48 protein-coding genes and 1 riboswitch are annotated in these 57,671 nt (G+C 60.9%); of the genes, 36 read left to right on the top strand and 12 right to left on the bottom strand.

Annotated elements, in window-relative coordinates; translation table 11 throughout:
• Positions 1-53: 53 nt before the first annotated feature.
• The 4 genes from zwf (at position 54) to HW452_RS15980 (ending at position 4,724) form a co-directional block, all read left to right on the top strand.
• Positions 54-1,559 (top strand): glucose-6-phosphate dehydrogenase, encoded by a 1,506-nt coding sequence (gene zwf / locus HW452_RS15995; protein WP_224107100.1) that lies wholly within the window; start codon positions 54-56, stop codon positions 1,557-1,559.
• Position 1,560: 1 nt separating this feature from the next.
• Positions 1,561-2,226, top strand: coding sequence for a 6-phosphogluconolactonase (pgl, locus tag HW452_RS15990; RefSeq protein WP_224107099.1), 666 nt, complete (start codon positions 1,561-1,563; stop codon positions 2,224-2,226).
• A 35-nt stretch (positions 2,227-2,261) separates the two neighbouring features.
• A complete protein-coding gene (locus HW452_RS15985; protein ID WP_224107098.1) occupies positions 2,262-2,924 on the top strand; it encodes a bifunctional 4-hydroxy-2-oxoglutarate aldolase/2-dehydro-3-deoxy-phosphogluconate aldolase in 663 nt (220 codons plus the stop codon).
• Positions 2,925-3,134: 210 nt separating this feature from the next.
• Complete coding sequence (locus HW452_RS15980; RefSeq protein WP_224107097.1) at positions 3,135-4,724, top strand: solute:sodium symporter family transporter; 1,590 nt, start codon at positions 3,135-3,137, stop codon at positions 4,722-4,724.
• A gap of 132 nt (positions 4,725-4,856) precedes the next feature.
• Here the strand turns inward: HW452_RS15980 and HW452_RS15975 are convergent, their stop codons facing one another.
• The 9 genes from HW452_RS15975 to HW452_RS15935 form a co-directional block, all read right to left on the bottom strand.
• The gene (locus tag HW452_RS15975; RefSeq protein WP_224107096.1) at positions 4,857-5,738 is read right to left on the bottom strand and encodes an SMP-30/gluconolactonase/LRE family protein; all 882 of its coding nucleotides are present in this window, start codon (positions 5,736-5,738) and stop codon (positions 4,857-4,859) included.
• Positions 5,735-6,343: a 2-dehydro-3-deoxy-6-phosphogalactonate aldolase gene (locus HW452_RS15970; RefSeq protein WP_224107095.1), complete on the bottom strand. Its 609-nt coding sequence runs from the start codon at positions 6,341-6,343 to the stop codon at positions 5,735-5,737. Before HW452_RS15970 ends, HW452_RS15975 begins: the two co-directional genes overlap by 4 nt.
• Complete coding sequence (locus tag HW452_RS15965; protein ID WP_224107094.1) at positions 6,340-7,317, bottom strand: 2-dehydro-3-deoxygalactonokinase; 978 nt, start codon at positions 7,315-7,317, stop codon at positions 6,340-6,342. The genes HW452_RS15970 and HW452_RS15965 overlap by 4 nt, the downstream gene beginning before the upstream one ends.
• A 26-nt stretch (positions 7,318-7,343) precedes the next feature.
• A complete protein-coding gene (gene dgoD / locus HW452_RS15960) occupies positions 7,344-8,492 on the bottom strand; it encodes a galactonate dehydratase (protein WP_224107093.1) in 1,149 nt (382 codons plus the stop codon).
• A gap of 39 nt (positions 8,493-8,531) precedes the next feature.
• Positions 8,532-9,278 carry a FadR/GntR family transcriptional regulator gene (locus HW452_RS15955; protein WP_224107092.1) on the bottom strand — a complete coding sequence of 249 codons (747 nt, stop codon included), beginning with the start codon at positions 9,276-9,278 and terminating at the stop codon, positions 8,532-8,534.
• A 135-nt stretch (positions 9,279-9,413) separates the two neighbouring features.
• A complete protein-coding gene (gene glk / locus HW452_RS15950) occupies positions 9,414-10,382 on the bottom strand; it encodes a glucokinase (protein WP_224107091.1) in 969 nt (322 codons plus the stop codon).
• Positions 10,379-12,271: a phosphogluconate dehydratase gene (gene edd / locus HW452_RS15945; RefSeq protein WP_224107090.1), complete on the bottom strand. Its 1,893-nt coding sequence runs from the start codon at positions 12,269-12,271 to the stop codon at positions 10,379-10,381. Before edd ends, glk begins: the two co-directional genes overlap by 4 nt.
• Positions 12,272-12,459: 188 nt before the next feature.
• Complete coding sequence (locus HW452_RS15940) at positions 12,460-15,597, bottom strand: efflux RND transporter permease subunit (protein ID WP_224107089.1); 3,138 nt, start codon at positions 15,595-15,597, stop codon at positions 12,460-12,462.
• A gap of 10 nt (positions 15,598-15,607) precedes the next feature.
• A complete protein-coding gene (locus HW452_RS15935) occupies positions 15,608-16,663 on the bottom strand; it encodes an efflux RND transporter periplasmic adaptor subunit (RefSeq protein ID WP_224107088.1) in 1,056 nt (351 codons plus the stop codon).
• Positions 16,664-16,870: 207 nt separating this feature from the next.
• On the opposite strand from HW452_RS15935, the gene HW452_RS15930 reads away from it, so the two are divergent.
• The 23 genes from HW452_RS15930 to HW452_RS15815 all read left to right on the top strand — a co-directional run bounded on the left by HW452_RS15930 (position 16,871) and on the right by HW452_RS15815 (position 43,489).
• Positions 16,871-18,340: an efflux transporter outer membrane subunit gene (locus HW452_RS15930; protein ID WP_224107087.1), complete on the top strand. Its 1,470-nt coding sequence runs from the start codon at positions 16,871-16,873 to the stop codon at positions 18,338-18,340.
• Positions 18,341-18,451: 111 nt separating this feature from the next.
• Positions 18,452-19,498, top strand: coding sequence for a nicotinate-nucleotide--dimethylbenzimidazole phosphoribosyltransferase (gene cobT, locus HW452_RS15925; RefSeq protein ID WP_224107086.1), 1,047 nt, complete (start codon positions 18,452-18,454; stop codon positions 19,496-19,498).
• Positions 19,495-20,457, top strand: coding sequence for an adenosylcobinamide-phosphate synthase CbiB (gene cbiB, locus HW452_RS15920; RefSeq protein WP_224107085.1), 963 nt, complete (start codon positions 19,495-19,497; stop codon positions 20,455-20,457). The genes cobT and cbiB overlap by 4 nt, the downstream gene beginning before the upstream one ends.
• Positions 20,454-21,578 carry a threonine-phosphate decarboxylase CobD gene (gene cobD, locus HW452_RS15915; RefSeq protein ID WP_224107084.1) on the top strand — a complete coding sequence of 375 codons (1,125 nt, stop codon included), beginning with the start codon at positions 20,454-20,456 and terminating at the stop codon, positions 21,576-21,578. The genes cbiB and cobD overlap by 4 nt, the downstream gene beginning before the upstream one ends.
• A complete protein-coding gene (locus tag HW452_RS15910) occupies positions 21,562-22,098 on the top strand; it encodes a bifunctional adenosylcobinamide kinase/adenosylcobinamide-phosphate guanylyltransferase (RefSeq protein ID WP_224107083.1) in 537 nt (178 codons plus the stop codon). The genes cobD and HW452_RS15910 overlap by 17 nt, the downstream gene beginning before the upstream one ends.
• On the top strand, positions 22,095-22,865 hold the full coding sequence (gene cobS / locus HW452_RS15905; protein WP_224107107.1) for an adenosylcobinamide-GDP ribazoletransferase: 771 nt from the start codon (positions 22,095-22,097) through the stop codon (positions 22,863-22,865). The genes HW452_RS15910 and cobS overlap by 4 nt, the downstream gene beginning before the upstream one ends.
• Positions 22,802-23,452 (top strand): histidine phosphatase family protein, encoded by a 651-nt coding sequence (locus HW452_RS15900; protein ID WP_224107082.1) that lies wholly within the window; start codon positions 22,802-22,804, stop codon positions 23,450-23,452. Before cobS ends, HW452_RS15900 begins: the two co-directional genes overlap by 64 nt.
• Positions 23,453-23,523: 71 nt before the next feature.
• Positions 23,524-23,835 carry a bifunctional adenosylcobinamide kinase/adenosylcobinamide-phosphate guanylyltransferase gene (locus HW452_RS15895; protein WP_317986361.1) on the top strand — a complete coding sequence of 104 codons (312 nt, stop codon included), beginning with the start codon at positions 23,524-23,526 and terminating at the stop codon, positions 23,833-23,835.
• A 161-nt stretch (positions 23,836-23,996) separates the two neighbouring features.
• A complete protein-coding gene (locus tag HW452_RS15890; protein WP_224107080.1) occupies positions 23,997-26,096 on the top strand; it encodes a type VI secretion system Vgr family protein in 2,100 nt (699 codons plus the stop codon).
• On the top strand, positions 26,093-26,968 hold the full coding sequence (locus HW452_RS15885) for a DUF4123 domain-containing protein (protein WP_224107079.1): 876 nt from the start codon (positions 26,093-26,095) through the stop codon (positions 26,966-26,968). The genes HW452_RS15890 and HW452_RS15885 overlap by 4 nt, the downstream gene beginning before the upstream one ends.
• Complete coding sequence (locus tag HW452_RS15880) at positions 26,965-30,585, top strand: toxin VasX (protein WP_224107078.1); 3,621 nt, start codon at positions 26,965-26,967, stop codon at positions 30,583-30,585. Before HW452_RS15885 ends, HW452_RS15880 begins: the two co-directional genes overlap by 4 nt.
• Positions 30,578-31,591 carry a hypothetical protein gene (locus HW452_RS15875; protein WP_224107077.1) on the top strand — a complete coding sequence of 338 codons (1,014 nt, stop codon included), beginning with the start codon at positions 30,578-30,580 and terminating at the stop codon, positions 31,589-31,591. The genes HW452_RS15880 and HW452_RS15875 overlap by 8 nt, the downstream gene beginning before the upstream one ends.
• 95 nt (positions 31,592-31,686) lie before the next feature.
• Complete coding sequence (locus tag HW452_RS15870; protein WP_224107076.1) at positions 31,687-32,703, top strand: hypothetical protein; 1,017 nt, start codon at positions 31,687-31,689, stop codon at positions 32,701-32,703.
• A 93-nt stretch (positions 32,704-32,796) separates the two neighbouring features.
• A complete protein-coding gene (locus tag HW452_RS15865; RefSeq protein ID WP_224107075.1) occupies positions 32,797-33,813 on the top strand; it encodes a hypothetical protein in 1,017 nt (338 codons plus the stop codon).
• A gap of 95 nt (positions 33,814-33,908) precedes the next feature.
• On the top strand, positions 33,909-34,919 hold the full coding sequence (locus HW452_RS15860; RefSeq protein ID WP_224107074.1) for a hypothetical protein: 1,011 nt from the start codon (positions 33,909-33,911) through the stop codon (positions 34,917-34,919).
• A gap of 95 nt (positions 34,920-35,014) precedes the next feature.
• Entirely contained in the window at positions 35,015-36,028 is a 1,014-nt protein-coding gene (locus HW452_RS15855) for a hypothetical protein (RefSeq protein WP_224107073.1), read from the top strand.
• A gap of 93 nt (positions 36,029-36,121) precedes the next feature.
• Positions 36,122-37,126 (top strand): hypothetical protein, encoded by a 1,005-nt coding sequence (locus HW452_RS15850; RefSeq protein ID WP_224107072.1) that lies wholly within the window; start codon positions 36,122-36,124, stop codon positions 37,124-37,126.
• 241 nt (positions 37,127-37,367) lie between these two features.
• Complete coding sequence (locus HW452_RS15840) at positions 37,368-37,847, top strand: hypothetical protein (protein ID WP_224107071.1); 480 nt, start codon at positions 37,368-37,370, stop codon at positions 37,845-37,847.
• A 263-nt stretch (positions 37,848-38,110) separates the two neighbouring features.
• Entirely contained in the window at positions 38,111-38,617 is a 507-nt protein-coding gene (locus HW452_RS15835; RefSeq protein WP_224107070.1) for a DUF805 domain-containing protein, read from the top strand.
• A gap of 63 nt (positions 38,618-38,680) precedes the next feature.
• Positions 38,681-38,885, top strand: a riboswitch (cobalamin riboswitch).
• Positions 38,886-39,026: 141 nt separating this feature from the next.
• Positions 39,027-40,829: a TonB-dependent receptor domain-containing protein gene (locus HW452_RS15830; protein ID WP_224107069.1), complete on the top strand. Its 1,803-nt coding sequence runs from the start codon at positions 39,027-39,029 to the stop codon at positions 40,827-40,829.
• A gap of 22 nt (positions 40,830-40,851) precedes the next feature.
• A complete protein-coding gene (locus tag HW452_RS15825; RefSeq protein WP_224107068.1) occupies positions 40,852-41,745 on the top strand; it encodes a cobalamin-binding protein in 894 nt (297 codons plus the stop codon).
• Positions 41,745-42,725 (top strand): FecCD family ABC transporter permease, encoded by a 981-nt coding sequence (locus tag HW452_RS15820; RefSeq protein WP_224107067.1) that lies wholly within the window; start codon positions 41,745-41,747, stop codon positions 42,723-42,725. The genes HW452_RS15825 and HW452_RS15820 overlap by 1 nt, the downstream gene beginning before the upstream one ends.
• Positions 42,725-43,489, top strand: a complete 765-nt coding sequence (locus HW452_RS15815) for an ABC transporter ATP-binding protein (RefSeq protein ID WP_224107066.1) — start codon at positions 42,725-42,727, stop codon at positions 43,487-43,489. Before HW452_RS15820 ends, HW452_RS15815 begins: the two co-directional genes overlap by 1 nt.
• A gap of 5 nt (positions 43,490-43,494) precedes the next feature.
• On the opposite strand, the gene HW452_RS15810 is transcribed toward HW452_RS15815, so the two are convergent.
• A complete protein-coding gene (locus HW452_RS15810; RefSeq protein ID WP_224107065.1) occupies positions 43,495-44,253 on the bottom strand; it encodes an ABC transporter ATP-binding protein in 759 nt (252 codons plus the stop codon).
• Complete coding sequence (locus HW452_RS15805) at positions 44,250-45,296, bottom strand: FecCD family ABC transporter permease (RefSeq protein WP_224107064.1); 1,047 nt, start codon at positions 45,294-45,296, stop codon at positions 44,250-44,252. The genes HW452_RS15810 and HW452_RS15805 overlap by 4 nt, the downstream gene beginning before the upstream one ends.
• Before the next feature lie 299 nt (positions 45,297-45,595).
• On the opposite strand from HW452_RS15805, the gene HW452_RS15800 reads away from it, so the two are divergent.
• Genes HW452_RS15800 through cobJ form a run of 9 tightly spaced genes read left to right on the top strand, consistent with a single transcriptional unit; the run spans position 45,596 to position 57,411 of the window.
• Positions 45,596-47,308: an AAA family ATPase gene (locus HW452_RS15800; protein ID WP_224107063.1), complete on the top strand. Its 1,713-nt coding sequence runs from the start codon at positions 45,596-45,598 to the stop codon at positions 47,306-47,308.
• Complete coding sequence (cobO, locus tag HW452_RS15795; RefSeq protein ID WP_224107062.1) at positions 47,305-47,892, top strand: cob(I)yrinic acid a,c-diamide adenosyltransferase; 588 nt, start codon at positions 47,305-47,307, stop codon at positions 47,890-47,892. Before HW452_RS15800 ends, cobO begins: the two co-directional genes overlap by 4 nt.
• On the top strand, positions 47,892-49,280 hold the full coding sequence (locus tag HW452_RS15790) for a cobyrinate a,c-diamide synthase (RefSeq protein ID WP_224107061.1): 1,389 nt from the start codon (positions 47,892-47,894) through the stop codon (positions 49,278-49,280). The genes cobO and HW452_RS15790 overlap by 1 nt, the downstream gene beginning before the upstream one ends.
• Entirely contained in the window at positions 49,267-50,367 is a 1,101-nt protein-coding gene (gene cobW, locus HW452_RS15785; RefSeq protein WP_224107060.1) for a cobalamin biosynthesis protein CobW, read from the top strand. Before HW452_RS15790 ends, cobW begins: the two co-directional genes overlap by 14 nt.
• Positions 50,367-54,182, top strand: coding sequence for a cobaltochelatase subunit CobN (cobN, locus tag HW452_RS15780; RefSeq protein WP_224107059.1), 3,816 nt, complete (start codon positions 50,367-50,369; stop codon positions 54,180-54,182). Before cobW ends, cobN begins: the two co-directional genes overlap by 1 nt.
• Positions 54,179-55,333 (top strand): cobalamin biosynthesis protein CobG, encoded by a 1,155-nt coding sequence (locus HW452_RS15775; RefSeq protein ID WP_224107058.1) that lies wholly within the window; start codon positions 54,179-54,181, stop codon positions 55,331-55,333. Before cobN ends, HW452_RS15775 begins: the two co-directional genes overlap by 4 nt.
• Entirely contained in the window at positions 55,317-55,946 is a 630-nt protein-coding gene (locus HW452_RS15770; protein WP_224107057.1) for a precorrin-8X methylmutase, read from the top strand. The genes HW452_RS15775 and HW452_RS15770 overlap by 17 nt, the downstream gene beginning before the upstream one ends.
• Entirely contained in the window at positions 55,943-56,668 is a 726-nt protein-coding gene (gene cobI, locus HW452_RS15765; protein ID WP_224107056.1) for a precorrin-2 C(20)-methyltransferase, read from the top strand. The genes HW452_RS15770 and cobI overlap by 4 nt, the downstream gene beginning before the upstream one ends.
• Positions 56,665-57,411 carry a precorrin-3B C(17)-methyltransferase gene (gene cobJ, locus HW452_RS15760; protein ID WP_224107055.1) on the top strand — a complete coding sequence of 249 codons (747 nt, stop codon included), beginning with the start codon at positions 56,665-56,667 and terminating at the stop codon, positions 57,409-57,411. Before cobI ends, cobJ begins: the two co-directional genes overlap by 4 nt.
• On the opposite strand, the gene HW452_RS15755 is transcribed toward cobJ, so the two are convergent.
• Positions 57,387-57,671, bottom strand: a 285-nt coding sequence (locus tag HW452_RS15755) for a precorrin-6A/cobalt-precorrin-6A reductase (RefSeq protein WP_224107054.1), incomplete at its 5' end; no start/stop codon positions are given. The two genes, cobJ and HW452_RS15755, sit on opposite strands and share 25 nt — an antisense overlap.

Raw genomic sequence — 57,671 nt, 5'->3', positions numbered from 1 at the left:
AGGTTTTAGGTAATCTAACAACTCAAGCGGTTTGGCGATACATAGGAGCAGAGATGAGCAAGTCATATGCCTCTCCAGGCGCCCCGCTAGGCGGACGTGACCATGCCATTGATTTGGCGCTGTTCGGGGCGTTGGGCGACCTTGCCATGCGCAAGCTGTTTCCTGCCTTGTACCACCTGGATCGTGAAGGCCTGATGCCGGAAACTACGCGCATTCTGGGGCTGGCACGCCAGGAGCACGATGTAGCGGCCTTTCGTCAACTGGTCAGTGCTGCGCTGCGCAAGCGGCTCAAGGAGAGCGAGGTAGATGAAGCCAGCATCGAGCGTTTTCTCGAGCGCCTGGACTATCGTCAGCTCGACTTCACCACGGCTGAAGGGTATGACGCCATTCGCCAGTGGCGCGAAGGGGCCGAACGCCCCATGGTGGTGTACCTGTCCGTGGGCGCACGTATCTACGGCGACATCTGCCACAACCTGCATGCCAGCGGCAGCCTGGATGACGATACCCGCGTCGTGGTGGAAAAGCCCATCGGCTACGACCTTCGCTCGTCCGAGCAGATCAACGACGCCATCGGCGCCGTGTTCCCCGAGTCGCGGGTATATCGCATCGACCACTACCTGGGCAAGGAAACGGTGCAGAACCTGATTGCGCTGCGGTTCGCCAACCCCTTGTTCGGTACCCAGTGGAACCAGAACCATATCTCCCACGTGGAAATTACCGTGGCCGAGAAAGTGGGTATCGAAGGCCGCTGGGGCTATTTCGACGATGCAGGCCAGCTGCGTGACATGGTTCAGAATCATCTTCTGCAGTTGCTCTGCCTGATCGCCATGGACCCGCCTTCCAACCTGGATGCCGACGCCATTCGTGACGAGAAGGTCAAGGTGCTCAAGGCGCTCAAGCCGTTTACCGGCGAAGCGCTGGGCCGTGACGTGGTGCGCGGGCAGTATATTGCCGGTACCAGCGATGGCCAGTCCGTGCCCGGTTACCTGGAAGAAGAGGACGCCAACACCGAGAGCCAGACCGAAACCTTCGTGGCCATGAAGACCGAAGTGGCCAACTGGCGCTGGGCCGGCGTGCCGTTCTACCTGCGCACCGGCAAGCGCATGCCGGAAAAGCTCTCGCAGATCGTCATTCACTTTCGCCAGCAGGCGCACTATATCTTCGACCCCGACCAGCGCGGCATCGCCTCCAACAAGCTGATCATTCGTCTGCAGCCGGAAGAAGGCATCGCGCTTCAGGTACTCACCAAGGACAGCGGCCTGGACAAGGGCATGCGCCTGCGCCCTGGTCCGCTGCACCTGGATTTCAACAGCGCCTTCCCCAAGTCGCGGATTCCCGATGCCTACGAACGGCTGCTGCTGGAGGTCATGAAAGGCCAGCAGTACCTGTTTGTACGCCGCGATGAGGTCGAACACGCCTGGCGCTGGTGCGACCAGCTGATCGAAGGCTGGCAGGCGCGCGAAACGCCGCCCCGGCGCTATCCGGCAGGCTCCTGGGGGCCGGTGGCGTCCATTGCCATGATTACTCAGGATGGCCGCAGCTGGTACGAGGATTATTGATATGACCCAGGCACGTCAACAGCTTGCCGAGCAGCTGGCCGAAGCGGTAGCCAAGGCCCTTGAGGAAGATCTAGGACGCCAGGAACGCGTGCTGCTGATCGTTTCCGGCGGCTCGACCCCGGTTCCCTTTTTCCAGGCGCTGGCGGCCAAGCCGCTTGCCTGGGAGCGGGTTGATATTACCCTTGCCGACGAGCGCTGGGTGGATGCCGAAAGCTCCGACAGCAACGCAAGGCTGGTACGCGAGAACCTGCTTCAAGGCAACGCGGCCGCTGCGCACTTTGTGCCGCTGACCTCAAGCGCTTCGACCCCGGAAGAGGGGGTGGCGGAAGTGGCCCGGCGCACGGCAGGGCTTGCCTGGCCGGCAAGTGTGATCATTCTGGGCATGGGCGGCGATGGCCATACGGCATCGCTGTTTCCGGATAGCCAGGAGCTTGGCCTGGCACTGGCCACCGACGAGCCGCTGGTCGCCGTGCGCACGCCCAGCCAGCCCCAGCCGCGCATTACCTTTTCCGCGGCCCGCCTGCACCAGGCGAGCCGGCATATTCTGCACATAACCGGCGATGACAAGCGCACCGTACTGGCCAGCGCCCTGAGCGGTGACGATGTCCGGCAACTGCCGATACGTGCTTTTCTGTCCTGCCCGTTGGCGATTTACTGGGCGCCATAACGATCATTCAACAACAGGTTACCTGGAGACACGCCATGCCCATTGATAAACAGCTGCCCTCAACGCGCACCGCCGAACTCGACAGCATCTGCTACAAGGCCGAAGTGATTCCGGTCATCACCATCGAGCGTCTTGAGGATGCCGTGCCGCTAGGCAGAGCGCTCGTCGAAGGCGGCTTGAGCGTGCTGGAAATCACCCTGCGCACCGACTGCGCGCTTGATGCCATCAGGCGCATGAAGAAGGAACTTACCGGCGCCAGCATTGGTGTTGGCACTGTGCTGACACCAGCCCAATACCGTCAGGCTGAAGAGGCAGGTGCGGATTTCGTGGTAACGCCGGGCGCCACCGAGGCACTCTACCGCTACGGCGTCGAAAGCCCGGTGCCCATGCTGCCGGGGGTTTCCACCGTCTCGGAGCTGATGACCGGCTGGCAGTACGGCTATCGTCGATTCAAGTTCTTTCCCGCCGAATCCAGCGGTGGCGCCAAGGCGCTCAAGGCCTTTGGTGCACCGATCCCCGGCGCACAGTTTTGCCCCACCGGCGGTATTACCGTGGATAACGCCGAATCCTACCTGTCGCTGCCCAACGTGATGTGCGTAGGCGGCTCTTGGCTTACGCCCAGCAAGCTGATCGAAGCCGAAGATTGGGACGGCATTCGCAAGCTGGCACAGGAAGCCGTCGATCGTTTTCACCGGTAGCCTCGCCAGGCGCCATCGAATCTGATCATGAAGACCGGGCAGACATCCTCTGCCCGGTTTTTTCATGGCGGGAATTCACTGGCCGGTACGACCAAAGATGGATAACCAGTTAATCATTGGCTCCTTTAAACTTGCGTGAATATGTCAGACATTTAGATGCGCTCAGGCTGGTGCAATGAGCGATGACAAGAAACAAGGAGCAGCCACTTTATGCTTACTCTCGCGTCTTTCCTGTTCTTTACAGGACTGGTTGCCTTCATCACCTGGCGTATCACGCATCGGGATGACCATTCGAGTACCAGCGGCTACTTTCTGGCCGGGCGTTCGCTGACCTTTCCGCTGATCGCCGGCTCACTGCTGATGACCAACCTTTCCACCGAGCAGATGGTCGGCTTGAATGGCGCCGCCTTCGCTGATGGCTTGAGCGTCATGGCCTGGGAAGTGGTGGCAGTCATTGCCCTGGTGGCGCTGGCGCTGTTTTTCCTGCCGCGCTTTCTGAAAAGCGGTATCGCCACGCTGCCTCAGCTGCTGGAAATTCGCTTTGATAAAGACACGCAGCTGATTACCAACATCATCTTCCTGATCGCCTATGCAGTGATTCTGCTGCCCATCATTCTCTACTCCGGCGCCATTGGGCTGCAGGGCATGCTGGATCTGCAGGGGCTGACCGGCATTCAGTCCTCCACGACGCTTTTATGGCTGACGGTGTGGATCGTGGGCATCATCGGCGCGGTTTACGCCCTGTTCGGCGGGCTGCGCACGGTAGCGGTATCCGACACGCTCAACGGTATCGGTCTGCTGGTCGGTGGCTTCGTGATCGTCTATTTCGGCCTGCAGGCGGTCAGTGGGGGCGCCGGCATCATGGAAGGCTGGAGCATTCTCAAGGAGAGCGACCCGGAAAAGCTCAACTCCATTGGTGGCGCGGAGCAGCAGGTGCCGTTCTTCACCCTGTTTACCGGCGTTTTCCTGATCAACCTGTTCTACTGGAGTACCAACCAGCAGATCATCCAGCGCACCTTTGCCGCCAAGAACCTGGCCGAAGGGCAGAAAGGCGTGCTGCTGACCGGCCTGTTCAAGCTGCTGGGCCCATTGTACCTGGTGCTGCCGGGCATCATCGCCTACCACCTGTATGCCGACCAGGGCGTGCGCGCCGATGAAGCCTACGGCCATCTGGTGTTTCACGTGCTGCCGCCTTACCTGACCGGGTTCTTTGCCGCGGTGATGGTCGGGGCCATTCTCTCCTCGTTCAACTCGGCGCTCAACAGTACCACCACCATCTTCAGCCTGGGTATCTACAAGGGCGTGCTGAACAAGGACGCCACGGAAGCGCAGGTGGTCAAGTCCGGCAAGGTGTTTGGCTGGATCATGGCGATCATCACCATGATCATCGCGCCGCTGCTGGCCGGGCAGGATAGCCTGTTTGGCTATCTGCAGAAGATGAACGCGATCTACTTCATCCCCATTCTGGCCGTCGTCATCGTCGGGCTTCTGACCAAGCGCGTACCGCCCATGGCGGCCAAGATTGCGCTGGTGGGCGGCTGCCTGCTGATTGCCGCAGGTTACTTCGTGCCGCCCTTTACTCTGCTACCCCAGGTGATGCACGAGTTCCACTTCGTGGCGCTGGTGTTTGCACTGCTGGTGATAACCATGCTGATCATCGGCAAGCTGCGCCCTCGGGAAACCGACTGGGTACAGGAGCATACCGGCGATGTCGACCTCACCCCCTGGAAGGGCGCAGTACCGGCGGGTATCGTGCTGGTGGTGCTGGTGATCGTGATGTACGTAAGCTTTGCGGGTTAATTCACAAGCTGAATGACCCGAGCTTGAAGTCGAGCTGTCAATAAGCCCCGCGAGCGCTAAAACTCGCGGGGCTTTCTGTTGGTGAAGGGGGGGAGTTTGTTGGTGAAGGGAGCGTAGTCGAAAGCCTGCCGGCTAGGCCAACTGCAGGGGCGGCTCGGCAAGGCCGGCAACGCCGGTTTCCACTCGGTATAGCGCGCCGGCGGTGGGCGTTTCGGCAAGCTTTTCCGAGCTCAAGCCTTCCCGCGCCGTGGTGATATACAGCGTCTTGAGATCATCTCCCGCAAACACCGGGCAGGAGGGCTGGTCAACCGGCAGCGCGACGCGTCCGATGATCTGGCCCTTTTCATCTAGACGCACCACTTCGCCGGCGCCCCACAGTGAAAGCCAGAGGCAGCCTTCGCTATCCATCACCGCGCCATCCGGGCTGCCCGCGTGGGTGGAAAAATCCGCAAAGCACTCGGGCTCGCCCACGGGCCAGCCGTTTTCGTCCAGCGCCCAGCGCATCACCTGCCCGGTGGGCGTATCGGTGAAGTAGGCGTGGTCATCGGCAGAAAAGCAGATCGAGTTGGGAATGGTCAATCCGGTACGCAGGATCACAAGCTCGCCGCGATAAAGCCGGTAAAGGCTGCCTGCCTTCGGCTCGGCGTTCTTGCCCATGGTCGAAAGCCACAGGCCGCCGTGACGATCTACCCGCGCATCGTTGCTGCGTGTGACCGGGTTGTCGGCTTCGAAAGCACACAAGTGGGTGTGAGTCTGGCGCTCGGTGTCGAAAAGAGCGAGGCTTCGTTCGCCCACAAGCAGCAGCCGGCCGTCACTCACGGGCGCGGCGCAGGAGACCATCTGGTCGAGCGTTACGCTTTCATGGCGAGCCGTGGCCGGGTCGAGCCAGTGCAGGCGCTTGCCAAGAATGTCGCACCAGTAAAGCCGGTTTTGCGCCGCGTGCCACTGCGGGCCTTCGCCCAGCTCGCAGCGTGAATCCACGGCAAGTTCGGCTTTCCAGATAAAGGGACTCATGGTGTCTCTCCCGCTTCCCAGGCGGCGACCAGCGCCTTGGCCTGGCGGCCGACTTCCTCAGGTGTCTGGCCCGGTGTATACAGCGCGCTCCCAAGCCCTGCACCATCAATACCGGCTGCCCGCCAGGCGGCAAAGTTGTCGACGCCAACACCACCCACCGCGTACAGCAGCGTACCGGCTGGCAGTACTGAGCGCATCGCCTTCATGCCTTCGATGCCTACCTGTACGGCCGGGAAGAGCTTCAGGCCGGTGGCGCCTGCGTCTATCGCGTCATAGGCTTCAGAGGGGGTCATGATGCCCGGCCAGCTGGCCATGCCCAGGTGACGCGTTTCCTCGATCACGCTGGGGCGGCAGTTGGGCGATACGATCAGGCGTCCGCCAACGTCATGTACTTCGCGCACCTGCTCGGGAATCAGCACCGTACCGGCGCCAATCACGGCGTGCTCACCCAGGGCTTCAGCCAGCATGCCGATACTGGTGAACGGGTCGGGGGAATTGAGCGGCACTTCAATATAGGTAATGCCTGCGGCAAGTACCTCGCGGGCAATCTCCACCACTTCATCAGGTGTCACGCCTCGTAGAATGCCTATCAAGGGCAGTGTCATAGTGACTCTCCATTGTCAGTGAGCGCCCGGTGGGCAAGGCGCAGGCCAGCCAGCACCGCGCTGTTTCCATCCAGGTGTGTCGCCGGGTAGCCAATGGCGTCTAGCGCCACGCGATAGCGGCGGCAAAGTGCCGGGTTACCTATCAGTGTAACGGGTTCGTCGCCAGGCTGCTCCCGGCAGGCATCGCTCAGCTCGAGGCCGATGGCAAGCCCTGAAAGCCTGGCGGAAAGAACCGCCAAGCGGGCGCTGCCCGAGGGCAGGCGGCTATCCAGCAAGTCCTGGGCGCGCAGCCCGAACAAACGGCTGCTGAAGGCCTGCGGGGCAGCATGGGCCTCAGCCACGGCTCGCGTAAAGGCAGCCTGGCAGGCAGGGTCGTCAAGATCGTCACTACCTACCGAGTGCTTGAGCACCGACTGGTCCGCCAGCAACTGATAAAGCTCGCCGGTAAGATACGTGGTGAACTGGGTGACCGCGCCAGATTCAAGCGTGGCCCATTTGGCATGGGTGCCGGGCAGGCAGACACGCCCTGAAAAATCAGGTTTTTCGGCGACCAGGCCGGCAAGCTGGGTCTCCTCGCCGCGCATGACGTCAAAATGCGGGTGGCTCTGGCTCAATCCCGGCAGCAGATGAACTCGAAGCCGCGTGCCTTCAAGGCGCGGTGACACGGCCCCCTGGCTGAGCTTTCGAAGGGCGGCGGGCACCGGCAGGTAGGCGGCTTCTCGCCAGCCCTGACGAGCGCCGGCCATGCCACATACCACCACATCCGTCTGGCCGCTGTCAGGCAGCCAATCCTGCACCAGGCGCAGGAGCTCGGCTTCGTAGCGCTCGGGTGCAAGGGCAAGCATGCCTTTGTCGCTGCCGGCGTCGGCCATCACCTGGTCCTGGGCATCCATTGCCCAGGCGCGCAGGTTGCTGGAGCCCCAGTCCACCGCTATCCAGGCAAGCTCGCGCCTTGAGGTGTCATTGCTGTGCATTGGTCTGCTTCCCTGTCATTGCGGGCCTACCACTCGGCGATGGAGCCATCGTCGTGGGTCCATACCGGGTTGCGCCAGCGGTGGCCGGTCTTGGCGCGCTCCTCGACAAAGGCTTCGTCGATCTCGACACCCAGCCCGGGGCCTTGTGGAATGGCGCAGAAGCCGTCGGTTATGCTCAGCGCCGTTTTATCCACCAGGTAGTCCAGCACGTCATTGCCCTGATTGTAGTGAATGCCCATGCTCTGCTCTTGAATAAAGGCATTGTGGCTTACCGCATCGAGCTGGAGCGAGGCGGCCAGCGTCAGCGGCCCCAGCGGGCAGTGGGGGGCGAGGGCCACGTCATAGGCTGAGGCGAGCGATGCGATCTTGAGACCTTCACTGATGCCGCCGCAGTGAGAAATATCCGGCTGGATGATATCGATCATGCCGTCGGCCAAAAGGTCGCGGAACTCAAAGCGCGTGTGCAGCCGCTCGCCGGTGGCCAGCGGATAGCCAAGCCCGCCGGCAATATCCTTGAGACACGGCAGGTGCTCCGGCGCTACCGGCTCTTCGACGAACATCGGATGAAACGGCTCCAGTTCACGCAAGAGCGCCTTGGCCATGGGGCGGTGCACACGGCCATGAAAGTCGATGCCGATGCCTACATCCGGCCCCACCGCTTCGCGCGCTTCACGCACCCGCGCCACGGCTTCGTCAACCTTGCGGTGGGAATCGACAATCTGCATTTCCGGGGTGCCGTTCATCTTGAACGCGGTAAAGCCTTTCTCGACCAGCGCCTTGGCGCCCGCGCCCACGTCACTGGGCCGGTCGCCGCCGGTCCAGGCGTACATGCGCATCTTGTCGCGCACCGCCCCGCCCAGAAGCTGGTGCACGGGCACGCCCAGGTCGCGCCCCTTCAGGTCCCACAGCGCCTGGTCGATACCGGCGATGGCGCTCATCAGAATCGGGCCACCGCGATAGAAACCGGCGCGGTACAGTGTGTTCCAGAGGTGCTCGATACGGTGCGGGTCCTGGCCGATCAGGTAGTCGGCAAGCTCGTGTACGGCAGCTTCCACGGTGGCGGCGCGGCCTTCGATGACCGGCTCGCCCCAGCCATAGCAGCCTTCGTCGGTCTCGATTTTAAGAAACAGCCAGCGCGGCGGTACCTGCCAGGTTTTAAGGCGCGTGATTTTCATGCGATGCGTTCCTTGTGGTGGGCCGTAAGGCGGCTCGCGTTACAGGGTGTTTGAAGACGTATCAGCCACGATGCCCAGATCGACGGCGGTGCGTCGCAGCACTTCGCGGGCTGCGGTTTCGGCAGCGGCCACATCGCCTGCCTTGATGGCATTCAGCACGTGGCCATGGCGGGCAAGGCTGTCGTCGAGGGTTTCGATAGCGTGCTGGGAGCGATGCACCAGGGCCATGATGGAGGGGCGCAGTAGATAGCCCATCTGCCGCCAGACCAGGTTATGGGTCGCCTGGTAAATCACGTCATGAAAGGCGACATCATGCTCGATATGGTGAGCGCGAGCATCGGGCTGCTTCGCCGTTGCCGAGCGCTGCATGCCGGCAAACGCGGCTTCAAGACGCTGGATATCCTCGACGCTGGCCGACTGGGCGGCCAGACCCGCGACCAGCGGCTCGGCAGAAAAGCGAAACGCGTAGATGGCTCGCACGAGCTTGGGGTCAATATCCACAAGCCCGCTCATCCATTCGCTCATCAATGGGTCGAGCAGATGCCAGTCGCTCATGGCGCGCACTCGGGTGCCACGCCCGGCGGTGCGCTCGAGAAGGCCGGCACCTGAAAGACTCGCCAGCGCGTTACGCACCTGGTTGCGGCTGACCGAAAAATGCTGGCTGATATCCAGCTCTTTGGGAAATAGGCAGCCCGGCTGCCAGTGCCCCGCCAGCAAGGCACGAGCCAGCAGGCGGGCCAGGTTCTCGGCCCCGCCGGAGTGGGTGGGTAAGGCATCCAGCGTCATGGCGCATCTCAGGGTATCCGATGATACCTTGAGCGTATTAAATGTCTGACATTTTGGCAATCAGACCAAAGTTGCCTGCTTGAAGCCGTTATCCATCAAGGCGCAGTGGAAGGCGGGCATCGCCAAGGGCGGGCGTTAAAGCACTTCCTCGTTATGCAGCGCTTCAGCGGCCCCGAGCAGCCCCGTCCAGGGGTGAGTGACCACCCAGATCGGAATATCTGCGTTGTAGGCGTGCATGCGGCCCTTGTTGGTAAATGCCTCGCACAGCTCGCTTTCCGGCAGCCAGTCCAGCAGGCGCGGAACGATCCCGCCACACAGATATACCCCCCCGCGCGCGCCCATGGTCAGGGTCGTGTCGCCACATACGTCGCCAAGAATCTTCAGAAACCGCTGCAGCGCCTGACCAGCAGGCGCGTCGCCCTGCTGAGCGGCCTGGGTGATCGCCGCGGCGGTTTCTAGCCTTGGGTCGATGTTATCGAACCTGCACAGGGCAGTATAGATATCCACGATCCCCTGGCCGCAGAGCAGACGCTCGACGCTGACCCGCGAGTAGCGCGACGCAAGCTCGGCCACGAGCTGGCGCTCGAGTTCGTCGGTGGGCGCGAACGTCACATGTCCACCTTCGGTGGGCAGCGGTATCCAGGCGCGCTGGCCGGGGAAGACCCCCGCCACGCCAAGGCCGGTGCCCGGGCCCATCACCAGGCGCAGGGTGTGGGCCTGAGCATTGCCGGGCTTGACTTCAACCAGGTTCTGCGCAGGCACATGAGGAATGCCCAGCGCCTGGGCGGTAAAGTCGTTGATCACCTTGAACAGCGAGAGGCCAAGCGACTGCTGTACTTCGCCTTTCAAGAACTGCCAGTGGTTGTTGGTCATCTTGACCTGCTCGGCATGCACCGGGCAGGCAAAGGCCAGGCAGGCCTCGACCGGGGCGCTGCTGCCGGTGGCGCCCACCTGGGCCAGATAATCCTGCGCGGCTTCCACCACGCCTGGGTAATCCGCGCAGGGCAGGTTGAGAATATCCTGCGGCGCCGCTTGCCCTGGGGTTACCAGGGCAAAGCGGGCATTGGTGCCGCCGATATCACCAATCAGGGCCGGTCGGCTCATTGGTCTTCCTGCTCGATTTTTTCAAGTTCACGGGCCAGCACGTCAGCTTCGAAGCCGCCGAATACCCCGGCGCCTTCTTCCGCCCGAGTCGCCAGGTGGCGAAAACCGCCAAACAGCTCGCGGCCCATGCCGAAACGACTGTGCTCGAGGTTGGCCTGGGCGAACGGGCGGGCGGCCAGGGTCGCTGAATCCACCAGTACGTTGAGTTCGCCGGTTTCGGCATCCAGGCGCACGATATCGCCATCCTGCAGCTTGGCAAGCGGGCCGCGGTCGACCGCCTCGGGCGTTACATGAATGGCGGAGGGTACCTTGCCGGAAGCGCCGGACATGCGGCCATCTGTCACCAGGGCGACCTTGAAGCCGCGATCCTGGAGCACTCCCAGAAACGGGGTGAGCTTGTGCAGTTCCGGCATGCCGTTGGCCTTGGGACCCTGGAAGCGCACTACCACGATCACATCGCGGTCAAGCTGGCCGGATTCGAACGCCGCTTTTACCTGGTTCTGGTCATCGAACAGCTGAACCGGCGCTTCCACCACGCGGTGTGCCTGCTTGACTGCGGAAATCTTGATCACGCCACGCCCCAGGTTGCCGTCCAGCACGGTCAGCCCACCGGTGGGCGAGAAGGGGGTGCCTACCGGGCGCAGCACGTCCGGGTCCAGGCTTTCGGTCGGGCCTTCGCGCCAGGTGAGCTTGCCATCTTCAAGGAAGGGTTCCTGGGTGTAGGCGGTGAGGTCGGTGCCAAACACCGTGGGGATATCGCCGTGGATCAGCCCGGCGCCAAGCAGCTCGCGAATCAGCAGGCTCATGCCGCCTGCCGCCTGGAAGTGATTCACATCTGCCTGCCCGTTGGGGTAGATGCGCGTCATGCTGGGCACTACCGCGGAAAGCTCGGTGAAGTCGTCCCAGTTGATGGTGATACCCGCGGCCGCCGCCATGGCCACCAGGTGCAGGGTGTGGTTGGTGGAGCCACCCGAGGCCAGCAGGCCCACCATGGCATTGACGATGGCGCGCTCGTCGACCTGCTGGTAAAACGGACGGTAGTTGCCGCTCTGCTCGGTATTGCGAATCGCCTGCTCGGTAGCGTAGCGGGTCAGCGCTTCGCGCAAGGGCGTGCCGGGGTTGACGAACGACGCGCCGGGCAAGTGCAGGCCCATCATCTCCATCATCAGCTGGTTGGAGTTGGCGGTGCCGTAGAAGGTGCAGGTACCGGGGCTGTGGTAGGACTGGGACTCGGCTTCCAGAAGCTCGTCGCGGCCCACCTTGCCTTCAGCAAAGAGCTGGCGCACGCGGGCCTTTTCATCATTGGGCAGGCCGGTGGTCATCGGCCCGCCCGGCACGAACACGGCAGGCAGGTGGCCAAAGCGCGCCGCACCGATGAAAAGCCCCGGCACGATCTTGTCGCAGATGCCCAGATACAGCGCCGCGTCGAACATGTTGTGAGAAAGCGCCACCGCGGTTGCCATGGCAATCACATCGCGGGAGAAAAGCGACAGCTCCATGCCGGGCTGGCCCTGGGTCACGCCATCGCACATGGCGGGTACGCCACCGGCGAACTGGGCGGTGGAGCCCATGCCGCGCGCCGCCTCCTTGATGATGGCAGGGTAGTCCTCGAACGGCCGGTGGGCGGAAAGCATGTCGTTGTAGGACGACACGATGCCCAGGTTGGCGCTGTTGGTCAGCTTGAGGCGGTTCTTGTCGGCAGGTACGTCGCAGCCGGCAAAGCCGTGGGCCAGGTTGCCGCAGGAGAGTTCGCCCCGGTGTACGCCTTGCTTGTGCTGCTCGGCCATGTGGTCTTCATAAAGAGCGCGCCGTAGCCGGGAACGCTCGCGGATACGTTGGGTGACCTCGGCGACGGTGGTATGTAGCGCAGCAGGTGATGAACTCGGCATAGGAACCTCGGCATGAGTGAAACGGCACGGCTTTGTAGTTATTTTACATATTAATACGCCATATTGAGAGTTTTAAAAATAAAGACGAGTCAAATATGTAGTTTTATTACTCTATGTTGGTAAGTGGCCCGTTACTGAAACCAGTATAGCGTATGCGGACGGCCTTACCGGCAAGGCCGCCCGCGAGATCAGCGGTTGTCCACCTCATCGTTGTCGATGCGGAAAAACAGTGCATAGAGCGTAGGTACGGCAATCAATGTCAGTATGGAGGCAAACAGCAAGCCGCCCATGATGGTGATCGCCATGCTGTTGAAGAAGGCATCCCACAACAGTGGAATCATGCCAAGAATCGTCGTTCCCGCGGCCAGAAACACCGGCCGCAGACGGCTGATGCTGGCATCGACCAGCGCGGTGAAGCGCGCGGTGCCCGAGCGTATCTGCTCGTCGATCTCGTCCACCAGCACGATGGCGTTCTTCATCAGCATGCCGGACAGGCTCAGCATGCCCAGAAGCGCGGTGAACGAGAAGGGCAGGCCGGTAATCAGCAAACCGATGACCACGCCGCATACCGACATGGGCACCACCAGCCAGACGATCAAGGGTTGCCTGAGCTTGCCGAACAGCAGAATCGAGGTAAGCACCATGATCAAGAAGCTTATCGGCAACTGCTGGCCAAGCGATTCCTGAGCGTCTCCGGAGTTTTCGTGCTCACCGCCCCACTCGAGCGTGTAGCCCGGCGGCAGTTCGATCGCCTCGATTTCCGCGCGCACGGCGTCAAAGGCTTGTGCCGCGGTATAGCCCTTGTCGGGCTCGGCGCCTACCGTCAGGGTGCGAACGCGGTTGCGCCGTTCGATCAGCGCCTCTTCCGAACGCACTTCGAAACCGTCCACGACCTGGGTGATCGGCACGAACTGCTGCTGCGCTTCGCTGTAGATCTGGCGATCGCTCAACAGCGCCACGTCGTCGCGCTCGGCCTGGGGCGCACGCACGGTGATCGGAATCAAGTGTTCGCCTTCGCGGTAGGTGCCCGCGCGAATGCCGGAGGAGGCGAACATGAGCGTCTGGGCGATATCCTCTCGGGTGACCCCGGCGATGCGTGCGCGCTCCTCGTTGATGATCGGTGCCACGACAAGCTCCTGCTGGCGCCAGTCGATGCGTTCATCGATCAACAGGGGATTGGCCGCCATGAGTCGTCGGGCCTGGTCGCCCAGCTCGCGCAGTACTTCTGGCGAAGGCCCTTGAAAGCGCGCTTCTATATCCGCGCCGTCACCGGGGCCAAACTGCAACCGCTGGGTACGCACCTGGGCATTGGGGTAGCGCTCGTTGAGCTCCTTGTAGAACTCCCGGTCCAGCGCATCGATAGGGTCAAGCTCCTCGGTGCGAATGATGAACTGCGCGTAGGCGGTATTGGGCTGCTCTGGCGAGTAGGTGAGCATGAAGCGCGTCGCTCCCCGGCCGACGAAGCTTGCCACCGACACCACGTCCTCGTGTTCGAGGATGTACGCCTCGATCTCCTCGACATCGCGGATCGTGGCGCGAATGTCCGTGCCCTGAGGCAGTTCATAGTTGATGAAGAAAAGCGGCGTGCTGGAGTCCGGGAAAAAGGACTGCGGCACCAGCGTGAATGCCCACATGCATACCCCGGTGAGCACGACAAGCGCCGAAACGGTGAGAATGCGCACCTTGAGCGCGGCCAGCAGCAGCTTGCGGTAGGTGCGGTAGACGATGCCGCCGCTGCTGTTGTCTTGGCTGTCAGCGTCTTCACTGTTGTCATCTTCGCTGCGTTTCTCTTCGCCTTGCTCTTTTCCTTCTTCCTCTTCTTCCTCTTCTTCGTCCTTTTCCCCTTTCTTGCGCAGCAGGTAGTAGCCAAACAGCGGGGTGACGGTCAGTGCCAGCAGCCAGCTCAGCATCAAGGAGACGAGAATGACGATGAACAGGGAGAACATGAACTCACCGGTGACATCATCGGACAGGCCGATGCCGGCAAAGGCCATGATGCCGATCAGCGTCGCGCCGAACAGCGGCATCTGGGCACGCTTGGCAGCAGCGCTCGCCGCCTTCTTGGCCTTCATGCCGCCCTTGATGTTGGTCACCATGCCTTCGGCCACCACGATGGAGTTGTCCACCAGCATGCCCATGGCGATGATCAAGGCGCCCAGCGAGATGCGCTCCATCTCGATGTTGAAGATACCCATGACGAACAGCGTGCCCAGCACGGTGAGCAGTAGCGTACTGCCCACCACCATGCCGACCTTCCAGCCCATGACCAGACACAGCACGCCGATCACGATGGCCACCGACATGGCCAGGTTGACCAGGAAGTCGTTGATGGCATCGTTGACCACGTTGTGCTGTTCATACAGCGGGTTCAGCTCCACACCCAGCGGAATGCGGGTCTGAAGCTCCTCCATGCGCGCCTCGACCGCCTCGCCGATCTCGATGATGTTATCGGTGGCGATGCCAGCAATACCCAGCGTAAACGCGCTCTTGCCGTTGTAGTGCACGATGTGGTCGGGGATGTCTACCGGTTGGCGATAGACGGTGGCGATATCGGCAAGGGCGACCTGTTCGGTGGTGCCGGGCCGGCCGATGCGAATGGACTCCAGCAGCGTGGTGCTGTCGATGTTCGAGCGCACGACCAGGCGAACCTGGCGGTCACCGGTTCTGAGCGTGCCGGCATCTTCGACGGCGTTTTCGGTCTGAATGGTATTGATGACCTGCTCGATGGGAATGCCCAGCGTCGTCAGGCGCTCGTTGGAGATATCGATGTAGATACTCTCCTCGCGCTCGCCAGCAGTACTCACCCGGGCAACGCCCGGCACGGCGAGCAGCTCGCGCTGCAGAAACGTCGATATATCGCGAATCTCGCGTGTGGAGTAACCCTCGGCGGTAACTGCATAAAACAGGCCATACACTTCGCCGAAGTCATCGTTCACCTGAGAGCCGCTTACGCCCTGGGGCAGCTCTGCCTGGGCGTCGTTCACCTTGTTGCGCAGTTCATCCCAGATCTGGGGCAGCTCGTCGCTTCCGTAGGTGTCCTGGATTTCCACCTGGATCTCCGAGCGACCCGGCAGCGACTTCGAATCGAGCACATCGATCTGGGGCATATCCTGAATGGCTCGCTCCAGGCGCTCGGTGACCTCTTCCTCGACCTCCTCGGCGGTGGCGCCGGGGTAGGGCGTGTTGATGATCGCGTAGGGAATGGTGAAGGAAGGGTCCTCGAGCTTGCCGACCGTATTGAACCCCCAGATGCCGCCGAGCAGGCAGATCACCACGATCAGCCAGGTATTGATCGGCTTTTCGATAGAGCGCTTGGCAATATCCATGACGCCCCCCTTAAAGTGCCGCGTCGAGCGGCTTGACGCGCATGCCGTCGCGCAACAGATGCGCGCCGGTGGCCACTACCCGGCTGCCGGCCTCGAGACCCGCGGTGATCATCACCCGGTCATCGACCATCTCGCCGACGCTGACACGCTGAGGGTGGACCACCCCCTCGTCGGGATCGAATACCCACACCCGGAATTCGCCCGCTTCATCGTTGTCCAGGGCGCTGCCGGGCAGGCTGATCAAGGGACTGTCGATCTGCGCTTCAGGCTTGATGTAGACCGTGGCAGTGGTGCCGGGCAGGGCGATGATGTTCTGGTTCGCTGGGGCGAACTCGGCTTGATAGGTCTGGGCGACTTCGTCGGGCTCGGTAAGATGCTCGCGGTACTCGAGCGGAATGCGCTGGCCCGGCAGGGTGGCAATCTCCGCCTCGGCGCTGAAGTGTCGGCCATTTTCCAGGTGCTGCATCATGGCCTGGGGAATGTTGAAGCGAATGCGCAGCTCCGAGATGTCCTGGATGCGCACGATTTCGGTGTTGGGCGGTACGGTGGTGTAGTTCTCGACCAGGCGCCTTGCGATCAGCGCGTCGAAAGGCGCATTCAGAGTGGTGTATTCAAGCTCCTGGCGGGCGCTGTCGAGCTGGGTTTCAGCGCGCTCGGCCTCGGCGATGGCGGCATCAAGGGCTGCCTGAGACGCTGCGCCCTGGGCGCGCAGGCTGCGCTGACGGTTCAGGTTGCGCCGAGCCTGTTCGTACTCGGCCTCGGCGGCGCGCACCTGCAGCACGTAGTCGGTTTGGTCGAGCCGGGCGATCAGTTCGCCCTCTGGGATCACCGCCCCCTGAACGGCGGGGAACTCGGTGATCCGCCCGCCCACCTGAAAGGCGTAGTTCACGGTGCTCTTGGCATCCACCCGGCCCACGAAGCGCCTACCCGGGTAGACCTCCTGCTGGCTCGCCTCGACGAGCTTGACGACCTGCGCGGGGCGCTCCTGCTGTTCTTCGTCATCACCACAGCCGGTCAATATCAAAGGTGCAATGAGAAAAAGGATCCCTAAAAAAACCGGCTTCATGCGTTGCCTCCCTGCAAGCGGTTAACATGGTTCAATAGTGGTGGTATTACGCCAGCCACCTACTATAGTAGGTGGCTGAAAAAGTGGCGAACAGTCGTTTCATTTTTTTCCAGATGATCGACACTCAAGCGAACTCGCCAAGAGGCCGCGGCCAAGCTTTTAAAAATCAAGGCGATATAAAAGCAAGACGATGAGCAAGGAGAGCTGATGAAGAAGGGATGCACAAGGAGGCGCCTATCCGGCATCGCCCTGGCGATACTGCTGAGCGGCTGTGCGGTGGGGCCGGATTACCAGGCCCCGGAACTCGAACTGCCCGATACCTGGCCTGCGCATATCGAGCTTGACCAGGCCGAGCGTGGAGAGTGGCGCCATTGGTGGCGCCAGTTCGATGACCCGGCACTCAACGCCTTGGTCGAGCGCGCCACCCAGGACAATCTGGAGCTCGAGGTGCAGCTGGCGCGTATTCAGGAGGCACGCGCCCAGCTCGGGTTTGCCGACGCCGAGCTGTTCCCGAGCGTGGGCTATCAGGCTGAGGCCACCCGTGAACGCACCCCTGGCGCGTCCATTCCCATCGACATCGAGCCGGTGCAGGATCTGATCACCTCGACCAACAACCAGTTCTCCCTGGCGGGCAGCCTCGAGTACGAATTCGATCTGTGGGGGCGTCTTGCCCGCCAGCGCGAGGCGGCGCTGGCTACCTTCAGTGAAAGCGTGTTCGCCCGCGACGCCGCCGAGATCGGCGTGATCGCGGACGTGGTCACCACCTATTTCGATCTCAAGAACGCTCAGTACCAGCGCGAGATCCTCGAAGAGACCGAAGCCACCTACGAGGAGACCTTTCGCCTACAGAAGCTGCGCTATGACCTTGGCGATATCAGCGAACTCAGCTTCCGCCAGGCCGAGGCCGAATGGCGAAGCGTGCGTACCGAGCTTCCTCAGGTAACGCAGCAGGTGGAAGCCTTGAAAGGAGCGCTGGCGATTCTGGTGGGACTCACCCCGCGCGAGCTGATGAGCGAGCTCGACTACGGCGATACCCACCTGGTGGAGATCGCCGAACCCCGACGGCTGCCGGGCTTTCTTCCCTCGGAGCTCTTGCAACGACGCCCGGATATCCGCGCCGCCGAGGCCACGCTGATCGCTGCCAATGCCGGCGTGGGCGTGGCCGAAGCCGCAAGGCTACCCTCGATCAACCTGAACGCCTCGCTTGCCAGCGTGGCCGCCGATGCGAGCGATCTGTTCACCGACAACGCCCGTGCCTGGGGGCTTGGCGCCTCGATCGTCGGCCCGCTTCTCGATTTTGGCCGCACCCGCGCCAACGTCCAGATCGCGGAGTCTCAGGTAGAGCAGGCCGATGCCCAGTACCGGCTGACCGTGCTTACCGCTTTCAATGAGGTGCGCGATGCGTTGACCAGCTTCGAGCTGACCGACCAGCGCCTGAACGCCGTGGATGCGCAGCTCGAGGCGGTGTCACGTGCTCGGGACTTGGCGGTGCTGACCTACGACCAGGGCCAGACCAGCATGCTCGAACGCCTGGACGCCGAGCGCTCGCTGCTCTCGGCCAAGCTTGATCGCGCCGAGGTGCAAAGCGAGCGCCTGACCGCCTTTGCCACCCTGTTCAAGGCGCTGGGGGGCGGCTGGCAGGATACGACGTCCATCACCGGAGAAGAAGCGATTTAACCATCACCCGCATGGCTTGCCTTGGTGAAAGAGCCGCCCGTCGAGGCGCAAGTTTTGTTACTATTTGCGCCTTTCGTCGCGGTTGACCTTTACCCTGCTATGGAGCCTGCCATGCCTTCGCTGATTGCCCGAATAGACCCTGTCGATAAAACCGCTGGTGACAGGGCACGGGCATATCTGGATACGCTGACCAAACCGCCGGGCAGCCTGGGTGCTCTCGAAGCGCTGGCCGTTCAGCTAAGCGAGATCAGCAAAGAGCTGGCTCCTGCTGTCACGCCTCCTGCTGTCATCGTGTTTGCCGCCGACCACGGCGTGGCGGCCGAGGGCGTCTCTGCGTTTCCTCAGGCGGTGACCGCGCAGATGGTCGCCAATTTTGCACGCGGCGGTGCGGCCATCAATGTCTTTGCCCGCCAGATCAATGCGCGCCTGGAAGTCGTCGATGTCGGCGTGCTGGGCGATGTAGAGGCACCGGGCGTGGTGGTCGAGAAGGTTCGCCGTGCCACGGGCAATATCACCGTTGAAGATGCCATGCAGCCTTTCGAGGTCGAGGCCGCTCTTCAGGCGGGGGAAAAGGCGGTCGCGCGAGCCTACGAGGCAGGCTGTCGCAGCGTGATCGTCGGGGAGATGGGCATTGCCAATACCACCGCCAGCAGCGCCATGCTGGCGGCTTTTACCGGCACGCCGGTCGAGCAGGTGGTAGGGGCAGGCTCGGGGCTCGATAGCCAGCAGCAGGTACATAAAGCGGGTGTCATCACGCGCGCCCTGGCGGCGCGGAAGTTTGATGCCGACACTCCGCTGAGCGTACTGGCGGCACTGGGAGGGCTTGAAATCGCTGCCATGGCCGGCGCTTACCTGGCTGCCGCGCGCTACCGGCTGCCCGCCATCGTGGATGGCTTCATTGCCACGGTCGCGGCACTCACCGCGTGTCGCCTTTGTCCGGCGGTGCGCGGCTATCTGGTATTCGGCCACCGTTCCATGGAGCCTGGCCATGGCGTAGCGCTCAGAGCGCTTGACGCCACGCCGCTGCTGGCGCTCGACATGCGCCTGGGTGAGGGCAGCGGCGCCGCACTGGCTTTTCCTCTGCTGCAAGCCGCAACCGCCATGATGGCCGACATGGCCACCTTCACCTCGGCCGGCATGGCGGACAGCACCCCGTGACGCTGACGGTACTGATTGGCTTGGCCATCGTGCTGGATCTATTGATTGGCGACCCGCGGGCGCTGCCGCACCCGGTAGTGCTGATGGGGCGGATGATCAGCTATCTGGAAAAGCGCTGGAACCGAGGGAGCGCTTCACGCCGCAAGTTCTTCGGCGTTGTGCTTGCGGGGACGGTGGTGGCGAGCGTGTGGGGTGCCAGCATGGCGGCGCTGGCGCTGCTGGCGATGATTCACCCCTGGGTTGCGCTGGCGGCCGAGCTATGGCTGCTGGCCACCACGCTTGCCATCAAGGGGCTTGCCGACGCCGGGCGGGCCGTGGCCCGACCGCTCGCCCTGGGCGACCTGCAGGCAGCACGCCAGGCGCTCTCCATGATTGTGGGGCGCGACACGCAGACGCTCGATGAGGCCGGCATTACCCGAGGCGCCGTGGAAACCGTGGCGGAAAATACGGTGGACGGGATTACCGCGCCGCTGTTTTTTGCCCTGCTGGGGGGCGCGCCGCTGGCGCTGGCCTACAAGGCGATCAACACGCTGGATTCCATGGTGGGGTATCGCAACGAACGTTATGAAGACTTCGGTTACGCCTCGGCAAAGCTTGATGACCTTGCCAACTGGCTGCCCGCACGGTTGACCACGCTGTGCCTGTGGGTAGGGGGCGTGCTGCTGTCTGCTGCCGGGCAGCCGCTGCGCTGGCGCGGCGCACTTCGCGCTACCCGTCACGAGGCCCCGCGCCACCCAAGCCCCAACGCCGGCTGGCCAGAAGCCATGGTGGCCCGCCTTCTCGGGGTGCAACTGGGCGGCATGAATACCTATCAGGGGGTCACTTCCAGCCGCGCAACGCTGGGCGAGCCTTTCGAGCCGCTGCGCGTTGCGCATATCGGCACCACCATTTCACTCATGCATGTGGGGTGGCTGCTGTTTGTCATTGCAGCAGGCGCCTTGGGGGCGATGGCAAGATGAGTCCTGACGAACGCAGGATGAGCGCGCCGCCCTGGCCAAGCCACGGCGGCCAATCCGCCGCGCTTTTGCAGCGTTACGGCTTGCCGCCGGGCCACTCGCTGGAAGACTTCAGCGCCAACCTCAACCCGCTCGGCCCGCCCGCCTGGGTGGCCGAGGCACTTGGCCGACAGGTTGACGCACTTTGCCACTATCCGGCGCCGGACTACTGGCCCGCCCGCGAAGCGCTTGCCGCGCATCACGGGGTAGCGCCTGAACAGGTGCTGCTGACCAATGGCGGGGCCGAGGCGATTTTTCTGGCAGCGGCCCTTCATGCAGGCAAGCGGGCCGGTGTGCTGACACCCAGCTTTGGCGAGTACGCACGGGCCTGCCGCGCCCATGGGCTGAGCATGACGCCCATTGCCTTGCCCGCTCCAGGGTTCGCGCTCGACCTTGAAGTCCTCATGGTCGCACTCAGGAAGATCGATGTGCTTTTTCTGTGTCGGCCCAATAACCCCACCGCGACGCTGATACCGCTCGAGCAGATGCACAGGCTGCTGGCGTGCGCCGCTGCCTGTGGTTGCCAGGTGGTGGTGGACGAGGCGTTCATCCACCTGGCGCCAGGCCAGGGTGAGGAGGCGTCGCTTGCGCCTTTGCTGGCAGAAAACCCGCATATGGTGCTCCTTCACTCCCTGACCAAATTTTATACCCTGCCAGGACTGCGGCTTGGCCATGTCTTGGCCGATATATCCACTATTGATGCCCTTGCGGCGTGTCAGCCGGCCTGGAGCGTCAACCGAATGGCTGCCGAGCTGGTGGCGCCGCTGCTTGCCGATACGGCGTTCGCCGGGCAAACCCGGGCCTGGCTTGAGAGCGAGCACCCGCCGATGGCAACGGCACTGGCGCAGACGGGCCTTGAGGTGGTGCCCAGTACCACCAGTTTTTTTCTGGTTCGGCCCGGTCACACTTTGCGCGAGCGAGGGCTTGTCAGTGACGTGCTTTTCGAACGGCTGCTGCGCGGTGGCATGCTGGTTCGACATACCCATAATTTTCCCGGCCTCGATGGCGGCTGGTTGCGTATCGCGCTGCGTGACCGGGCGGCCAATCAGCGGCTTTTGAAGGTGTTCAATGATTGTGTTTGTTAGTGGTGGCGCCCGTTCGGGCAAGAGTGATGTGGCCGAACAGTGTGTCCTGCAGGCGGCCCAGGGCGGCAGCTGTTACTACATTGCCACCGCCGATGTGCTCGATGAAGAGATGGCCGCGCGGGTCGAGCGCCACAAGGCAACGCGCGGCGCGAGCTGGATAACCCTGGAGGCGCCGCTGGCGATTGACGACGCGCTCGCGCAGATACCCGAAGGGGCTGCCGTTCTGCTTGACTGCCTGACCCTCTGGGCAAGCCAGGTTCGCTACGCCAGCGAGCTGACCGATGCCGAGGGCCAGGGGGTGCTTGAAAGCGCGGTTCGCATGGCGCGCTCGCACCGTCAGCATCTGGTGCTGGTCTCCAATGACCTCAATGAAGACCTGCTGCCCAATGACAAGGAAACCTGGCGTTACCTGGGGTTTCTGCAGAGCCTGCACTGCTGGCTTGCCGCGGAAGCGGACTCGGTACTCGAAGTGGTCTGCGGGCTTGCCGTCGAGTGGAAGCGCAAGGAGCCCGTGTGCTGAAGAGTGCGCTTTACGGCGGCATACTGGCGCTGCAGTTTCTTACCCGCCTGCCGCTGCCCATTGCCTGCCCCTGGACACCGGCTACCCGCCGCTGGGCCGTTCGCGCCTACCCGCTGGTCGGGCTCTTGCTCGGCGGGATGCTGGCACTTGCCGCCCAGCTGATGCATGGCGCCCCCGCACCGCTTGCTGCCCTGGCGCTGCTCAGCCTGTGGGTGGCGCTAAGCGGTGGCCTGCATCTGGATGGCATGATGGACCTGGCAGATGCATTAGGCAGCAACCAGCCCATGGCGCGGCGCTGGGAGATCATGAAAGACCCCCAGGTAGGCAGCTTTGGCATGCTGGCGCTGTTTTTCCTGCTGGCCTGGAAGGGCGTGATGCTCTGGGCACTGCTGCACTACGGGGCGCCGCTCTGGTGGCTGGTGGCGATACCGGCGCTGGCCCGCTTTGGCGGGGCAGCGCTGCTGGTGCTTACCCCCTGCGCCCAGCAGAAGGGAATGGCGTGGAGCTGGCAGCAGTCGTTGGTCCCGCGGGATGTGGCGCTGGCACTGGTGCCGCTTGGCGTGATGAGTATCGGCTGGCCCGGCGTGCTGGCGGCGCTGGTGGCGGCCTGCCTGCTGGTTGCGCTTGCCCGCTGGGTGCTGCTCAGGCTATTTCACGGCATCAACGGCGACATGGTAGGCGCCACCATTGAAGGAGGAGAACTATGGTTGATGATCTTGATGTGGAGCTGGTGGTGGTTCGCCATGGCATCACCGCCTGGAACCTAGCGCGGCGCTATCAGGGGCAGCGCGATATTCCGTTACTCTTGCCTGACGCTGAAGAAGGGCTACTGTTGCTTCGCAAGGCGCTTGCCGGTGAGCGTTTCGACGCCATTTACACAAGCGATCTTCAGCGCTGCCGACAGACGCTCGAGTGGATTCAGGCAGCGAGGCCAGACACGCCGCTGAACCTGGAGCCACGCCTGCGTGAATTAGATTTTGGCGAGTATGAAGGCAAGGTCTACGATGAACTCAAGGACCTGCCCCATTATCGCGCGTGGATCGACAGCGCCGGCGAGCTGCAGATCCCGGGCGGAGAGTCCGCCGCCGAGCTGCGCTCGCGCCTTGACGCGTGGCTTTTCGATATGGCGGCAAGCGTGCAACGTCACGGGTACCGAAAAGTACTCGCCGTTACTCATGGCGGCGTGATTCGTGAATTGCGCCGACGCTTTGAAACCATCGGTTTCTGGGAAGGGGGAGTGCATCAAGCGCAGGGAAGGCGCTGGTGGCTCACGCATCATGGCATGAATGACAAAGGAGGTTGGCTATGCAGGTGTTCATCGGCGGTGCCGGAGCCGGCAAACGAAAGGCTGTAAGAAACCGCTTTCCCCATGCCGTATGGTGGCGGCTCGCACCCGGGCAGCGGCTGCGTGAATGCACTTGCGTCATGCTGCCAGACACCCCGCTGGTGATACACGGCGTACTGGACTGGCTGACGGCTTCCATGGGGGCTGATGAGGGCAGCGACAGCTGGCGGTCGCGCTGGCGCGACGATCTTCAGGAGCTGTTGTGCGGGGCCAACTCCCAACAGGTGACCTTGATCATCATCCTCAATGAGGTTGGCCGCGGAATTGTGCCCATGGATCGCGACCAGCGCCGCCTGCGCGACCTGAATGGCTGGTTCAGCCAGGACATGGCCGAATGCGCCGATCAGGTCTGGTATGTGCGACATGGGCTGGTGCAGGCATTGGGTAGGTAGCCGCAAGTGCTTTCAAAGCCTGTATTTTCTGATATTTGTAAGAAATGGCTTACAAGCATGTAAGACATCGACACTACGTGCCGTGAAGGGGTTGCCCTTTATACCAGCGCCATTACCCTGAGTGTTTCTCATTTTCCGAGTTCAGCTCAAGGAGCGGCGCGATGGCAGACGGCACTGGCCTACAATTTACTCTGAAGCTACCAGGCGTTGATGATGCCGCTGTTATCGATTTTGCTTACCGCGAGGCGCTGTCTCAGCCTTTTGAGCTACGGCTGAATTTCGCCAGCCGCGAAGGCCGCCTGAGTGCCGCTGATTTGCTCGATCAACCGGCCACGTTGACCATCTGGCAGGACAGCAAACCGCTACGCTACGTCAATGGCGTGATCAGCGAATTCATGCTGGCGGATCGCGGCCACCGGCGCACCTTCTATTCCGTCATGCTCAGCCCTTCATTGTGGCGACTTTCGCTGCGCCACAATTCGCGCATCTTCCAGAAGGTAGACCCGCTCTCCATCATCAACACCTTGTGTCTCGAGCGGGGCATCACGGATGTAGCCTTCGCCGTCAAGCGTGAGCCTCTGGAGCGTGAGTATTGCGTGCAGTATCGCGAAACGGACCTCGCCTTCATCGAGCGTTTGGCCGCCGAGGAGGGGCTATTTTACTATCACGCCTTCGAGGAAAGCGCGCATCGGCTGATATTTACCGACGACCCGCTGCTGCTTGCCCACCTGGGCGAGCGTACCTACCACAGCCGTGCCGGGGGCACGGCGCCTACTCGCCATGTGCGAAAACTTCGCCAGACGGCGCGTATAGCGCCCGCCTCCGCCACCCTGAAAGACTACACCTTCAAGAACCCGGCCTACGCCCAGCTGCACGAGCATCTAGGCCACGAGGTCGAGCAGCATGGACAGCGCAGCGACTACGAGCATTTTGACTACCCCGGCCGCTATAAAGAGGATGCCTCCGGTAAACCCTTTACCCGTATACGGGTAGAACACCTGCGCCGTGAAGCACTCACCGCCCAGGCGGAAAGCGACCTGCCGGAGCTCGCGCCGGGAATGCGTTTCACCCTGACCGACCACGACACCGAGAGCCTCAACTGCGACTGGCAGCCCATCGAGATCTTCCACCACGGCGAACAGCCCCAGGCGCTGGAAGAGGACAGCGTCGGCCATTTTGACGCGAACGGCATGACCCGGTATGTCAATCAGATCACGCTTATCCCCGGCGATACACCCTGGCGCGCCACGCCCAACCCCAAACCCCGCGTGGACGGCCCCCAGGTCGCCTTCGTGGTGGGGCCGGAAGGCGAAGAGATCCACTGCGACGAACACGGCCGGGTGAAGGTGCAGTTCCCCTGGGACCGCTACGCCGAACCCAATGAAACGGCGAGCTGCTGGGTGCGGGTTGCCCAGGGCTGGGCCGGCGGCGGCTACGGGGCCATGGCCATCCCGCGCATCGGCCATGAGGTGGTCGTTTCATTTTTAGAAGCTGACCCGGATCAGCCGCTGGTGACCGGGCGTACCTACCACGCCGTCAACCAGCCGCCCTATGCACTGCCGGAACACAAGACCCGCACGGTATTGCGCACCCAGAGCCACAAGGCCGAAGGCTTCAACGAACTGCGCTTCGAAGACGAAGCAGGGGAAGAACAGATCTGGCTCCACGCCCAGAAGGACCTGGAGCTTCTGACGCTCAATGACCGCACTGAGGAGATCCGTAACGACAGCCACCTCAAGGTGCACCGCGACCGCATCAGCGAGATCGACCACGACGACCACCACACGGTGCACGGCAATCGCTACGGTCAGGTAGACGGCGATGACCACCTCACCGTGAACGGCACCCGCCACGACAACATCGGCCAGGCGCAGCTGGTGGAAGCCGGGCAGGAGATTCACCACAAGGCGGGCATGAAGGTGGTGATCGAAGCCGGTGCTAAAATCACCCTGAAAGCCGGCGGCAGCTTCCTGAAAATCGACCCTAGCGGCGTCACCATCGTCGGACCGCAGGTCAAGATCAATTCCGGCGGCAGCCCGGGGTCGGGGAGTGGTCAGGCGGCGCAGGCGCCGCAGTTGCCTGGGCAGGCGGTCGCTGAAATACATGAAGATGTCACGATGGGGCCTATTGTAGGGCATCGCTTAGAGCAGGCAATGGTGGAGCATCAGCCATTAGTAGAGCTTTGCCAGAAACCGTCGAATGGTGGGCCATGCCCGCTAGGTAAAGACTGCCCATGCGACGAAGGAGGAAGAGCAGCATGAGTGAGCTACTGTCTGCTTCACGTATAGACGATATTGAACCTAATCATGCATTGCCTTGCTGGCTGGTCGTAGATCGTTACCCAGGAATCTTAGAGCGCATCTATCAGTTAGAGCCATCGCCTCAACTGGCGTTTTTATTTCATGAAACTAAATACGCCTCCCTGGAGGAGTACAGCCCTCTGGTGGTTCGTATTGAACGAGGGAGTGCGCTTTGGCATGCCTATTCGCAACAGCAGGATACCGCTTTTAGCCAAGGTGTTTTGATAATGAGCGAGGCAACTGAGCAAGCCGTGCTGAAATATCTTCGTCAGCGTCTCGAAATTCACTTCTATGGATCTCGAAAAGCATTATTTCGCTTTTATGATTCATGTATTGCGAGCGTGTTTTTTAGCGCGGATTCGGTGATTGATAGATGGCTCGGCCCGCTGGAAAGAGTTGTTTGGTTTGGTGGCACCTGGGTTCAAATAGCAGAGCATGGAAAGCAGTGGTACAGCTGTGTGGGGCAGCCACACCAGCAGCTAGTAGAAGGGCAGTATCAAGATGAGGAGCCTTACAAGCTTTCACCATCGCAGGAGCAGGCGATGGAAAACTTTGTATTAGTTCAAGCCGTCTGGCGTAAGTGGTCTAAGCAAAAGAGAGCCAAAGCGTCTTCAGGAGAAGATATTACCTACTTTGTCCAAAGAGTGTCGGCCTCTATGCGGCTTGAGCTTCCCCGCGAACATTTGCAAAAAGTGTTAGAGATTTTTCTGACTTTAACGCCCGGCGAATGGCTAGCAGGCGTGAGTGAGTTGCCAGCGGTTAATCGGCTGCAGGAAATCGAGCGGCGTGCAGAGAACACTTCCCAGTCAAAGACCAGGAGTTTCACCATATGAGTGGTGTATTGGGTAATCCGGCCTGTGAAGGTGAAAAGCTGTTTATTCAGGTAATGGGTAAAGAACATCCGGAAGGGCATGAGATCGTTATCGTCAATCAGCATAGCGGCGAACCCCTAGACGATTTTGGCGAGGCAGAAACAGAAGAGCTTTCCGACCCAATGAGTGTCCTGCACAAATGGTGTTGGCAAGGTCTACAGCGTGTGGATGCACAGCTCCATATTGCCACTGAAGCAGGCGAGCCAATCAAGCTGCCCCTATTGAAGTGGCTTTATAAAAACGAGCGTAAGCCCCGTTATCAAGACAATATTATCCAACCAGTCATGCCTATGGCATTGTTTCAAGAGGTGACTGGCGATACGCGTCATGCTTTACCTCTACGCTCTGGCTATCTCTATATTTACTTTGAAGAGATGTTATGGCGTGAGCTGGAGGTCAGCGCCAATGATGAGGAAAGCAAATTAGAATTTCGTGATGTCAATGTGGCGGAGCATCGCAATGAGCAGGGACAATATCAACAGGATCGTCGGCCTGCTGTTGGTGTTCCGCTAGAGGAAGTCTGGCTTCCTTACCGCCAGGAAGGGCGGGCTATTGATGGTCAACTGCGCGTTGCCTTTTCTGAAGTGCAGTTGTCTGCCGCCCGTTTAAATTACTTAGAAACAGATCAGCATGCGCGTTTAACGCGGTGCCAGTCAATTAATTTGTCTAGTGGCAATAATTTTCCCTCCTTGGGCATGCTCTACATGCTTCAAGAGAATAGTGAGCAACGTTTACGCTTGCCTTTCTTGGAAGAAAATGTTGCTTTCCCGAGCCAACTGACCAGCGACCTTGAAGGGAGTTTTCTGCAACAGTTACGCGATCAAGCGGCTCAAGAGCTGCAAGTATTTGACGCGGGGGGAGAACAGGCACGCGCATCGGCTGATGCTGAAATGTCGCGTGATCAAGGCCGGTCGTCATCTCCGCTCTATCTGCAGGCGTCCGCACGGTTGGCAGCTCTTGGTGCGCGTTTGCAACAAGAAAGCGACGATGAAGAAGCTGGCAGTATCTGGCAGGAGTCGCTGGGAGGTACCTCCAGCTGCTTAAGCGATATAGCAGAGCGCAATATTCCTGGATTAGTGATTCAAGACACGCTGTTTGAATTGCGCCATGCCATGCGCGGAACCCAATCCAGCTTAGGGTATCTACAGCAAATTCCATCACTAGCGGCAGAAGACGAGTTTTATGAATGCGCTGCATTGGTCAATCAAACCATTCTGAAACAGCAGAATAGTTCAGGAGAAACCAACCCCCTCAACCGATTTGCGGATAAAGCCGACTTAAGTGATACAGGGGAGCTTCATCGCATTTTACGTGGCTCCCATAGAGCGCTGGCACGCTACCAGTTTGATGCTTACCAGCAACGGCTTTCTTCGCTGCTACTCAGCCGCCCCGGCACAGCGGTACTTGCCGATCTTTTAAGTCTTGAGGGGCACGATTACATTGGGGCATATTCATTGGCCCTTGACTTGCTGGAAGGCTTGCGCGAAAGCGCAGAGCGGGCTGATTCGCTGAGTGACTCAACGCCCACATCACTATCACGTGCACAACAGCTATTGGTTAATATTCTAAGTGACAATAGCACTTACCCACTGCATGCCATGCTGTTCCCTAGTGATGAAAGTACTCCCCTAAGCGCGCCGCTATCGTTACCGGAAGAGGATGAAAACCGCGGCGATGGCCTGATCAGACTGAAGGCGATATCAGAACAGCATCTGCTTGATCCACCGACGGAAGATGACGATGTACAGCTGTTGGAAACCGCATGGCTGGCAGCGTTAGCCAGTGATGGCGGAGAAATCTTGTTAAGCTCTGAGCTAAAACGCTGGGGCGGGGTAGTCGATTTACTGTTCGGGCGGCTGGCTGAGCAAGTGGAAGTGCTGTTCGACCAAGGCGCTCAACAGGCCATGATGCTGCCGGTTGCACGATTAGCGCGCGTCGGTTTTCCAGAGTTGTATGGCCAATTGACAGCTACCCGCGGCGTTATACGTGAAGATGTTGTGATTCTCGGTGTGAAGGACAGTGCAGGCCAGCTACGTAACGGCTTGACCGCTCAGGAACGCGCGGCTACACAGCGGGGAGCACACGCACAGGCGCGGCAAAGTTTTGAAAGCGCGGTGCGTGATGCATCGGGTAAAACACTGGCCCCAAGCCAGGCACGGCGTTTGGCCGCCGCGGCAGAGGCGGCCGGGCAGCAACACCTCACCGTGCTGGTGGCAGAAACGGACTCTAAAGCAGTACAGCTATCGAGACGAGCACGGCATCAACTGAACTTCTCCAAAGCAACTGAACGTTTGCGTTTGCCCTATTTAATTGCGGCGTTTGAGTTGTTTAATGTACGACAGCAGTATCAGTCCCTTATTAGTTCTTATGATATTAAGAGTTCACTTGGATTCGGGAGTGCTGCAATTGATCTTACAATCGCCTCTTTAAAAGCTTTGGAGTTCTACGGCGAAAGGCATCAAAAATTTCACCGATTCCGTGTTAATGCTATTAGCCGTCAGGTACCTTTCGGTGATGCTCTGTTACGTTCTCAATCATCCCTCTTAGTGGGATTGGGAGGGCGTCTTAAAGGGGCCGTTACGATAGTAAATTTCGCAGGTGTGGCTGCAGGCTTCATTAGTTCTGCATTGCTGGCATGGGATGCTTGGAATCGCTTTCAACATAGCAACCTAGGAGCCGGTATCGCGCTAAGTATAGCGTCTATTAGTAGTTTGGTTGTCGCCGGAAGTGCGTTATTTAAAACCAGCCCGTTGTGGTTAGGGTTAGGGCCGGTAGGCTGGGTTGCGTTAGGCCTATCTCTGGCTGCTGCCTTAATTGCGATCAAGTTAACGGATAACGATATTGAAGAGTGGCTGCGGCTGGGGCCCTTTGGCACCAATAGCCGCTACGATTGGCGCAATGACTCGGCGGATGCATTTGAGCGTTTAGTCAGTCTATTTGCCAATATCCGTATCCGTGTAGAACCTATTGGAGCAATGACCGCCGAGATGGTCGCAACGGATGGCGAGCAGCGGCCTGCCATTGGCATCCTTAGCCAGTCACCTCCTCCTACTCACGCTGAAAACCTGATTGCCGAGCAGGCCGCCAGTCGCTTTTCCGGCCCCATCGCCAACACGCGGGTAGTGGTCAACAGTAACCTGCCCGGTTTGGAGCCTGGCTGGGAGCAGAACGCCCACTTCAGGCTTGAGCAAACCACCGAATACAAGCATGAATTCCGTAAGGACGGGTACTCTCAGTGGATAGAGGACGGCAAAGAGTTGGGCGATGTGGTACAGCCGTTATTTGAACGTAGTACAACGGATGGCCGGGAGTACTATCTCTATACCCCTGCAGCCACTACCCAGCCGGGGTCGTGGCGGCGTCGTGAACGGCGTACCCAGCATAAACTGAAAGTACGTGTGCAGTGGCAGCGCCAAAACGAAAGCCAAAATAGTGACGAGCTACCAAGAGTGTTACCAGCGCCTAAACCGACACAAACGGCCAGCGGAAATCCGTTAATTCCAGACTTTACCCGTACAGAACAACCCTATTGGGCCGATGAAATGACCCACCAGGATAACGAGAGTGCGAATGACTGATTTGACACCTATTACCTACACTGACACTGCGCATACCTCCGAGAAGTTTTTATGGCCGCGTTCCGAGCCTTGCCACCACGGCAAGCGCTTTCGCTTGTCCGCGGCTTCAGGGCAGCGGCTTGCCTTTCGTCACCCAACCGAAGCTTTGTTCCCAGCTCGAGAGCTGGTGGATATGCCTCCTAAACGATTGCGCGAGCTTGAACAGATGCCCAATCACTCGCCTCGGCCAAGTGATCGTCCTGAGCATCCGCTACGATGGGACGAAGAGTGTTTGCGTTATACGAGTCAGACAAAGATTAATTTTTTTATTGGAATCATTCGTGGTTTAGGAATGGTAAGTTTTTTTTTGGTGCTCTTTGCAGCTGTTGTTAGCTTAATTGCAATGTACTTTGCTTCAAAATCGCCTCAAAGTGATTTTAATTATAATGATATTTTATCTGATTTGATACCAGTATATATATATATACTATTTTTTTGTTTATTAATGTGGGGAGGCGCAAATTTACTTTATCGTTTTTTTCCCAACTATACTTCTGGCTACCAGCGTGGCCCTATGTGGGAGCTAAATCGACGTACGGGCATGGTCAAGGTTTTTGCTAATTCTGCCAAGAAAAGCACCGCCTGGAAGATAGCCCATGAATTGCCCTTCCATGAATTCGATTGTTATATCCAAAGCTCGCCGACCTCCCAAGGCATTGCACAATACAACCTAAGCCTTGTGCACTACAGCGTTGAGGCCCATGTTGCGCTGGTGGGGATGTTTGGGGTCACCAGTCGACTGGATCAATTGGCTGCCTGGGACATGCTACAACGTTTCATGGATACGTCTCAGCCCTTGCCAGATTCCCCCCAGTGGGAGCAGTTTCGTTCGCTCGATCCGACCACCTTGGAGTGGGATAAAGAAATAGCACGACCTCCCCGTTATTGGCGGGATATGGATGATGAAACGTTCAATCAGAAAATAGTCGAGCTGCAGAATCGCCTCTCGGCGTTTTATTTCGGTTAAGCTTCTTTTATGCATTTGTGGCAGGGCGGTGGTTAACTGCAGATAAACCGCTCTGCTAGCATGGCAGCCTGCATTCACATAAGAACGATACAACAATGACTGATTTGACACCCATTATCTACGCTGACACTGCGCATATTTCCGAGAAGTTTTTATGGCCGCGTTCCGAGCCTTGCCACCACGGCAAGCGCTTTCGCTTAACCGCGGCTTCTGGGCAGCGGCTTGCGCCAAGAAATCCTACCATCAGTATACCTCCTGTTGCGAAAGGGCTTGAGTTAATTACTTCTGTACAGTTACGAAATATTGAAAGTCAGTCGGATTTCTCACCTCGCCCTAAAGGCTATCAAAAATATCCAATAAGGATGGATGAAGAGTGCTTACGTTACTCAAGTCAAACTAAGTTAGGCTTTATTTTTGGAATTGCTCGCGCATTAGGAATGGTTGGTTTCTTTTTGGCATTATTTGCTGCTTTTGTTAGTATGGTAGCAATATTTTTTGCATCACAATCACCCCAAAGTAGTTTTAATTATAATGAAATGCTATCTGATTTGATCTCAGTATATATATATATATTGGGTTTTTGTTTGTTAATGTGGGGAGGGGTAAGGCTAATCTACCGCTCGTTTCCTAACTTTGCCGCTGGTTTCCAGCCTGGCCCTATGTGGGAGTTAAATCGGCGAACGGGCATGGTCACAGTCTTTGCCAATTCTGCTAAGAAAAGCACCGCCTGGAAAGTAGCTTATGAATTACCCTTCCATGAGTTTGATTGTTATATACAAAGCTCGCCGATGTCCCAGGGCATTGCACAATACAACCTAAGCCTTGTGCACTACAGCGATGAGGCCCATGTTGCGCTAGTAGGGATGTTCGGAGTCACCAGTCGCCTAGATCAATTGGCTGCCTGGGACATGGTTCAGCGCTATATGGATACATCACAACCTTTACCTGACATACCTGTTTTTGAGATGTACCGCTCTCTTGATCCTACAACAATCCAAGCGGACAAAGAGATAGACCGCCCACCCCGTTATTGGCGGGATATGGATGATGAAACATTCAATTATAAAATAGTGGAGCTGCAAGATCGCCTCTCGGAATTTTATTACGGTTAAGCTTCTTTTGCTCATCAATGGCAGAGCGGCGGACTGATGTTATTTACCAAATGGGTTGCCAATCATAAGGGACCCGACACATAACGATGCTCAATGACTGATTTGACACCCATTATCTACACTGACACCGCGCATACCTCTGAGAAGTTTTTATGGCCGCGTTCAGAGCCTTGCCACCACGGCAAGCGCTTTCGCTTATCCGCAGCTTCTGGGCAGCAGCTGACCTATCGTCACCCAACCGAAGCCTTATTCCCCGCTCGAGAGCTGGTGGATATGCCACCTAAACGATTGCGTGAGCTTGAGCAGATGCCCAATCACTCGCCTCGGCCAAGTGATCGTCCTAAGCATCCGCTACGGTGGGATGAAGAGTGCCTGCGCTATACAAGTCAGACTAAAACTAATTTTATAATTGGAGTTTTCCGTGGGCTCGGTATGGTAGGTTTACTTTTTTTCATACCTATTCTTTTTCTTTCTTCTATTTATATTTCATATTTAACTTCAAAATATGACTCTGGCAATATACTTGTAAATATATTTTTTAATTTTGATTGGTTTTTTTTTCTAGCAGTATTTATTTTTTTATTCACGATGTGGGGAGGAGCAAATCTACTTTATCGATTGTTTCCCGACTATACCTCTGGCTTCCAGCCAGGCCCTATGTGGGAGCTGAATCGACGTACGGGCATGGTCAAAGTATTCGCTAATTCTGCTAAGAAAAGCACTGCCTGGAAGGTGGCACATGAATTACCCTTCCATGAATTTGATTGTTATATTCAAAGCTCGCCGACCTCCCAAGGCATTGCACAATACAACCTAAGCCTTGTGCACTACAGCGTTGAGGCCCATGTTGCGCTGGTGGGGATGTTTGGGGTCACCAGTCGCCTGGATCAATTGGCTGCCTGGGACATGCTGCAGCGTTTTATGGATACTTCTCAGCCCTTGCCAGACTCGCCACAGTGGGAACAGTTCCGTTCGCTTGACCCTACCACTTTGGAGTGGGACAAAGAAATAGCGCGACCTCCACGTTTTTGGCGAGATATGGAGGATGAAGCGTTCAATCAGAAGATAGTGGAGCTGCAAGACCGGCTCTCGGCGTTTTATTTCGGTTAAGCTTCTTTCATGCATTTGTGGCAGGGCGGTGGTTAACTGCAGATAAACCGCTCTGCTAGCATGGCAGCCTGCATTTACATAAGAACGATACAGCAATGACTGATTTGACACCCATTATCTACACTGACACTGCGCATACTTCTGAGAAGTTTCTATGGCCGCGTTCAGAGCCTTGCCACCACGGCAAGCGCTTTCGCTTGTCCGCGGCTTCAGGGCAGCGGCTTGCCTTTCGTCACCCAACCGAAGCCTTATTCCCAGCTCGTGAGCTAGTGGATATGCCCCCTAAACGATTGCGTGAGCTTGAGCAGATGTCCAATCACTCGCCTCGGCCAAGTGATCGCCCTGAGCATCCACTAAGGTGGGATGAAGAGTGTCTACGTTATACCAGTCAGACGAAAATTAATTTTCTTATTGGGGTTGTTCGCGGCTTAGGAATGGTTAGTTTTTTCCTTTTTTTATTTGTTGCCGTTGTTGGAAATGTAATCATTTTTTTTGCTTCATTTTCCAACTCTGACATAGAGTTCAGAGGTTTTTTTATTTGGTCCGTAAAAGTTTTTTCTATAGCTTTGCCCTTGTGCTTATTAATGTGGGGAGGCGCAAATTTACTTTATCGTTTTTTTCCCAACTATACTTCTGGCTACCAGCGTGGCCCTATGTGGGAGCTAAATCGACGTACGGGCATGGTCAAGATTTTTGCTAATTCTGCCAAGAAAAGCACCGCCTGGAAGATAGCCCATGAATTGCCCTTCCATGAATTCGATTGTTATATCCAAAGCTCGCCGACCTCCCAAGGCATTGCACAATACAACCTAAGCCTTGTGCACTACAGCGTTGAGGCCCATGTTGCGCTGGTGGGGATGTTTGGGGTCACCAGTCGCCTGGATCAATTGGCTGCCTGGGACATGCTGCAGCGTTTTATGGATACTTCTCAGCCCTTGCCAGACTCGCCACAGTGGGAACAGTTCCGTTCGCTCGATCCGACCACCTTGGAGTGGGATAAAGAAATAGCGCGACCTCCCCGTTATTGGCGGGATATGGATGATGAAGCGTTCAATCAGAAAATAGTGGAGCTGCAGAATCGCCTCTCGGCGTTTTATTTCGGTTAAGCTTCTTTTATGCATTTGTGGCAGGGCGGTGGTTAACTGCAGATAAACCGCTCTGCTAGTATGGTAGCCTGCATTTACATAAGAACGATACAACAATGACTGATTTGACACCCATTATCTACACTGACACTGCGCATACCTGCGAGAAGTTTTTATGGCCGCGTTCCGAGCCTTGCCACCACGGCAAGCGCTTTCGCTTGTCCGCGGCCTCAGGACAGCGGCTAGCGCCAAGAAAGCCTACTATCAGTATACCTCCTGTTGCGAAAGGACTTGAGTTAATTACTCCTGCACAGTTACGAAATATTGAAAGTCAACCAGATTTCTCACCTCGCCCAAAAGGCTATAAGCAATATCCGATAAGGATGGATGAAGAGTGCTTGCGTTACTCAAGTCAGACTAAGTTAGATTTTATTGTCGGGGTTGTTCGTGGCCTTGGAATGGTAGGTTTTTTCCTTTTTCTATTTGTAGCTATTGTAGGGAATATTCTAGTTTTTTTTGTCTCTTATGCTGAACAAGGAAGAGACTTCAAAGAATTTTTCTTCATGTCTATAAAAATTTTTTCTATAGCACTACCCGTATGTTTGTTAATGTGGGGAGGGGGGAATCTTATTTATCGAATTTTTCTTAATTTTTCTACAGGTTACCAACCGGGCCCTATGTGGGAGTTAAATCGGCGAACGGACATGGTCATAGTCTTTGCCAATTCTGCTAAGAAAAGCACCGCCTGGAAGGTAGCCTATGAATTACCCTTCTATGAGTTCGATTGTTATATACAAAGCTCGCCGATGTCCCAGGGCATTGCACAATACAACCTAAGCCTTGTGCACTACAGCGATGAGGCCCATGTTGCGCTAGTAGGGATGTTCGGAGTCACCAGTCGCCTAGATCAATTGGCTGCCTGGGACATGGTTCAGCGCTATATGGATACATCACAGCCTTTACCTGACATACCTGTTTTTGAGATGTACCGCTCTCTTGATCCTACAACAATCCAAGCGGACAAAGAGATAGACCGCCCACCCCGTTATTGGCGGGATATGGATGATGAAACATTCAATCATAAAATAGTGGAGCTGCAAGATCGCCTCTCGGAATTTTATTACGGTTAAGCTTCTTTTGCTCATCAATGGCAGAGCGGTGGACTGATGTTATTTACCAAATGGGTTGCCAATCATAAGGGACCCGACACATAACGATGCTCAATGACTGATTTGACACCCATTATCTACACTGACACCGCGCATACCTCTGAGAAATTTTTATGGTCGCGCTCCGAGCCTTGCCACCATGGCAAGCGCTTTCGCTTATCAGCGACTTCAGGTCAACAGCTGCCGTATCGCCATCCGTCTGAGCCGTTGTTTCCGGCTAGCGAGCTTGTTAATACTCGGCCTAGACGGTTGCGCGAGCTAGAGCAAATGCCTAATCACTCACCCCGCCCAGTTGACCGGCCAGAGCACCCGCTACGCTGGGATGAGGAATGCCTTCGTTATACGAGTCAAACAAAAATAAATTTTATAATTGGTGCTTTACGTGCTTTAGGAATGGTTGGTTTTTTTTTAGGTTTATTTGTTTTATGCGCCTCATTTTTTCTAACTCTTTTTTTTCCTTCTCAAGATATAAATTTAAAAGAAGAGTTAATTCTAGATTTTTTAACTAATGGAGCAATCATAGGATTTTTTTTATTCCTCTGGGCGGGGGGGGATATTATTTATCACTTTTTTCCTAGCTTTACTTCAGGCTATCAGCCAGGCCCCATGTGGGAGCTTAATCGCCGCACAGGCATGGTTAAAGTATTTACCAACTCAGCTAAGAAAAGTACTGCATGGAAGGTGTCGCATGAACTTCCTTTTCATGAGTTTGATTGTTACCTGCAAAGCTCTCCCTCGTCGCAAGGCATTGCACAATACAACCTAAGCCTTGTGCACTACAGCGTTGAGGCCCATGTTGCGCTGGTGGGGATGTTCGGGGTCACCAGTCGCCTGGATCAATTGGCTGCCTGGGATATGCTGCAGCGTTTTATGGATACTTCTCAGCCCTTGCCAGACTCGCCACAGTGGGAACAGTTCCGTTCGCTTGACCCTACCACTTTGGAGTGGGACAAAGAAATAGCGCGACCTCCACGTTTTTGGCGAGATATGGAGGATGAAGCGTTCAATCAGAAGATAGTGGAGCTGCAAGACCGGCTCTCGGCGTTTTATTTCGGTTAAGCTTCTTTCATGCATTTGTTGTAGAGCGGTGGTTAACTGCAGATAAACCGCTCTGCTAGGTTCTATCGAAAAGTCGGCTCTCAATACCCGTTACGATAAGCTGACCAGTAGCTTTAAAGCCATGGTGACGCTGGCCTGCATCGAACGATGCACGAGAGCTGACTTTTCAGACAGAACCTGGATCGCCTGATGCGACACAACGGGGCCTAGCCCCAAAATCTATAAAAAGGACATGAACACCATGAAACGAACTGCAACGCTCTGCCTCATGCTGAGCATCATGATGACTTTCTTGCCCCTATCTGTTGCCTCAGATACTGCCACGGAATCTACATTTGCCCCAAGCGATGCATCAAGTGCGCACCCGGCTGAATATTACCAATATGCCGCTGAACTCTTCTCCAAGGGCGACCAGGAGGAGGCGGCCTTCTGGTTCTATGCTGGCCAACTCCGGTATCGGATTCACCTTACCGCCCGCCCGGATTTACCGCCCTCCGGTGACCCCGCACTATTTGCCTCTCTCCACTCGGTTGTCGGGCAACAGATCAATGGGTACCTGGGTGGCGAGCCAGATATCTGGAAAGCCACCATCAAGCGTGTGCTGGCATGGGACGAGGCGACAGAAAATGCATTCACCCCAAAGCGTGAATATCCTGAGGCGCATGCCGAGCAGCGCCAGGGGCTGGAGGGATTGCTTGAAGAGCTTGAGCGGCACTACTGAGCTTTTTTCTCGGGCCCGGGGCTGAGGGCTGCTTCGAAAAATCGTCAGATGCCCCCGTCCGTTAAAGGTTTAGCGCGCGCGAATGGCTTGATCAGCTTAGGCGAGAAGCATTTGATGTAAGAGATATCTTAATATCGTGTAGGACATTGACTATCTGTCATCAAAGGCGATTGAACGCCCAGATTGATTTGCTAATCTGCGCTTTTCCGCTGCGGGCAGCTCATGCCTTGCAATCTCGATGATTCGCTTGAAAAGGTAATTGGATGAACACCCTTGCGACGAATAGCGACGCTACGTTGACTGATAGTCCTGCTGGCGGTTATCAGCCGCGCATGCTTCAAATTCGCGGTCGAATCGGTCGGCTAAGATACATAGCCTATTCGCTCAGCTTGACTTTACTGTTTTTTAGCATGGCTTTTCTCACTATCGAAGTGATACCTCGATTCACCGAGGATGCGTTATTGCGTCAGATATTCTCCATAGCCATGTTGTTTAGCACCATTGTCATGGGGTTGATGGCAGCTGTCTTGACCATTCGTCGTCTCAATGACCTGAACGCCACGGGCTGGGCCGTTATCGTGGCTCTTGTGCCCATGATCAATCTCATATTCACGCTCTTTCTGGTATTCGGGCCGGGTAGCAAGGGTGAAAATCGCTATGGGCGGCCGCCTGTTCCCAACGGGCGCAATGTGCATCTCGCGCTGACATCGATGATTCTGTTTAGCCTGCTGATGTTCGCCCTGTTTGGCATGTATGGCAGCGCTGCGTAACGCGAGCACGCCAAAAAGCGATAATCTCCGCGATTTGAATTGACCCTTCAAGTCCGGCTTGCTAGCTTACGTCCACTTTCAGGTGCTGGCGGCCAAAGCCGCTGGTGAAACGGGAAGTTGGTGTTCATTCCGACGCTGCCCCCGCAACGGTGATCAAGTCAAGAGCCCTCGAGACCACTGTGCTGTCAACGGCATGGGAAGGGGAGTGCTTAAAAGCGCAGCTGCTTTGCTTGTCAGCCCGGAGACCGGCCTGAACGATAAGGCATCAAGCCAGACAGACCGGACGCGGTGGATTCCCGGAATGGGTGGCAGAGGCTGATGGGTCGCTGCCCCTTTCTTGTGCGTTCCATTGCGCCCGGCGATAAAAACCTCGCTGTGCGGGTTGGCGCAGCGCGCAAGGGACCTTTTCATGTTCAAGCATTTTCCTGCCGCCACGCTGCTTGCCAGCCTGGCCGCACTGCCCGTGGCGGCTCACGCCCAGGCGGTCGAATCCCGTTCAACGGCGTCAGCCGCGCTCGACCCGGTCGTGGTCACGGCAACGCTTGCCCCGCGCACCGCCGGGCAGAGCCTTTCTTCTGTCACGGTACTGGATGAAGCCACGCTGCGCCGCCAGGATCCGGTGAACATTACTGACCTGCTGCGTGGCCAGCCGGGGGTAGATGTGAGTACCAACGGCAGCTTTGGAAAAAACAGCAGTGTCTATCTTCGTGGAACCGGCAGTAGCCAGAACGTGCTTCTGATCGATGGTATCCGCCTGCGCTCGGCGACCAGCGGTGGCGCGGCCTGGTCGTCTCTCGACCCGCGCATGTTCGAGCGCGCCGAGATCCTGCGAGGTCCCCGGGGCAGCCTTTACGGTGCCGACGCCATGGGCGGGGTGATCCAGCTCTTTACCCACCAGGCAGATGCTGATGGCCCAGCGCCGCGCTTCTCCTTCGGTGGCGGTTCATTCAACACGGCACGTGCCAGCGCCGGTATCAGCGGGAGCGAGGGCGGCACCCGCTACAGCTTCGCCGCCAGCCACTTCAATACCGATGGCCAACCCGTTCGCCAAGGCGGCGACGACAAGGGGTTCGATAACACCACAGCGCTCGCCAAGGTCTCGCACACGCTCGATAACGGTGTCGAACTCGGCGTACTGGCTCTGCGTGCTCGTGGCAACAATGAGTACGACGGCGGCGAGAACGATTTCGTTCAACAGGTGGCAGGCGTTTACGTGGAGATACCCGTGGCCGATCAGTGGCGCTCGCGGGTGACCCTCTCCGAGGCGCGTGATGAAAGCGACAACATCGACACCTTCGGCAATTCCACCTTCGATAGCCAGATCCGCACCGCACGGTGGGAGAACACCTTCATCGCCGGCCCGCACGAGTTCATCGCCGGCGCCGAGTACAGCGAGGACAAGGTCGACAGCATCGTCGACTACGACGAAACCAGCCGCGATAACCAGGCCGTGTTCACCCAGGCGCTGTTCGATTTCGCCCCGCTCACACTGCAGGCCAGCGCACGCTTCGACAGCAACGAGAGCTACGGCGACGAACTGACCGGGAGCGTGGGCGTAGGGGTGGATGTAGATGCCCATCACACCCTGCGTGCCAGTTACGGCACGGCCTTCAACGCGCCTACCTATAACCAGCTTTACTACCCGGACTTCGGCAACCCGGATCTCGAATCTGAAACCTCGGAAACCGTGGAGCTGGGCGTACGCGGCCAATATGCCGACTGGTTCTGGGATGCCGCGATCTACCAGACTGACATCGACAACCTGATTGCCGGGCAGGCCGAGCAGTTCAACGTGCCCACCTCGCGTATTCGCGGCGCCGAGCTTTCTGGCGGTGTGGAAATTGACGAGTGGTCGCTGGCCTTCGCGCTCACCTATACCGACCCGGAAAACCGCCTGACCGGCAAGCGCCTGCAGAACCGGGCAACGCAAGGCCTGCGTCTTGATCTGGACCGTGAGCTGGGCGAGTGGTCGCTGGGTGGTTCGTGGGTGGCGCAGGGCCATCGCTACCGCGATGCGGACAATCAAGACCAGCTTGGCGGCTACGGTCTTGTCGACCTGCGCGGGGGCTGGCAGTTTGCGCCGCTCTGGAGCGCACGCCTCACACTGGAGAACGTATTGGACCATGATTACATCACTACGCGCTCGTTTGACGGCGCTGATTACTTGAGCGCCGGTCGGGCGGCCTTTCTGAGCGTGCATTTTGGCCAGTGATGCCCGCCTGCGGGCGTGCCGGGTGAGCGGCAGGGTATTGTGCCTGGCGCTGTGCCTGGCGGCTGGCACGGCGCAGGCGCATCACCATGGGCGCTGCGTGGTCGATGACCTTGACCGGGAAGTGTGCCTGCACAACCCCGCTCGGCGCATTGCCACGCTTTCACCCGGCGCCACCGAGCTTACCTACGCCGCCGGCGCCGGCGATCAGGTCGTGGCAGTGGTCTCCTACAGCGATTACCCGCCCGCGGCGAAGGCGGTGGTCTCAGTGGGCAGCCACACCCGCATCGATCTCGAGGCGCTGGTGAGCCTGGCACCGGACCTTGCGGTTGGCTGGGTAAGTGGCAACCCCACCGAACAGTTGGAAACCCTGGAAACGCTGGGGGTCGCCGTGTTCTATATCGAGCCCCGCAGCATCGAAGGGGTGGCCAACGCGATCGAACGCCTGGCCCGCCTGGCGGGCACCGAACAGGCCGGGCAGCGCGTGGCGGATGCTTTTCGCAAGCAGATGGGCAGGCTGGAAAAGCAGTACGCCGAGCGCCCGCCAGTCAGTACGTTCTACCAGGTATGGAATGAACCGTTGATGAGTGTGAATGACCAGCACTTGATCGGTCAGGTCATCCAGCTGTGTGGCGGCACCAACGTGGTCGGCGAGCAGCCCCGCCTGGTGCCGCGTCTGGACGACGAGACGGTGCTGGCCGCCGACCCCGAAGCCATCGTGGCCGGCGGGATGGGCGAGGAGAGCTCCCTCTGGTTGACGTACTGGGAGCAGTACCCGAACCTGACCGCCGTTGCCAACCATCATCTTTTCTTTGTTCCGCCATCGCTGATTCAGCGCCCTACGCCCCGTCTGGTGCAGGGCACCAAGATTCTCTGTGACCAGCTGGAAAGCGTACGCCAGCAGCGTGGTGCCAGGTAATGTGGCACCTGCGCGGCCACTCGAGCCTGCCTCTGGGCTTGCTTGTGCTTGCCGCGCTGGGGGCCCTGCTGCTGGCGCTTGGCCTGGGCAGCGCGTCGCTATCGATGAGTGAGCTGTGGGCGGCGGTGCGGGGCCAGGGCGGGCCCTTGGCCGACACGCTTGTCTGGGAGCTGCGCCTGCCGCGTGCACTGAGCGCCTTCGCCGTGGGCGGATTGTTGGCGGTGGCCGGCGCGCTGATGCAGGTGCTGCTGCGCAATCCGCTGGCCGACCCTTACGTACTGGGGATTTCCGGCGGCGCCTCGGTGGGCGCGCTGGCGGCCATGCTGGCGGGCCTTGGCGCACTGCTGATCTCCGGCGCTGCCTTTATCGGGGCGCTTTTCTCGACCCTGCTGGTGTTCGGGCTGGCCCATGGACGCGGCGGCTGGACCCCGGCCCGGCTTCTGCTGACCGGCGTCGTGGTGGCGTCTGGCTGGGGCGCGGTCATCACGCTGATGCTCGCGCTCAGCCCGGCAGAGCGCCTGCCGGGCATGCTTTATTGGCTGATGGGCGATCTCACCTACGCCCGGACGCCCTGGCCGCCGCTGTTGCTGCTGGCTGGTGTCTGCCTGGTGCTGATGCCGCTGGGGCGTAGTCTCAACGTGCTGGCCCGCGGTTCGCTTCAGGCGGCGGCGCTTGGCGTGAACGTGCGAGCGCTGGAGTGGGGGATCTATCTGCTTGCCAGCCTGCTGACGGCCACGGCGGTTACCACCGCCGGCAGTATCGGGTTCGTAGGGCTGGTGGTGCCACACATGCTGCGCCTCATCGTGGGTAACGACCAGCGCCGGCTGTTGCCCGCCTGCGCCCTGGCGGGCGGCACCTTGCTGGTACTCGCCGATACCCTGGCGCGCACCCTGATCGCTCCGGAGCAGCTGCCGGTGGGCGTGATTACCGCGCTGCTGGGTGCCCCCACGTTCTTGTTTCTGCTGCACCGGAGCCGCTGATGGGAGTGCTCGCTGCCCATCAGTTGGTGATCGACGTACCCAACCGAATCACGCAGCCGCTCGACCTTGTCATCGAGCCTGGCCAGGTGTGGGGCGTGCTTGGCCCCAATGGCGCCGGCAAGACGACCCTCCTGCATACCCTGGCCGGGCTGCGCGCGCCGCGCTCGGGTAGCGTGACGCTGGATGCCACGCCGCTTGCCCGCCTGGGCCGTCGCCGGGCGGCGCAACGTCTCGGGCTCGTCTTTCAGGAGCGCCTGGAAAGCTTCCCCGCTACCGTGCTGGAAACCGCGCTGATTGGCCGCCACCCGTTTCTCGCCGCCTGGCAGCAGGAGAGCCATGCCGATCATGCCCGCGCGCAGCAGGCGCTTGAGCGCCTGGATATCGCCCACCTGGGGCAGCGCCTGGTGAATACACTTTCCGGCGGCGAACGCCAGCGGGTGGCGCTTGCCACGCTGTTGACCCAGAATCCGGCCATCTGGCTGGCCGATGAGCCCACCAACCATCTGGATCTTCAGCACCAGAGTGGCGTAATGGCGCTGATGGCCGGGCAGGCCAGAGAAGGTAAAAGCGTGATGATGTGCCTGCACGATCTCAACCTGGCATCGCGCTGGTGCGATCACGTACTGCTGCTCTACCCGAGCGGCGAGGCGCGCGCTGGCGAGCGCGATGCGCTGTTGACCACGGAGATTCTGGAGCCGCTTTTTCAGCAGCGGCTGGCGGTGGGGGATATCGACGGTCAGCAGGTGTTCGTGCCCAGGCACTAATGGGGTCAGGCGTGATAGAACCGCATCACCTGTTCGCCATTGTCGCCGGCCAATAGCTCGGCCTGCACACCGAATGTCTGCTGCAGCCGCGTTGGCGTGAGAACTTCGCCGGGCTTGCCCACGCCGACCAGTTGCCCGCCATCCATGATGCCCAGCCGGTCGCAGGTCATGGCCTGGTTAAGGTCGTGCAGGGTGATGATCACCGTGATGGGCAGTTGCCTGACCAGCTCGAGAATCGATAGCTGATGGCGGATATCCAGGTGGTTGGTGGGCTCGTCCAGCAGCAGGATTTTCGGCTGCTGCGCCAGCGCCCGAGCGATATGCACGCGCTGGCGCTCGCCGCCGGAAAGCGTATGCCAGAGCCTGCCTGCCATGTGCGCCATATCCACGTCCACTAGCGCCTGGTCCACGATGGCATCGTCCTCTTTGGCCCAGGCGCGCAGCGCCGAGAGAAACGGCGTGCGACCCAGCGCCACCACCTGGCGCACCTGAATGCGGTCAGTGGTTTCGGCCTGCTGCTCCACCAAGGCGATGGACTGGGCGATATGGCGCTGGCGCATCCTGGCCAGAGGCGTACCCCCCAGCAGCACGCGGCCGGTCTTGGGTTTGCCTAGCCCTGCCAGCAGGCGCAGCAGGGTAGTCTTGCCCGAGCCGTTGGGCCCAACCAGCCCGAAGGTCTGGCCAGACGCTACTGCAAGGGAAACGTTCTCGAGCAGGGTATGGCCGTGAACCCGCCAGCTCAGGTTTTCAGCGCTCAGGTTCATGGGGCGCTTCTACCTCTGACCAGAATCAGCGCAAACGCCGGCGCCCCGATCAACGAGGTAACCACTCCGATGGGCAGCACCTGCCCCGGTACGATCACCCGCGAAAGAATATCCGCGCCAATCAGAAACAGCGCACCCGCCAGCGCCGAAGCGGGCACCAGGCGTGTATGCTGGCTGCCGACGATAAAGCGCATGGCATGCGGGATCACCAACCCCACAAAACCAATGGCCCCGACCATGGAAACCATGACGGCGGTGACCAGCGCCATGGCAATGATCAGCAAGGCGCGGATGGGGCGCACGGCAATGCCCATGGAGGCGGCGCTGTCGGCGCCGAAGGTAAACGCATCCAGCGCCCGCCGATGCCACAGGCAGATCAGCAGGCCGCCGAGTGCTGCAGGCAGTGCCAGCGCCGCATCCGCCCAGCGCACGCCGGAAAGGTTGCCCAGCAGCCAGAACATGATGCCGCGGGCCTGCTCGGCGTTGGCAGATTTGGCGATGATGAAGGCGGTCAGCGCGTTGAACAGCTGGGAACCGGCAATGCCCGCCAGGATGATGGCCCCGGCGGCCTGGGTGGCGCGCCCGCCGCCGGTAGGGCTGCTGGCCGCGTGAGCCAGAAGTACCACCAGGCCAAACGCCAGCCCGGCGCCGGCAAAGGCCCCGGCGGAAAGCGTCAGCGCCCCCGCGCCCAGGCCCGCGACCATGACCGCCACCGCGCCGGTAGAAGCTCCCGCTGAAATGCCCATTAGATAAGGGTCAGCCAGGGGGTTGCGCAAAAGCGCCTGAAGCACGACGCCCGCCAGCGCCAAGCTGGCGCCGCAGCAGGCCGCCACCACGGCGCGGCTAAGGCGATAGTTCCAGATGATGCCGGCATCGATACGATCCACCGCGTACTCCGCCCCCCACAGCTGGTTGGCGAGCACCTTGAGGATCGTATCGACGGAGATCGATGTTTCGCCGATGGCGGTGCCCGCCAATAGCGCAGCCAGCAGCATTGGCGGGGCCAGCCAGCACCCGTTCAGGTGTGGGCGGATGAATGTCATGGGAGTCACTTCCAGATACCGATGGGTGTAAACTCGGCGGGTGGCCGAAGGCGCAAGGATAACCCATCAAGCGCCTGGCGTGTGGGAGGGCGCAGAGGGCAGGCTGGCCTGGGCCTTGTGCTTTCCTTATACTAACGGGTCATTGTAAAGGCTTTTTCGGCGCTTGGCTCCATCGTTATCTTCTTGACAGTTATGAATAATTTTCAAGTGCACTACGTCGCTTGCAGGTGTTTAACTCCTGCCCAACCCGCTGTTTTCATTGCTGCCAACGCCGCCTTTTCACCGCGGTAGGAGTTTACGTGTCAGAGTTCCCGTTTGCCGCCGTGGTCGGCCAGCACGCGCTCAAGCAGGCGCTTTTGCTCAACGCCGTCAACCCGCGTATCGGCGGGGTACTGATCAGTGGCCCGCGGGGCAGCGCCAAATCTACCCTGGCCCGGGCACTGGCCGCCATTCTGCCCGCCACGCGCCTAGGCCCGTCGCCGTTTGTCACGCTGCCGCTCGGGGCAAGCGAGGAGCGCCTGACCGGCAGCCTGGATATACAGAAGGTGCTCACCGAGCGCGAGGCCGCCTTTCACGAAGGGCTTCTGGCCAAGGCGCACGGTGGCGTACTCTACGTCGATGAAGTCAACCTGCTGCCCGACACCCTGGTGGATCTGCTGCTCGATGTAGCCGCCAGCGGCGTCAATATCGTCGAGCGTGATGGCCTGAGCCACTCTCACCCGGCGCGTTTTGGCCTGATCGGCACTATGAACCCGGACGAAGGCGAGCTGCGCCCGCAGCTGCTGGACCGCTTCGGCCTCTGCCTGGAGCAGCCGGCAGTGATCAGCGTGGAAGAGCGCATCGCCATCGTGCGCCAGCGCGAAGCATTCGACCGTGACCCGGCAGGTTACACGGCGGATTTCGAGGCCGAGCAGCGCCTGCTGACCCAGCGCATCGAACGTGCCCGTGAGCGGCTCGACACGATAAGCGCTCCGGACTGGGTATACGAGCAGATCGCCAGGCGCAGCGAGGCGGCGGGCGTCGAAGGCCTGCGCGCCGATGTGACCTGGCACCGCGCCGCCCAGGCCCACGCCGCCTGGCGGGGCGGGGAAGCCATCGATCAGACCGATATCGACACCGTCTCCCCCTGGGTGCTTTCGCATCGGCGCACCCAGGAAGAAGCGCCGCCCGCGCCAGACAATCCGCCGCCACCGGAGCAGGGCGGCAGCGGCGGCTCACCGTCGAACGGTAGCCATGGCCGGGAGCAAAGCGGCCAGGGGCAGTCGGGAGCCGGGCAGTGGGGCGCCATGCCGCCCGTCAGCCAGGCCATGCAGGCGGAAACGGCGGCCATACCTGACCCGGCCACGCCACCACTCGCTCAGCACTACGCAGCCGAAGGCGGCGCGCGCAAGGGCCGCCAGCTAGGCCAGGGGGCGTTCAAGCGCACCCCGGCCCCCGCGCCGCGCCTGGATACCTTTGCCACCCTTGCCGCCAATCGCGGCGCCTGGCCCTGGCGTAAACTCTGCTACCGCCCGGCGCGGGCCGGGCAGCCAAAGGTGCATCTGGTGCTGCTGGATACCTCCGGCTCGACCCTGAATCAGCGCCTGCTGGGCCGGGCCAAGGGCTTTATCGAGTCGCTCACCCGCCAGGCATATGTGAGGCGCGAGCAGATGGCGGTGTTCGGCTTTGGCAATGACACCATTACCTCGTTGCTTCCCCGCCAGCGTGCGCCCAAGAGCCTGGCGGCCCAGCTCGATTCGGCGGATGGCGGGGGCGGCACGCCGCTGCGCGACATGCTCGTTCAGGCAGGCCAGCTGGTGCGCCAGTGGATGCGCCGCGAGCCCGGCCTCTCGATCCTCACCTACCTGATTACCGACGGCCGCACCCGCGAATCCCTGACGGGCCTGGCGCCTTTGGGCGACTGCCTGGTGCTGGACACCGAACAGGCTCGGGTCAAGCGCGGCCAGGGGCCAAGGCTTGCCCGGGAGCTTGACGCACGCTACTGCACACTGCCAATCAAGGAGTTTTCATGACGGACCATCAACGTCGCATGCAGCGCAAGAAAGACGTGGTCGACGAGCGCATCGAAAAGGCCACCGAGGAGCGCGGCGTGCTGATTCTCATGAAGGGCAACGGCAAGGGCAAGAGCAGTTCCGCCTTCGGCACCCTGGCGCGCTCGCTGGGCCACGGCAAGCGAGGCGCCGTCATCCAGTTCATCAAGGGCCGCCGGGAAACCGGCGAGTATCTCTTCTTTCGCGACCACCCACGGCTTACGTGGCAGATCATGGGCCAGGGCTTCACCTGGGAGACCCAGGACCGCGCCCGCGACATCGAAGCCGCCGAGGCCGCCTGGGCGGTGGCGAAGGGGCTTCTGGAAAACCCCGCCATCGACCTCATCGTGCTCGATGAAATGAGCTACATGTTCAAGTACGGCTATCTCGACGTGGCACCCATAGTCGAGGCGCTCCGAAACCGCCCGGTGCACCAGAACGTGATCATCACCGGGCGCACCATGGCAACGCCCTTGCAGGAGATCGCCGATACCATCAGCGTGGTGAACGATGAGCGCCACGCCTTTCGCGCCGGCGTCAAGGCGCAAGCGGGGATCGAATACTGATGAGCACACCCTCTGCCCGCTGCCCCGCGCTGTTCATCTCGGCACCCGCCTCAGGCCAGGGGAAAACCACGCTAACCGCCGGGCTTGCGCGGCTTTTGCGTAACCAGGGCAAGGTGGTGCGGGTGTTCAAGACCGGCCCGGATTATCTCGACCCCCAAATACTCGCTCAGGCCTCCGGCCAGCCGGTGGATCAGCTCGACTTATGGATGGCCGGTGAGGCTTACTGCCGCCAGCGCTTTCATGACGCCGCTCTCGAGGCCGACTTGATTCTGGTGGAAGGCGCCATGGGCCTTCATGACGGCGAGCCATCCAGCGCCGATTTAGCCGCGCTGTTTGGCATTCCCCTGGCCATCGTGATGGACGTCAAGGGCATGGCCCAGACCGCCGCCGCGCTGGTCGCGGGGCTCGCTGGCTTTCGTGACGACATTCAGATTGCCGGGCTGATCGCCAATAACTGCGGCTCCCAGCGCCACCGGGAGCTGATCGAAGGCGCGTTGCCTGACGCCATACCGTTTCTGGCCGCCGTGCCCCGTGACCCTGAACTGGCACTGCCCGAGCGCCATCTGGGGCTGGTACAGGCCGAAGAGATTCGTTCTGAGCTGGAAGTTCGTTTCGAGGCCGCAGCACAGGCGCTGGAAGCCGCGGGCTTGCTGGACGCGCTGGCCACGCTTTCGCCGGTCAGTTTCAGTGCGCCGACCGAGGCGCTTGCTGCGGTGCCGCAGGCACTGGCCGGGCAGACGATAGGCGTGGCCCGCGATGCGGCGTTCAGCTTTATCTATCAGGCCAACCTGGATGTGCTGGCGCAAATGGGCGCGCGCGTGCGCTTTTTCTCACCGCTTGCCGATGCCGAGCTGCCCGCGTGCGACGCGCTCTGGCTGCCCGGCGGCTACCCGGAGCTGCACGCGAAGGCGCTGGCGGCGAACACCGCCCTGCGCGATGCCATCAAGGACTTCTTTGGTGTGGGTAAGCCCATTCTCGCCGAGTGTGGCGGCCTGCTGTACAGCCTGGAAACGCTGACCGACTACGCCGAGAACACGCACGCCATGCTCGGTTTACTGCCGGGGCGCGGCGCCATGCGGGGCCGCCGCGGCTGCCAGGGCATGCAGACCGCCGAGCTGCCCGAAGGGCCGATTCGCGGCCATGCCCACCACCGCTCCATGGCCGAGCAAACGCCCGAGCCCATCGCCCACGGGCGCCGTCAGCGCCACCCGGCACCCGGCGAGCCGATCTACCGTGCCGGGCGGCTGACCGCGACCTACCTGCACCTGTTTTTCCCGAATAACCCGGCCGCGGTGGCGCGTCTTTTCAGCCGTGCTCCCGGCAACGATTCAGCGCAGGCCCCGGCCGCAAGCTCACATATCGAGGAGTCCTTTCATGCAGCTAAATAAAATTCCCGCCACGGTGGTCACCGGTTTTCTGGGCAGCGGCAAGACCACGCTGCTCGCCAATATTCTGCGCCAGATCACCGGCAAGCGGATCGCCGTGATCGTCAACGAGTTCGGCGAGCAGGATATCGACTCCAGCCTGCTGCGCAGCTGTGCGCTCGACTGCGAACCCGGTGAAGGCCAGGCGCTCGAAGGTGACGACGGCATTTATGAGCTGGCCAACGGCTGTATCTGCTGCACCGTGGAAGAAGAGTTTCTGCCGGTGATGAAAAAGCTCGTCGAGCGGCGCGGGGATATCGACCATATCCTGATCGAGACCAGCGGCCTCGCGCTGCCCAAGCCCCTGGTGCAGGCGTTCAACTGGCCGGACGTGCGCCAGCACTGCACCGTGGATGCCATCATCACCGTGATCGACGGCCCCGCCGTGGCCGCCGGGCGCTTTGCCCACGACGAGGCGCGCGTCGCCGCCCAGCGCCTGGCGGATGACAGCCTGGACCACGACCCCAGCCTGCAGGAGCTTCTGGATGACCAGCTCAGCGCGGCGGATCTGGTGCTGGTGACCAAAACCGATCTGCTCAGCGTCGATGAAAAAGCCCGGGTGGAAGCGCTGGTGCAGGCGCGGGTGCCGGCATCGGTCAAGACGCTGTTCATCGACCAGACCCGGGCCACTGATACGGCCCAGCTGGAGGCCCTGATGGGCATTGGCGCCGCCAGTGAAGCGCATATCGACAAGATTACCAACCATCACGATAAGCACCACGCCGAAGGCGCGCACCACGACCACGCCCACGACCACTTCGACTCCTGCGTGGTGACGCTGGGCGAGGTGGATGGCGCGGCGCTTGAAAACACCCTGCAGGCGCTATTGAAAAGCCACGAGATCTACCGCGCCAAGGGCTTTGCCGCGATTCCTGGCAAGCCCATGCGCCGGGTGATTCAGGCGGTGGGCGAGCGCCTGGACGGCTACTTCGACCGCCTCTGGCGCCAGGACGAGCTGCGCCAGACCCAGCTGGTGTTCATCGGTCGCAAGCTCGATAGCGCCGAGCTGCACGAGGCGCTGGCCGCTGCCGAGACGGCCACGGCACCTTAATGCATCTATTTGCCGCCAAACCCGGGGGATTCGTCGACGATGAAGGCATCGTCGATCTTCAGCAAAGCCCCGCCGAGATCGTCATTCTCTCCGCCGCCGACAGCAATCTGTCGGCGCTGGCTCAGGCCGCCGAGCGGTTGGGGCAGGCGTACCCCTCGGTGCGCCTGGCCAACTGGATGAACCTGATCAAGCCGGCGGCGTACGATCTCTACGAAGATCGGGTGCTGGAAAAGGCCCGGGTAGTGGTGGTGTCGCTGCTGGGCGGCCAGGGGTATTGGCAGTACGGCTTTGATCGCCTGCTGGCCTGGGCGGCGGCCAAACCCGAGCGCCAGCTGATTCTGGTGCCGGGCTGCGACGCGCCGGACGATGCGCTGCTAAAAGCGTCCAGCATCGGTTTCGATGACGCCTACCGCGTGTGGCGTTTTCTGCGCGAAGGCGGCGTGGACAACGCCGAAGGGCTGTTGCGGTTCATCGCAAGTCGCTGCCTTGGGCAGGCGTTTGCCTGGCAGGAGCCCAGGGTGATTCCTGCGGCGGTCATCTACGCCCCGCAGCAAGGTGAATCGAGCCGCCCGGCGGCCAGCCTCAGCGAGTGGCGCCAGCGGTATGAAGGCGAGCGGCCGGTATGCCTGCTGCTGTTCTACCGCAGCCATTTGCAGGGCGCCAACACCGGCGTGATCGACGGCATGCTGGCCGCCCTCGAAGCCGAAGGGCTGGCGCCGCTGGCGGTGGCCGTGGCCTCGCTGAAGGAGGGGTCGTGCATCGAGTTCGCCAATCATCTCATCGAGCAGACCGGCGCCTCGCTGATCATCAACACCACCAGCTTTTCGGTGAACCGCAACGCCGATGAAACCAATGGGCTGGACGATGAAATGCCAAGCCTGTTCATCGGCCGGCCCGTGGTGCTCCAGGCGATGCTGGCCAGCAGCACGGTGGAGGACTGGCAGGGCATGGCCGCCGGGCTGCACAGCCGCGACGTGGCGATGCAGATCGTGCTGCCGGAAATGGACGGCCGGGTGATCACCCGCGCCGTCGGCTTCAAGGCGGAGGCCTTTTTCAACGAGCGCTGCCAGCTCTCGATCACCCACCACGCGCTGCACGCCGAGCGCGCGGCGTTCGTGGCCAGGCTTGCCCGGCGCTACCAGGCGCTTCGCGACACGCCGAACGCGCAAAAGCGGGTGGCCCTGGTGCTGGCCAACTACCCCAACCGGGACGGGCGCATCGGCAACGGCGTGGGGCTCGATACCCCGGCCTCCACGCGCAACATTCTGCTGGCGCTCGAAGGCGCCGGCTACCCGGTGGCGAACATTCCCGAAAGCGGCGACGCGCTGATTCATCTGCTCCAGGAGACGATCACCAACGACCACGCGGGCCTTGCGATTCGCGGCTGCTGGCAGAGCATTGGGGTGGACGAGTACCGCGCCTGGTTCGAAGCGCTGCCGCAGGCGCTCCAGAGCGCCGTTACGAGCCGCTGGGGCGCTCCGGAAGACGACCCGAAGTACCGAAGCGGCCGGCTGATGATTGCCGGCGTGCGCCTGGGCGAAACCTTCGTGGGTATCCAGCCCGAGCGCGATTTCGCCGATGACCTGACCCAGAGCTACCACGACATGGAGCTCGCCCCGCCGCACAGCTACCTGGCGTTCTATCTGTGGCTGCGGGAGCACTACCGGGTAGAGGCGGTGGTGCACGTGGGCAAGCACGGAAGCCTTGAGTGGCTGCCGGGCAAGAGCACCGCGCTTGGCGCCGAGTGCTGGCCGGACGTGGCGCTGGGACCGCTGCCGCATTTTTACCCGTTCATCGTCAACGACCCCGGCGAAGGGGCTCAGGCCAAGCGCAGAAGCCAGGCGGTGATCATCGACCACCTGATGCCGCCGCTCGCCCGCGCCGAGCTCTACGGCCCGATGGCGGAACTCGAGGCGCTGTGTGACGAGTACTACCAGGCGCTGGACATGGACCCGCGGCGCGAGGCGCTGATTCGCAGCCAGATTCTTGCGCACCTGCGCGACACCGGCATCGACCGGGAGCTCGCCCACGCGGTGAACGGTGAGTGCGAGGCCGAGATCCTCAACGCCCTGGATACCTTTCTGTGCGATATCAAGGAAGCCCAGATCCGCCACGGCCTGCACGTGCTGGGCGCGCCGCCGCCGCGTGAAAAGCGCGCGGGCACGCTGGTGGCGCTGCTGCGCCTGCCGCGAGGCGAAACCGCGGCAAGCCGCGGCCTGCTGCACAACCTGGCACGCGATCTGGCGCTCGATATCGACCCGCTGGCCGCCGGCAGCGAGCCGTGGCAGGGCGCCAGGCCCGCTATTCTCGCCGAGCAGCTGAATGCCCCCTGGCGCACCGGCGCGGACACCCGCGAGCGCCTGGAGCGCCTGGCCGAGCGCTGGGTCGACGAGTACGTGCTGGGCGACAGCTCCCTTGAGGCGCTGGCCCCCCATTACCCCGCCACCGCAGAGCAGCTGCGCTTTGCCCGCAGGCTGTGGGCGAGCATGCAGCGCGGCGTGACGCTGGAGATTCAGTCGCTGCTCGATGGCCTTGGCGGCCTTTTCGTACCCGCCGGCCCCAGCGGCGCCCCCAGCCGCGGGCGGCTGGATGTGCTTCCCACCGGGCGCAACTTCTTCAGCGTGGACAACCGCGCGATTCCATCGCCCGCCGCCTGGCGCCTGGGCGAAAAGTCCGCCCAGGCGTTCGTCGAGCGCTACCTGCAGGATAACGGCGACTACCCGCGCCGGCTGGGGCTTTCGATCTGGGGCACCGCCACCATGCGCACCGGCGGCGACGACATCGCCCAGGCCTTTGCGCTGATGGGCGTGCGCCCCCGGTGGTCGCTGGGTTCCCAGCGGGTGATCGATTTCGAGGTGATTCCCTCGATGCTGCTGAATCGCCCGCGGGTGGACGTGACGCTGCGGGTGTCCGGCTTCTTCCGCGACGCCTTTCCCAACGTGATCCGCCTGTTCGATGCCGCCGTCGAGGCGGTGGCGAACTTCGAAGAGCCCGGCGACAGCAACACCATCCGCCAGGCGGTGATGGCGCGCCAGAAAACGCTGCAAAACGAAGGCCTGAGCGCCGAGCAGGCGGCCCGGGAAGCCCGCTATCGCATCTTCGGCAGCAAGCCCGGCGAGTACGGCGCGGGGCTGAACTCGTTGATCGACAGCGGCGCCTGGGAGCACGCGGACGATCTCGCCGAGGCGTACCTGGCAAGTGGCGCCTACGCCTACGGCCAGTTCGAAGGCTCCGGAATCCGGGCCCGCGGCGCCTTCGAGCGCCAGATCAAGGGGCTGGATGCGGTGATGCACAACCAGGACAACCGCGAGCACGACATTCTCGATTCCAACAGCTACTACGCCTTTCAGGGCGGCATGGCGGGCGCGGTCCGCGCGCTTGGCGGCCAGGCGCCGGTGATCTACCACGCCGACCACGCCAACCCGGCGGTACCCAGGATTCGCACGCTGAAAGAAGAGCTTGCCCGGGTGATCCGCTCGCGGGTGCTCAATCCCAAGTGGATCAACGCCATGCGCGAGCACGGCTATAAAGGCGCGTTTGAAATGGCCGCCACGGTGGATTACCTGTTTGCTTATGACGCCACCACGGATCTCGTCGCCGATTACCAGTACGCTCAGGTGAGCGACGCCCTGGTGCTCGACCCCGCCAACCAGCAGTTTCTGCGCGAGCACAACCCAAGTGCGCTCGAGGAGATGGCCGAGCGGCTTTGCGAGGCCGCCCAGCGGGGCCTGTGGCAGGAACCCGGCGAGCACGGCGCGGCCCTTCAGGAGCTGCTGCTGGAGCTGGACGACGCCCGCGAGCGAGGCGGCCCATGAACGCGCCGCAAGTAAGGGGCTGGTGCCCCGGCGCCTGGCGGCCCATGCAAACCGGCGACGGGTGGCTGGTGCGCGTGCGCCCGCCGCTGGGGGAACTGACCCGTGCCCAGGCGCTGGCGCTGTGCGAGGCGTCCGAGCGTTTCGGCAGCGGGCTGATCGAGCTCACCAATCGCGCCAACGTCCAGCTTCGCGGGGTGAGCGAAACCACCTGGCCGGGACTGATGGCGTTTTTGCTCGACTGTGGCCTGGTCGGGCGCGAGGAGGATGAGCGCTCGCCGCCCTTGATGCTCGCGCCGACGTGGCGCCCGGGCGACGACACCCACCGCGCCGCCCAGTGCTTGAGCGCCCGCGGCCAGGAATTCCCGGCGCTTCCCGCCAAGGTGGGCATCGCCGTGGACGCGGGCCACGCCCCGGTACTCACCGAGAGCCCGGCGGATGTTCGCATCGAGCGGGCCAAAGACGGCGGGCTTTTGGTGCGCGCCGAGGGCCACGCCAGCGGCACGCCGGTGGCGAGCCCGGAAGCCGCGGTGGCGCTCGTCATCCGGCTGTGCCGCTGGTTCGTGGCAAGCGGCGGGCGCGAGGCCGGGCGCATGGCCCGCCACCCAGCATCCCTTCCCGACTGGGCGCGCCCGACCGTCGTCCCGGCGCCCGCCGGTAGAATATTGACCCTTGGCAATCACCCCGAGGGCGTAGCGGTGGGGCTTGCGCTGGGCCGAGTGCAGGCGGGCTCACTTCGCGCGTTGGTCACGCCGCTTGCGCACGGCACGCTGCGGGTTACGCCCTGGCGGCGGCTGCTGATCCAGGGCGCGGAGCCTGCGCGCCTGCCCACCGCGCCGGACGTGATTACTCAAGGTGACGACCCGCGACTTTCCATCGACGCCTGCCCCGGCGCGCCGTTTTGCGCCCAGGCAAGCGTGGATACTCGATCAATGGCCGCGCGGCTGACACACCACAAGGCAGTCAGCCTGCACGTTTCCGGCTGCGCCAAGGGCTGCGCGCGCAGGCGCCCGGCGGCGGTGTGCCTGACCGGCCGCGATGGGCGCTTCGATGTACTGTTTGACGAGCGCGCCGACGGCGACCCCGCGGCGCGCGGGCTCACGGAGCCCGACGTATTGGACTTTTTGGAGAACTCGGGTGCCCTACACCTATGAAACCCACGGCCCGGCGATCTACCGGGAGTCGTTTTCGATCATCCGCCGCGAAGCAGAACTCGCCCGCTTCAGCGCGGAGGAAGAGGTCGTCGCCGTGCGCATGATTCACGCCGCGGGCCTCGTTGAGCTTGCTGCCCATATCCACTTTCAGGGCGATATGGTCAACAAGGCCCGCGCCGCCCTCGAGGCCGGCGCGCCGATTCTGTGCGATGCGCGCATGGTATCGGAAGGCATCACCCGCAAACGCCTGCCGGCGGACAACGCGGTGATCTGCACGCTCAACGACGAACGCACCCCGGCGCTGGCCGCGGAAATGGCCAACACCCGCTCGGCGGCGGCGCTCGAATTATGGCGCCCGCACCTTGAAGGCGCGGTGGTCGCCATCGGCAACGCGCCGACCGCACTTTTCCATCTGCTCAACATGCTCGAAGACCCCCACTGCCCGCGCCCGGCGGCGGTGATCGGCTGCCCGGTGGGCTTCGTGGGTGCGGCGGAGTCGAAAGAGGCGCTGTGGGAGAACCCCGCAATTCCCGGCTGCATCGTGCGCGGGCGCTTAGGCGGCAGTGCGGTGACCGTGGCGGCCATCAACGCCCTGGCGGATCGCGTCGAATGACTCGGGCCAGCGTATTTGGCGTGGGCCTGGGGCCGGGCTGTCAGGACCTGATGAGCGTGCGCGCCGACCGGCTGATTCGCGGCGCGACCCACATTGCCTATTTTCGCAAGAAGGGCAAAAAGGGCCACGCCCGCAGCATCGTCGAAGGGCTGCTCGCCGAGGGCGTGACCGAGCTTGCCATGGAGTACCCGGTCACCACCGAGATCCCGTTCGACGACCCGCGCTACAACCAGCTTCTGGCTAGCTTCTACGAGGAGTGCGTGGCGCAGCTCATGGAGACGGTCGAGGCGGGCGCGAGCGTGGTGGTGCTGTGCGAAGGCGACCCGTTCTTCTACGGCTCGTTCATGCATCTCTACACGCGGCTCTTGAGTCGCGTACCGGTCGAGGTGGTGCCGGGCATCACCGGCATGTCCGCGGCCTGGACCGCCACCGGCACACCCATCACCTGGGGCGACGACGTGCTGACCGTGGCGATGGCCACACTCCCGGAAGCGCAGCTTTGTGAGCGCATCCAACAAACCGACGCCCTGGTGGTGATGAAGATCGGCCGGCATCTGGGCAAGCTGCGCCGGGCGCTGAAAAGCGCCGGGCGCGAGGACGACGCCTGGCTGATCGAGTACGCCGCCATGGAGAACCAGCGCGTGGTGCCGCTTCTGGATGCCGGCGAAAAAGTGCCGTACTTCTCCATCGTGCTGATTCACGGCAATGGGAGGCGCCCATGAGCTGGCTGAAGATCGTCGGGCTGGGGCCGGGCGCGGATTCGATGATTACCCCGGAAGTCACCGCCGCGCTCGACCAAGCCACGGACGTGGTGGGCTACGTGCCCTACGTCGAGCGCGTGGCCCCGCGGGCGGGCCTGACCCGCCACGGCTCGGACAACCGCGAGGAGATTCGCCGCGCCGAGGCCGCGCTCGAGATGGCCTGTGATGGCCGCCGGGTGGTGGTGGTCTCCTCCGGCGACCCCGGCGTGTTCGCCATGGCCAGCGCCGTTTTCGAGGCGCTGGAAGCGGGAAGGCCCGAGTGGCGTGAGCTGGATATCCAGGTGCTGCCGGGGATTTCCGCGATGCTCGCGGCGAGTGCCCGCGCCGGCGCGCCGCTGGGCCACGATTTCTGCTGCATCAATCTCTCCGACAACCTCAAGCCCTGGGCGCTGATCGAAAAGCGCCTGCGCCTGGCGGCCCAGGCGGATTTCGCCATGGCGTTCTACAACCCGCGCTCCAAATCCCGCCCGGTAGGGTTCGAGCGTACGCTGGAGGTGCTGATTGATGAGTGCGAGCCGGAGCGCGTGATCATCTTCGCCCGCGCGGTATCCACCCCGGAAGAGTCGATTCGCGTGGTGGCGCTTGGTGACGCCACCCCCGAAATGGCGGACATGCGCACTCTGGTGATCGTGGGATCAAAACAGACGCGGTTGATCGAGCGCAGCGGCGCGCCGCTGGTTTACACGCCGCGATCAGTGGCGTGATCGAGCCAGGCGAGCACGTCATCGACGCCGTGCACCTCTCGGCGGGCGGGAAGTGGTGGGCGCTCGATCATGACGACCGGCACGCCGAGCTGGTGGGCGGCGTCGAGCTTGGCGCGGGCGCCGTCGCCGCCGGCGTTCTTGCAGACGAGGCGGGTGACGCGGTGGCGCTTAAACAGCGCCAGATCGCCTTCCAGAGTGAACGGGCCGCGCTCGATCACCGCGGTGTGGTGGGCAAGCGGCAGCGGGCGGGTGGGTTCGTC

The organism is Vreelandella aquamarina, from assembly GCF_020075495.1.
In the GTDB taxonomy this organism is placed as follows: domain Bacteria; phylum Pseudomonadota; class Gammaproteobacteria; order Pseudomonadales; family Halomonadaceae; genus Vreelandella; species Vreelandella aquamarina_A.
Note: the sequence above shows the minus strand (reverse complement) of the source record. Positions and strands in the feature narration are given on the sequence as shown.

What these genes read in the sequence shown, in the direction of transcription:
- HW452_RS15775 (WP_224107058.1), top strand. Translation starts at nt 54,179, where the DNA reads ATGAACGCGCCGCAAGTAAGGGGCTGGTGCCCCGGCGCCTGGCGGCCC.
- dgoD (WP_224107093.1), bottom strand. Translation starts at nt 8,492, where the DNA reads ATGAAAATCACGCGCCTTAAAACCTGGCAGGTACCGCCGCGCTGGCTG.
- HW452_RS15815 (WP_224107066.1), top strand. Translation starts at nt 42,725, where the DNA reads ATGGGAGTGCTCGCTGCCCATCAGTTGGTGATCGACGTACCCAACCGA.
- cobT (WP_224107086.1), top strand. Translation starts at nt 18,452, where the DNA reads ATGCCTTCGCTGATTGCCCGAATAGACCCTGTCGATAAAACCGCTGGT.
- HW452_RS15820 (WP_224107067.1), top strand. Translation starts at nt 41,745, where the DNA reads ATGTGGCACCTGCGCGGCCACTCGAGCCTGCCTCTGGGCTTGCTTGTG.
- HW452_RS15965 (WP_224107094.1), bottom strand. Translation starts at nt 7,317, where the DNA reads ATGCACAGCAATGACACCTCAAGGCGCGAGCTTGCCTGGATAGCGGTG.
- HW452_RS15885 (WP_224107079.1), top strand. Translation starts at nt 26,093, where the DNA reads ATGAGTGAGCTACTGTCTGCTTCACGTATAGACGATATTGAACCTAAT.
- edd (WP_224107090.1), bottom strand. Translation starts at nt 12,271, where the DNA reads ATGCCGAGTTCATCACCTGCTGCGCTACATACCACCGTCGCCGAGGTC.
- cobJ (WP_224107055.1), top strand. Translation starts at nt 56,665, where the DNA reads ATGAGCTGGCTGAAGATCGTCGGGCTGGGGCCGGGCGCGGATTCGATG.
- HW452_RS15930 (WP_224107087.1), top strand. Translation starts at nt 16,871, where the DNA reads ATGAAGAAGGGATGCACAAGGAGGCGCCTATCCGGCATCGCCCTGGCG.
- HW452_RS15835 (WP_224107070.1), top strand. Translation starts at nt 38,111, where the DNA reads ATGAACACCCTTGCGACGAATAGCGACGCTACGTTGACTGATAGTCCT.
- HW452_RS15910 (WP_224107083.1), top strand. Translation starts at nt 21,562, where the DNA reads ATGATTGTGTTTGTTAGTGGTGGCGCCCGTTCGGGCAAGAGTGATGTG.
- HW452_RS15900 (WP_224107082.1), top strand. Translation starts at nt 22,802, where the DNA reads ATGGTTGATGATCTTGATGTGGAGCTGGTGGTGGTTCGCCATGGCATC.
- cobN (WP_224107059.1), top strand. Translation starts at nt 50,367, where the DNA reads ATGCATCTATTTGCCGCCAAACCCGGGGGATTCGTCGACGATGAAGGC.
- HW452_RS15850 (WP_224107072.1), top strand. Translation starts at nt 36,122, where the DNA reads ATGACTGATTTGACACCCATTATCTACACTGACACCGCGCATACCTCT.
- HW452_RS15840 (WP_224107071.1), top strand. Translation starts at nt 37,368, where the DNA reads ATGAAACGAACTGCAACGCTCTGCCTCATGCTGAGCATCATGATGACT.
- HW452_RS15810 (WP_224107065.1), bottom strand. Translation starts at nt 44,253, where the DNA reads ATGAACCTGAGCGCTGAAAACCTGAGCTGGCGGGTTCACGGCCATACC.
- HW452_RS15860 (WP_224107074.1), top strand. Translation starts at nt 33,909, where the DNA reads ATGACTGATTTGACACCCATTATCTACACTGACACTGCGCATACTTCT.
- HW452_RS15830 (WP_224107069.1), top strand. Translation starts at nt 39,027, where the DNA reads ATGTTCAAGCATTTTCCTGCCGCCACGCTGCTTGCCAGCCTGGCCGCA.
- HW452_RS15975 (WP_224107096.1), bottom strand. Translation starts at nt 5,738, where the DNA reads ATGAGTCCCTTTATCTGGAAAGCCGAACTTGCCGTGGATTCACGCTGC.
- HW452_RS15875 (WP_224107077.1), top strand. Translation starts at nt 30,578, where the DNA reads ATGACTGATTTGACACCTATTACCTACACTGACACTGCGCATACCTCC.
- HW452_RS15970 (WP_224107095.1), bottom strand. Translation starts at nt 6,343, where the DNA reads ATGACACTGCCCTTGATAGGCATTCTACGAGGCGTGACACCTGATGAA.
- cobO (WP_224107062.1), top strand. Translation starts at nt 47,305, where the DNA reads ATGACGGACCATCAACGTCGCATGCAGCGCAAGAAAGACGTGGTCGAC.
- HW452_RS15805 (WP_224107064.1), bottom strand. Translation starts at nt 45,296, where the DNA reads ATGACATTCATCCGCCCACACCTGAACGGGTGCTGGCTGGCCCCGCCA.
- HW452_RS15955 (WP_224107092.1), bottom strand. Translation starts at nt 9,278, where the DNA reads ATGACGCTGGATGCCTTACCCACCCACTCCGGCGGGGCCGAGAACCTG.
- HW452_RS15855 (WP_224107073.1), top strand. Translation starts at nt 35,015, where the DNA reads ATGACTGATTTGACACCCATTATCTACACTGACACTGCGCATACCTGC.
- HW452_RS15790 (WP_224107061.1), top strand. Translation starts at nt 47,892, where the DNA reads ATGAGCACACCCTCTGCCCGCTGCCCCGCGCTGTTCATCTCGGCACCC.
- HW452_RS15865 (WP_224107075.1), top strand. Translation starts at nt 32,797, where the DNA reads ATGACTGATTTGACACCCATTATCTACACTGACACCGCGCATACCTCT.
- HW452_RS15985 (WP_224107098.1), top strand. Translation starts at nt 2,262, where the DNA reads ATGCCCATTGATAAACAGCTGCCCTCAACGCGCACCGCCGAACTCGAC.
- HW452_RS15890 (WP_224107080.1), top strand. Translation starts at nt 23,997, where the DNA reads ATGGCAGACGGCACTGGCCTACAATTTACTCTGAAGCTACCAGGCGTT.
- glk (WP_224107091.1), bottom strand. Translation starts at nt 10,382, where the DNA reads ATGAGCCGACCGGCCCTGATTGGTGATATCGGCGGCACCAATGCCCGC.
- HW452_RS15880 (WP_224107078.1), top strand. Translation starts at nt 26,965, where the DNA reads ATGAGTGGTGTATTGGGTAATCCGGCCTGTGAAGGTGAAAAGCTGTTT.
- pgl (WP_224107099.1), top strand. Translation starts at nt 1,561, where the DNA reads ATGACCCAGGCACGTCAACAGCTTGCCGAGCAGCTGGCCGAAGCGGTA.
- HW452_RS15980 (WP_224107097.1), top strand. Translation starts at nt 3,135, where the DNA reads ATGCTTACTCTCGCGTCTTTCCTGTTCTTTACAGGACTGGTTGCCTTC.
- zwf (WP_224107100.1), top strand. Translation starts at nt 54, where the DNA reads ATGAGCAAGTCATATGCCTCTCCAGGCGCCCCGCTAGGCGGACGTGAC.
- cobW (WP_224107060.1), top strand. Translation starts at nt 49,267, where the DNA reads ATGCAGCTAAATAAAATTCCCGCCACGGTGGTCACCGGTTTTCTGGGC.
- HW452_RS15940 (WP_224107089.1), bottom strand. Translation starts at nt 15,597, where the DNA reads ATGGATATTGCCAAGCGCTCTATCGAAAAGCCGATCAATACCTGGCTG.
- HW452_RS15870 (WP_224107076.1), top strand. Translation starts at nt 31,687, where the DNA reads ATGACTGATTTGACACCCATTATCTACGCTGACACTGCGCATATTTCC.
- HW452_RS15935 (WP_224107088.1), bottom strand. Translation starts at nt 16,663, where the DNA reads ATGAAGCCGGTTTTTTTAGGGATCCTTTTTCTCATTGCACCTTTGATA.
- cobD (WP_224107084.1), top strand. Translation starts at nt 20,454, where the DNA reads ATGAGTCCTGACGAACGCAGGATGAGCGCGCCGCCCTGGCCAAGCCAC.
- HW452_RS15895 (WP_317986361.1), top strand. Translation starts at nt 23,524, where the DNA reads ATGCTGCCAGACACCCCGCTGGTGATACACGGCGTACTGGACTGGCTG.
- cobI (WP_224107056.1), top strand. Translation starts at nt 55,943, where the DNA reads ATGACTCGGGCCAGCGTATTTGGCGTGGGCCTGGGGCCGGGCTGTCAG.